Origin of the sequence: Vibrio sp. S12_S33 (assembly GCF_963889785.1) — a bacterium.
Taxonomy (GTDB): domain Bacteria; phylum Pseudomonadota; class Gammaproteobacteria; order Enterobacterales; family Vibrionaceae; genus Vibrio; species Vibrio aestuarianus.
The window spans coordinates 1-42,227 of the sequence record NZ_CAWPQZ010000035.1; the positions used below are offsets into that span (position 1 = coordinate 1).

At 42.2% G+C, this 42,227-nt stretch carries 39 protein-coding genes; 8 read left to right on the forward strand and 31 right to left on the reverse strand.

Annotated elements, in window-relative coordinates:
• Positions 1-187: 187 nt before the first annotated feature.
• From ndk to trmJ, 11 genes are all read right to left on the reverse strand, one after another.
• Positions 188-613 carry a nucleoside-diphosphate kinase gene (gene ndk, locus AACW06_RS14415; protein WP_192075601.1) on the reverse strand — a complete coding sequence of 142 codons (426 nt, stop codon included), beginning with the start codon at positions 611-613 and terminating at the stop codon, positions 188-190.
• Between the two features lie 68 nt (positions 614-681).
• Positions 682-1,977 (reverse strand): aminopeptidase PepB, encoded by a 1,296-nt coding sequence (gene pepB / locus AACW06_RS14420; protein WP_192075602.1) that lies wholly within the window; start codon positions 1,975-1,977, stop codon positions 682-684.
• A 200-nt stretch (positions 1,978-2,177) separates the two neighbouring features.
• Positions 2,178-2,372 carry a Fe-S cluster assembly protein IscX gene (gene iscX / locus AACW06_RS14425; RefSeq protein WP_053310401.1) on the reverse strand — a complete coding sequence of 65 codons (195 nt, stop codon included), beginning with the start codon at positions 2,370-2,372 and terminating at the stop codon, positions 2,178-2,180.
• Positions 2,373-2,429: 57 nt separating this feature from the next.
• The gene (fdx, locus tag AACW06_RS14430; RefSeq protein WP_192075603.1) at positions 2,430-2,768 is read right to left on the reverse strand and encodes an ISC system 2Fe-2S type ferredoxin; all 339 of its coding nucleotides are present in this window, start codon (positions 2,766-2,768) and stop codon (positions 2,430-2,432) included.
• An 11-nt stretch (positions 2,769-2,779) separates the two neighbouring features.
• Positions 2,780-4,633, reverse strand: coding sequence for a Fe-S protein assembly chaperone HscA (gene hscA / locus AACW06_RS14435; protein ID WP_192075604.1), 1,854 nt, complete (start codon positions 4,631-4,633; stop codon positions 2,780-2,782).
• A 21-nt stretch (positions 4,634-4,654) separates the two neighbouring features.
• On the reverse strand, positions 4,655-5,170 hold the full coding sequence (gene hscB, locus AACW06_RS14440; RefSeq protein ID WP_053310404.1) for a co-chaperone HscB: 516 nt from the start codon (positions 5,168-5,170) through the stop codon (positions 4,655-4,657).
• A gap of 72 nt (positions 5,171-5,242) precedes the next feature.
• Positions 5,243-5,566, reverse strand: coding sequence for an iron-sulfur cluster assembly protein IscA (gene iscA / locus AACW06_RS14445; RefSeq protein ID WP_192075605.1), 324 nt, complete (start codon positions 5,564-5,566; stop codon positions 5,243-5,245).
• A gap of 59 nt (positions 5,567-5,625) precedes the next feature.
• Positions 5,626-6,009, reverse strand: a complete 384-nt coding sequence (iscU, locus tag AACW06_RS14450) for a Fe-S cluster assembly scaffold IscU (RefSeq protein WP_053310406.1) — start codon at positions 6,007-6,009, stop codon at positions 5,626-5,628.
• A 55-nt stretch (positions 6,010-6,064) separates the two neighbouring features.
• The gene (locus AACW06_RS14455; protein WP_053310407.1) at positions 6,065-7,279 is read right to left on the reverse strand and encodes an IscS subfamily cysteine desulfurase; all 1,215 of its coding nucleotides are present in this window, start codon (positions 7,277-7,279) and stop codon (positions 6,065-6,067) included.
• A 26-nt stretch (positions 7,280-7,305) separates the two neighbouring features.
• Complete coding sequence (iscR, locus tag AACW06_RS14460) at positions 7,306-7,827, reverse strand: Fe-S cluster assembly transcriptional regulator IscR (RefSeq protein ID WP_192075606.1); 522 nt, start codon at positions 7,825-7,827, stop codon at positions 7,306-7,308.
• Between the two features lie 117 nt (positions 7,828-7,944).
• Positions 7,945-8,673, reverse strand: a complete 729-nt coding sequence (gene trmJ, locus AACW06_RS14465; protein WP_192075607.1) for a tRNA (cytosine(32)/uridine(32)-2'-O)-methyltransferase TrmJ — start codon at positions 8,671-8,673, stop codon at positions 7,945-7,947.
• Between the two features lie 177 nt (positions 8,674-8,850).
• On the opposite strand from trmJ, the gene suhB reads away from it, so the two are divergent.
• A complete protein-coding gene (gene suhB / locus AACW06_RS14470) occupies positions 8,851-9,654 on the forward strand; it encodes an inositol-1-monophosphatase (RefSeq protein WP_053310410.1) in 804 nt (267 codons plus the stop codon).
• Positions 9,655-9,871: 217 nt separating this feature from the next.
• Here the strand turns inward: suhB and secF are convergent, their stop codons facing one another.
• From secF to queA, 5 genes are all read right to left on the reverse strand, one after another.
• A complete protein-coding gene (gene secF, locus AACW06_RS14475; protein ID WP_053310411.1) occupies positions 9,872-10,819 on the reverse strand; it encodes a protein translocase subunit SecF in 948 nt (315 codons plus the stop codon).
• A gap of 14 nt (positions 10,820-10,833) precedes the next feature.
• Complete coding sequence (gene secD / locus AACW06_RS14480; RefSeq protein ID WP_192075608.1) at positions 10,834-12,690, reverse strand: protein translocase subunit SecD; 1,857 nt, start codon at positions 12,688-12,690, stop codon at positions 10,834-10,836.
• Positions 12,691-12,711: 21 nt separating this feature from the next.
• Complete coding sequence (yajC, locus tag AACW06_RS14485; protein WP_053310413.1) at positions 12,712-13,044, reverse strand: preprotein translocase subunit YajC; 333 nt, start codon at positions 13,042-13,044, stop codon at positions 12,712-12,714.
• A gap of 118 nt (positions 13,045-13,162) precedes the next feature.
• Positions 13,163-14,293 (reverse strand): tRNA guanosine(34) transglycosylase Tgt, encoded by a 1,131-nt coding sequence (gene tgt / locus AACW06_RS14490; protein ID WP_053310414.1) that lies wholly within the window; start codon positions 14,291-14,293, stop codon positions 13,163-13,165.
• A 129-nt stretch (positions 14,294-14,422) separates the two neighbouring features.
• Positions 14,423-15,475, reverse strand: coding sequence for a tRNA preQ1(34) S-adenosylmethionine ribosyltransferase-isomerase QueA (gene queA, locus AACW06_RS14495; RefSeq protein ID WP_192075609.1), 1,053 nt, complete (start codon positions 15,473-15,475; stop codon positions 14,423-14,425).
• Positions 15,476-15,704: 229 nt separating this feature from the next.
• Here queA and AACW06_RS14500 point away from each other — a divergent pair, with 229 nt between their 5' ends.
• A complete protein-coding gene (locus AACW06_RS14500) occupies positions 15,705-16,160 on the forward strand; it encodes a CBS domain-containing protein (RefSeq protein WP_192075610.1) in 456 nt (151 codons plus the stop codon).
• Between the two features lie 137 nt (positions 16,161-16,297).
• On the opposite strand, the gene aceA is transcribed toward AACW06_RS14500, so the two are convergent.
• The 3 genes from aceA to AACW06_RS14515 form a co-directional block, all read right to left on the reverse strand.
• The gene (gene aceA / locus AACW06_RS14505; protein ID WP_053310417.1) at positions 16,298-17,608 is read right to left on the reverse strand and encodes an isocitrate lyase; all 1,311 of its coding nucleotides are present in this window, start codon (positions 17,606-17,608) and stop codon (positions 16,298-16,300) included.
• Positions 17,609-17,744: 136 nt separating this feature from the next.
• The gene (aceB, locus tag AACW06_RS14510; RefSeq protein ID WP_192075611.1) at positions 17,745-19,382 is read right to left on the reverse strand and encodes a malate synthase A; all 1,638 of its coding nucleotides are present in this window, start codon (positions 19,380-19,382) and stop codon (positions 17,745-17,747) included.
• Positions 19,383-19,974: 592 nt separating this feature from the next.
• Positions 19,975-20,880: a hydrogen peroxide-inducible genes activator gene (locus AACW06_RS14515; protein WP_053310419.1), complete on the reverse strand. Its 906-nt coding sequence runs from the start codon at positions 20,878-20,880 to the stop codon at positions 19,975-19,977.
• Between the two features lie 198 nt (positions 20,881-21,078).
• Between AACW06_RS14515 and AACW06_RS14520 the strand changes: the two genes are divergently transcribed.
• Together AACW06_RS14520 and AACW06_RS14525 are read left to right on the forward strand one after the other, a co-directional pair.
• On the forward strand, positions 21,079-21,690 hold the full coding sequence (locus AACW06_RS14520; protein WP_053310420.1) for a peroxiredoxin C: 612 nt from the start codon (positions 21,079-21,081) through the stop codon (positions 21,688-21,690).
• Between the two features lie 274 nt (positions 21,691-21,964).
• Positions 21,965-22,702: a copper homeostasis protein CutC gene (locus tag AACW06_RS14525; protein ID WP_192075612.1), complete on the forward strand. Its 738-nt coding sequence runs from the start codon at positions 21,965-21,967 to the stop codon at positions 22,700-22,702.
• 76 nt (positions 22,703-22,778) lie between these two features.
• On the opposite strand, the gene phoU is transcribed toward AACW06_RS14525, so the two are convergent.
• The 7 genes from phoU to phoB form a co-directional block, all read right to left on the reverse strand.
• Positions 22,779-23,480, reverse strand: a complete 702-nt coding sequence (gene phoU / locus AACW06_RS14530; protein WP_168523110.1) for a phosphate signaling complex protein PhoU — start codon at positions 23,478-23,480, stop codon at positions 22,779-22,781.
• A 36-nt stretch (positions 23,481-23,516) separates the two neighbouring features.
• Positions 23,517-24,335, reverse strand: a complete 819-nt coding sequence (gene pstB / locus AACW06_RS14535; RefSeq protein ID WP_053310423.1) for a phosphate ABC transporter ATP-binding protein PstB — start codon at positions 24,333-24,335, stop codon at positions 23,517-23,519.
• A 2-nt stretch (positions 24,336-24,337) separates the two neighbouring features.
• Entirely contained in the window at positions 24,338-25,984 is a 1,647-nt protein-coding gene (gene pstA / locus AACW06_RS14540; RefSeq protein WP_192075613.1) for a phosphate ABC transporter permease PstA, read from the reverse strand.
• Positions 25,985-26,007: 23 nt separating this feature from the next.
• Positions 26,008-28,209 carry an ABC transporter permease subunit gene (locus tag AACW06_RS14545; RefSeq protein ID WP_192075614.1) on the reverse strand — a complete coding sequence of 734 codons (2,202 nt, stop codon included), beginning with the start codon at positions 28,207-28,209 and terminating at the stop codon, positions 26,008-26,010.
• A gap of 255 nt (positions 28,210-28,464) precedes the next feature.
• Positions 28,465-29,421 (reverse strand): PstS family phosphate ABC transporter substrate-binding protein, encoded by a 957-nt coding sequence (locus tag AACW06_RS14550; protein ID WP_192075623.1) that lies wholly within the window; start codon positions 29,419-29,421, stop codon positions 28,465-28,467.
• On the reverse strand, positions 29,421-30,722 hold the full coding sequence (gene phoR / locus AACW06_RS14555; RefSeq protein WP_192075615.1) for a phosphate regulon sensor histidine kinase PhoR: 1,302 nt from the start codon (positions 30,720-30,722) through the stop codon (positions 29,421-29,423). The genes AACW06_RS14550 and phoR overlap by 1 nt, the downstream gene beginning before the upstream one ends.
• A 20-nt stretch (positions 30,723-30,742) precedes the next feature.
• Complete coding sequence (gene phoB, locus AACW06_RS14560) at positions 30,743-31,432, reverse strand: phosphate regulon transcriptional regulator PhoB (protein WP_053310428.1); 690 nt, start codon at positions 31,430-31,432, stop codon at positions 30,743-30,745.
• A gap of 192 nt (positions 31,433-31,624) precedes the next feature.
• Between phoB and rdgC the strand changes: the two genes are divergently transcribed.
• The 3 genes from rdgC to AACW06_RS14575 all read left to right on the forward strand — a co-directional run bounded on the left by rdgC (position 31,625) and on the right by AACW06_RS14575 (position 34,378).
• Entirely contained in the window at positions 31,625-32,539 is a 915-nt protein-coding gene (rdgC, locus tag AACW06_RS14565; RefSeq protein ID WP_192075616.1) for a recombination-associated protein RdgC, read from the forward strand.
• 182 nt (positions 32,540-32,721) lie between these two features.
• On the forward strand, positions 32,722-34,122 hold the full coding sequence (gene trhP / locus AACW06_RS14570; RefSeq protein WP_192075617.1) for a prephenate-dependent tRNA uridine(34) hydroxylase TrhP: 1,401 nt from the start codon (positions 32,722-32,724) through the stop codon (positions 34,120-34,122).
• 1 nt (position 34,123) lies between these two features.
• Entirely contained in the window at positions 34,124-34,378 is a 255-nt protein-coding gene (locus AACW06_RS14575) for a YfhL family 4Fe-4S dicluster ferredoxin (protein ID WP_192075618.1), read from the forward strand.
• Between the two features lie 32 nt (positions 34,379-34,410).
• On the opposite strand, the gene nfsA is transcribed toward AACW06_RS14575, so the two are convergent.
• Both nfsA and AACW06_RS14585 read right to left on the reverse strand, forming a co-directional pair.
• On the reverse strand, positions 34,411-35,133 hold the full coding sequence (gene nfsA, locus AACW06_RS14580) for an oxygen-insensitive NADPH nitroreductase (RefSeq protein WP_192075619.1): 723 nt from the start codon (positions 35,131-35,133) through the stop codon (positions 34,411-34,413).
• A gap of 13 nt (positions 35,134-35,146) precedes the next feature.
• Positions 35,147-35,479 carry a DUF1904 domain-containing protein gene (locus AACW06_RS14585; protein ID WP_053310433.1) on the reverse strand — a complete coding sequence of 111 codons (333 nt, stop codon included), beginning with the start codon at positions 35,477-35,479 and terminating at the stop codon, positions 35,147-35,149.
• 240 nt (positions 35,480-35,719) lie between these two features.
• Here AACW06_RS14585 and AACW06_RS14590 point away from each other — a divergent pair, with 240 nt between their 5' ends.
• Positions 35,720-36,130: a VF530 family protein gene (locus AACW06_RS14590; RefSeq protein ID WP_192075624.1), complete on the forward strand. Its 411-nt coding sequence runs from the start codon at positions 35,720-35,722 to the stop codon at positions 36,128-36,130.
• Positions 36,131-36,498: 368 nt separating this feature from the next.
• Here the strand turns inward: AACW06_RS14590 and AACW06_RS14595 are convergent, their stop codons facing one another.
• From AACW06_RS14595 to AACW06_RS14605, 3 genes are all read right to left on the reverse strand, one after another.
• A complete protein-coding gene (locus AACW06_RS14595) occupies positions 36,499-38,700 on the reverse strand; it encodes a hypothetical protein (protein ID WP_192075620.1) in 2,202 nt (733 codons plus the stop codon).
• Between the two features lie 160 nt (positions 38,701-38,860).
• Positions 38,861-39,448: a hypothetical protein gene (locus AACW06_RS14600; protein WP_192075621.1), complete on the reverse strand. Its 588-nt coding sequence runs from the start codon at positions 39,446-39,448 to the stop codon at positions 38,861-38,863.
• Between the two features lie 239 nt (positions 39,449-39,687).
• Entirely contained in the window at positions 39,688-42,087 is a 2,400-nt protein-coding gene (locus AACW06_RS14605; RefSeq protein WP_192075622.1) for a hypothetical protein, read from the reverse strand.
• Between the last annotated feature and the right edge of the window lie 140 nt (positions 42,088-42,227).

Sequence of the window (42,227 nt, forward strand, 5' to 3'; positions counted from 1 at the left end):
CTTAATTGACTCTTGCAGTTGCCAGACCACAAGACGTTTTTATCAAATTGAAAGGGGTTATATAACTGACTTATAGCTGTAAGCTTTACGGAACCCCCAGCCTAGCTGGGGGTTTTCTCGATACAAAAATCCGCAGTACGTCGGGATACTGCGGATGATGTTCTATTTAAATGTATTACGAGTAAGATTAACGAGGGCAGATTTCTGATTCAGGGAAGAAAAAAGCAATTTCGCGCGCTGCTGACTCAGGGCTATCACTTCCGTGTACAGAGTTATAACGCATACTTAATGCGTAATCAGCACGAATAGTGCCGCAAGCAGCCTCTTCTGGGTTGGTTTTACCCATCAGCTCACGGTAACGAACGATGGCATTCTCTCCTTCAAGAACTTGAACCATAATCGGTCCTGAAGTCATGAATTTGGTCAGATCAGCGAAGAAGGCTTTGCCTTCATGTTCAGCATAAAAGCCACCGGCTTGCTCTTGATTCAAATGTAACATTTTTGCGGCAACAATACGTAAATCCGCTTTCTCAATACGGTGATAAATTTCACCAATCAAATTACGTTCTACTGCATCGGGCTTAATGATAGAAAAGGTTCTTTCTAGAGCCATAAGGTTGTCCTTCTACTTTTGTTTTTTTAGTTATAATTAGCGGCCAAAATGGTTGGCCGCCTCAAAAATTATTTGGCTTGGTCAGTTAAGATACGAGCTAGCGTGCGTACGCCCATTCCCGTAGCGCCTGCAGCCCACTTGTCACTTGATGATTTGCGATAAGTACCCGCACAATCAAAGTGCAACCAGCCTTTCTTATAATCTTCAACGAAGTAAGAAAGGAAAGCGGCCGCTGTACTTGCGCCTGGTGAATAATCACCAGAGCTGATATTAGAAAGATCGGCAAAACTGGAAGGTAGCATGCTGCGGTGGAAATCAGCCAAAGGTAGTGGCCATAGCCCCTCTTTTTCCTGACTGGCCGCAGTAAGTGCTTGATGTGCTAACTCGTCATCAAAGCTCAGTAGCGCGTGGTAATCATTACCCAACGCATTTTTCGCCGCGCCCGTTAATGTTGCGCAATCGATAATCAGCTCTGGTTTTTGTGCATCAGCGAACATCAAGCCATCAGCAAGTACTAAACGGCCTTCCGCGTCGGTGTTCATAATTTCAACGCTAGTACCATTTTTATAAGTGATAATATCACCCAGTTTTAGTGCTCGACCTGACACCATGTTTTCCGCACAGCAAAGGATCAACTTCACTCGCTTATTGAAACCACGCATGATCGCCAGACCTAGGCCGCCGGTAATAGTACCAGCCCCGCCCATGTCCGCCTTCATGGATGTCATGAAATTTGATGGCTTGAGGCTATAGCCGCCAGAATCAAAAGTAATTCCTTTGCCCACTAGACAAGCAAATACAAGAGCATCTTCCTTACCCGTTGGGTTGTAATCCAACTGCAGCATTGCAGAAGTGCGCTCAGAGCCGCGTCCGACAGCATAAATCCCTTCCCATCCTTCGGTAAGAAGATCTTTATCTTTCACTATACGGTAGGTGACATGGTCAGGTGCCAGTGACTTGATAAATTCAGCGGCCATCGTCGCTAATTGACGAGGTGCTACTTCTTCAGCACTTTTGTTGATGATATCACGCGTCCATTCAGTCGCTTTGATGCGATACTCCAGCTCAGCTTGATCTTGCTCAGCCAGTGGTTGCCACTCTAGTATGTTAAGTTTTTTCGCTTCACGGTAGCCTTGATGGAATGCCCACATGCTTTCGAGATCCCAGCCCTCACCTTGTAAACTGATGGCTCTGATGCCTTGCGAATCCAACTTACGTGCTGCACGCTGAACAGTTGCGACATCGTGCAAACCTTCGACTACATGAATCGTTACGCCATTTTCTGAAAATGATAAAATCGCCTTGTCTCCCCACTGAGGCTGGGCAGCTTCTTGGCTAATAAATACAGACATCTTTGTAGACATGGTTTCTCCTTGCCTGGATATGGCCTTACCTGTGCCATTACGATTGAATAACGAGAGGATGTTAGCATTTTGTAGGGTTAAAATGTCAAGTTGATAAAAAAACGGACCATAAGGTCCGCTTTTTTTAGTAAGAATTGTTAACTCGGTGATGTTTTACCAAATTACCATAGCGTTAGCGATGGGATGGGATTAAACAAACATTAGTCGATTTCTTCCATCCAACATAAGATGATGGCTTCTAAGATTTTTTCGTTAGAACGGTTCGGTTCATCATCAAATTCATCCAGTTCCATTACCCATTGATGTAAGTCGGTAAAACGTACATTTTTAGGATCGACATCTGGATACAAATCACATAGCTCAATCGCAATATCGCGAGAATCTGTCCATTTCATCTTATTGCCCTTATTTAATCAAACACTGGCGTAAGCGGATTGCCCACGCCGCGCTTACTAGTGATCTTCAGAAGCGAGGTTTAGCGTATACTTGGGAATTTCGACCACTAAATTTTCACTACAGACTCGAGCTTGGCATCCAAGGCGAGATTCTGGCTCTAGACCCCATGCTTTATCAAGCATGTCATCTTCTAGTTCATCACTTTCATTCAGTGAATCAAACCCTTCACGGATGATGACGTGACAAGTTGTACAAGCGCATGACTTTTCACAGGCGTGCTCAATAGCGATTCCATTTTTCAAAGCGACATCAAGCACGGTTTCGCCTGTTTTTGCTTCAAGCACAGCACCTTCTGGGCAAAGATCTTCATGAGGTAAAACAATAATCTTAGGCATAATTTTTCTCTTTAAATATCGTCCACAGACTGGCCAGCCAATGCCGCGCGAATCGACTTATCCATTCGACGTGCTGCAAAATCTTGGCTAGCTTTATCTGTATCTTTAATACCTTGCTCAATGGCATCGGCACTTTCACCATTGCGTAGTGCAATTAACGCTTCAATCGCACCGAGTAATTGCTGTTTTTCACTTTCAGTAAGAAGCTCATCGCCATCAGCATGCATCGCTGAAATAAGCCCTTCAATGACGCGGTCAGCTTCAACTCTTTGCTCTGCTAGTACACGAGCTTGCATGTCTTTTTCAGCAAACGCCATTGAGTCTTTAAGCATGTCTGCCACTTCGTTATCACTCAAACCATAAGAAGGTTTAACTTGAATTTCAGACTGAACACCAGTGCTCTTTTCCATTGCTGTGACGGATAGCAAACCATCAGCATCAACTTGATAAGTGACACGAATATGAGCAGCACCCGCGGTCATCGGTGGAATACCTTTTAAAGAAAAACGCGCTAATGAACGGCAGTCATCGACCATCTCACGCTCACCTTGCACGGTATGAATAGTCATCGCCGTTTGGCCATCTTTAAAAGTAGTGAATTCTTGAGCTCTTGCGACTGGAATCGTGGTATTGCGTGGAATGATTTTCTCGACCAACCCACCCATGGTTTCGATACCCAGTGAAAGCGGGATAACATCAAGCAACAGCATTTCAGAGTCAGGCTTGTTACCTACCAAAATATCCGCTTGAATAGCCGCACCAATCGCCACGACTTCATCAGGGTTAATGCTGGTCAGTGGTGTACGACCAAAAAATTCACCGACTAAATCACGAACTAAAGGCGTACGAGTTGATCCACCGACCATCACCACTTCTAGCACTTCATCGGCATCAATTTCAGCATCTTTCAAAGTACGACGGCACGACAATAATGTTTTCTTAACCAGTGGTGTAATCAGTTGATTAAACTCTTCACGCGTAAAATGCCCGTCCCAGCCTAATACCGAAACATCAACACTGGTTGTATCCGACAACGCTATTTTGACCGCGGTAGCCGCATCCAGTAACGTGCGGTTTTGCTCTGCACTTAATGGTGAAGGCAAGCCGATTTGCGCTTGTAAATGTTCAGCAATTAAATGGTCAAAATCATCACCACCTAATGCAGAATCTCCGCCAGTTGCCAGTACCTCAAATACGCCTTTAGACAGTCGTAAAATAGAGATGTCAAATGTGCCACCACCTAAATCGTAAACAGCAATAACTCCTTCTTGAGCGGAGTCTAGACCGTAAGCAATGGCAGCTGCCGTCGGTTCATTGAGCAAACGAAGCACATGCAGACCAGCAAGATTAGCCGCATCTTTGGTTCCTGCACGCTGCGCATCATCAAAATAAGCCGGTACAGTGATGACCACGCCAGCCAGCTCACCACCTAGTGATTGTTCAGCACGTTTAGCTAATGACTTTAGAATATCAGCCGATACTTGAATCGGATTTTTATCACCCTGCGCCGTTTGCAAAATAGGTAAACCATTGTCACTGGCTTTAAAGTGATAAGGTAAGGTTGGGTAGCGCGCTTGAATATCAGTCAATGAGCGTCCAATCAAACGCTTCACAGAAATAATGGTGTTAGCAGGATCACGTTGTGCTTTTTCTCTGGCAGCATCACCAACCAAGCTTGTTTCTGCCGTGTAATGCACAACTGAAGGCAGAATACTACGGCCTTGCTCATCAACAAGCGTTGTCGCACCACCGCTTCGAACGGAAGCGACTAATGAGTTAGTCGTACCAAGGTCAATACCTGCCGCGAATTTATGCTGATGCGGCGCGGAGCTTTGACCCGGTTCTGCAATTTGAAGTAATGCCATTGATTGGTCCTTATTACGGAATTAGCCGAGTAAACGTTCTTCGACTCGTTCTATTTCATGTTTTAGTTTGGCAATAAATTTCAGCTTACGAACCGTGTCAGCAGCAGTGCTCCACTGGTTTTCATTCAGCTGTTGCTCAACTAAAGTAAGATGTTGTTTATACATCTTGCTTACTTTGCTTTCAAAATCGAATAAAGCACTTTCTGCTTCAGGATACGAAGCGATATCTTCCAACTCTTCACGCAATTCCATTTGTTCCATTAAGAACATCGGATCTTGCAGGGTTTGGTGCTCACCACGTAGCTCGATACCATTTTCTGCCAGCAGATATTCCGCGCGAGTTATGGGAGCTTTTAATACTTGATAAGCATCATTGATTTGAGAGGCTTTTTGCACAGCAAGTAAGCGGTCTCGTTCTGAAGCAGTTGCAAAGTTATCCGGATGGAAGCGCTTTTGCAAAGCCAGAAACTGGGAAGAAAGAAGGCTACCATCCAGCGCAAACTGACTTGGTAGCCCAAATAATTCAAAGTAGTTCATTAACACATCGCTCCTAGTGCTCGGTACTAGGCTCGTTATCAATGATGAGCCTAGCTATCCGAAAGCTAACCATTACACGTTGAAGCTTTCACCACAACCACATTCACTTTTCGCGTTTGGGTTGTTGAATTCAAAACCTTCGTTTAGCCCTTCTTTTACATAGTCTAGCTGCGTGCCGCTGAGGTAAACGAGGCTTTTTGCATCGATAATGACTTTTACACCATGATCTTCAAACACTTGATCTTCATCGTTGAGTTCATCAACAAATTCCAGTACATAAGCCATACCCGAGCAACCGGTTGTTTTCACTCCAAGACGTAATCCAACGCCTTTGCCTCGGTTATCCAGAAATGCTCTAACGCGATTTGCTGCTGCTTCAGTTAAGCTAATGGCCATACTACAACCCTAGATTCTTGGTTTGAAATTGTGGGAGTGAATATTCACTCCCTGATAAATTATTGTTGGTGTTTCTTTTTATAATCAGCAACGGCTGCTTTGATAGCATCTTCTGCCAAAATTGAGCAGTGAACTTTAACGGGTGGAAGTTCAAGTTCTTCAGCAATTTCAGAGTTCTTAATTGCAGCTGCTTCATCAATGCTTTTACCTTTTACCCATTCTGTTACTAATGAGCTTGAAGCAATAGCGCTACCACAACCATAAGTTTTAAACTTCGCATCTTCAATGATGCCTTCTGGTGTGACTTTAATTTGCAGTTTCATTACGTCACCACAAGCGGGCGCGCCAACCATACCGCTACCAATTGATGGATCTTCTTTATCAAAAGAACCTACATTGCGTGGGTTTTCGTAGTGATCAATTACTTTTTCGCTGTATGCCATGATAGTTTCCTCTAATCCTCTATTTCCTTGGGAATAACTAGTTCTTTATGAATAACTAGTGATGTGCCCACTCAACGGTGTTCAGATCAACTCCCTCTTTATACATATCCCATAGAGGAGACATGTCGCGTAATTTACTAACGGCTACACGGATTTGCTCAACCGCGTAGTCAATTTCTTCTTCTGTCGTGAAACGACCAAACGAGAAACGCACTGAGCTATGTGCTAATTCATCGTTGAGCCCTAGCGCACGCAGTACATACGAAGGCTCTAAGCTTGCTGATGTACAAGCACTGCCCGATGATACGGCAAGGTCTTTTAAAGACATCAACAACGATTCACCTTCAACGAAAGCAAAACTCACGTTTAGGTTGTGCGGAACACGTTGCTCTAGATCACCATTTACTGTAACGGCTTCCATATCTTGGACTCCAGCAAGTAAACGGTCACGCAGTGCTTTGGCGTGTGCGAAATCGTTTTGCATCTCTAGTTTTGCAATGCGGAACGCTTCACCCATACCGACAATTTGGTGAGTCGGAAGTGTACCTGAACGAAAACCTCGTTCATGACCGCCACCGTGCATTTGCGCCTCAAGACGAATACGAGGTTTACGACGAACATAAAGTGCACCAATACCTTTCGGGCCATATATCTTATGTGCAGAGAAAGAGATCAGATCAACTTTCATTTCTTGCACATCAAGAGGCACCTTGCCTGCCGATTGTGCGGCATCAACGTGGAAAATAACTTTGCGCTCACGACACAATTCGCCGATTGCAGAAATATCTTGGATAACACCAATTTCGTTGTTCACGTGCATGATCGAAACAAGAACCGTATCATCACGTAGTGCTGCTTCTAACTTTTTAAGATCAATTAAACCATTAGATTCAGGCTCAAGATAAGTCACTTCATAACCTTCACGCTCAAGTTGGCGACAAGGATCAAGCACGGCTTTGTGCTCTGTTTTACATGTAATGATGTGCTTACCTTGCTTAGCATAAAAGTGCGCAGCACCTTTAATTGCTAGGTTATCTGATTCTGTAGCGCCAGAAGTAAATACGATTTCACGTGGATCTGCATTGATTAGATCTGCAATTTGCTCACGCGCCGTGTCTACCGCTTCTTCTGCCTGCCAGCCATAACGGTGAGAACGAGAAGCCGGGTTACCGAAATTACCGTCCATCGTCATGCACTGAACCATCTTTTCAGCCACACGAGGATCAACAGGACAGGTAGCTGAATAGTCAAAATAAATAGGCAGTTTCATTTTCTACTCCAATGTAAACATCGCCGCTATGAGCGAGTATTAAGACCTACGGGTGCCGAGCCGATTGTAACGGCATTAGTATTTTTCTTGGTTAACCCGTGGTTTATCGTAAGACCTATGTCTTGGCGATCAGAAATTTGTAGGACTTCATTATCAACCATCAACTCACCAAGAGAGATGTTATTGAGAAAGTCACTGATGCGTGAGCTTAGATCACGCCATAATGTATGAGTTAGACAGCGAGTACCACCTTGGCAGTCACCTTTACCATTACATTTGGTTGCATCTACGGATTCATCCACAGCCGCAATTACAGTACCAATCGAAATTGTGCATGCATCAGCACCTAAGCGGTAACCACCACCAGGGCCACGCACACTCGCCACTAAGCCAGCTTTGCGCAATTTAGAAAAAAGCTGCTCTAAGTAAGAGAGCGAAATACCTTGGCGCTCTGAAATATCCGCCAGTGGTACTGGGGTTTGCTGCGAATGCAGAGCCACATCTAACATGGCTGTTACCGCATATCTTCCTTTAGATGTAAGTCTCATATCATACCGTATCCACATTGATTATGTGGTTAGTATTTTTCCATACCCGACCAAAATGGTCAAGTATTTGTTTGACTAAATTAGTCAAGTATTTAACCATTTAATAAAAGAGGTTAATTACTTAATGGTGCTATGCTTTTCAACTGACGTTAGAATACCGCGTAATATATTGATTTCTTGAGCTTCAGGACGTGCACGACTGAATAGACGACGAAGTTTATTCATTACCTGACCGGGCTGTTCTTTAGAGATAAATTGGGTTTGAGTAATCACCTTTTCAAGGTGCTCATAAAACATTTCTAGCTCATTGTGACGTGAGTAGACTTCTTGAGGCGGCGATGGATAACCCTTTTTCTCGTAATCCAAATGCGCAATACGAATCTCGTAGATCAAGGTTTGCACTGCCATTGCTAAGTTCAAGGAACTGTATTCAGGATTAGCAGGAATGCAGACATGAAAATGACACTTTTGCAGCTCTTCGTTAGTTAAGCCCGTTCGTTCACGACCAAACACCAATGCAACAGGATGCTGTTGACCTTCAATTGCAAATTTTTCACCGCATTCTCGCGGCTCAAGCATTGGCCATTCTAAGGTGCGAGAGCGAGCACTTGAACCCACCACCAAACCACAATTTTCAACGGCTTGGTCTAATGTATTAACAATTTCTGCATTTAACGCGATGTCACTAGCGCCCGCGGCTAAAGCAATCGCTTGAGCGTCAACTTCACATTGCGGCGCAACCAAAACCATTTTGCTCAGCCCCATTACTTTCATCGCACGGGCCGCAGAGCCAATATTTCCAGAATGAGAAGTGCCCACCAAAACGACTTTTACATTGTCTAACATTGCACATAACACCAATAAAATTAAAACGCCGAGATATTAACATAAACCTGACCAAAATAGTCAGGTCCTTATGTGATACAAGACCGAACGAACAAAAAATAACCACTTCCTTTTTAATAAAAATTTGGTATACTGCCGCCCGCTTTTTCGTTCTTTAACATCCGTTGGGAAAACTGTATGCATCCAATGCTAAACATAGCTATTCGCGCTGCGCGAAAAGCTGGCAATCATATTGCTAAATCGCTAGAAAACGCTGAGAAAATCGAAACCACTCAGAAAGGCACTAATGACTTTGTTACTAACGTAGACAAAGAAGCAGAAGCTATGATCATCGATACAATCAAGAGTTCTTACCCAGAACACTGTATCGTTGCTGAAGAAAACGGTCTTATCGACGGTAAAGATAAGGACGTTCAATGGATCATCGACCCACTGGATGGCAACACAAACTTTGTAAAAGGTTTGCCTCACTTCGCGGTTTCTATCGCTGTTCGTATCAAAGGGAAAACTGAAGTTGCTTGTGTTTATGACCCAATGCGTAACGAGCTATTTACCGCTCAACGTGGTTCTGGCGCACAACTAAACAACTCTCGTATCCGTGTTAAGCAATTGAAAGATCTTCAAGGTGCGGTACTGGCTACAGGCTTCCCATTCAAACAAAAACAACACTCTGAATCTTTCATGAAGATTATGTCAGCTCTTTTTGTTGAATGTGCGGATTTCCGTCGTACAGGTTCCCCAGCTCTAGATTTATGTTACCTAGCAGCAAACCGTGTTGATGGTTACTTCGAATTGGGCTTGAAGCCTTGGGATATGGCTGCTGGTGAACTAATCGCTCGTGAAGCTGGTGTTATCCTGACTGACTTTGCTGGCGGTACTGACTACATGAAGTCTGGTAATATCGTTGGTTCAAGTGCTCGCGGCGTAAAATCAATTCTTAAACACATCCGCGAAAACGGTAACAGCGCTATCCTTAAATAGATTGCACTGAACAATATCAAGCTCCGTCACAGCTGATTCAAGCCTCGTATAGCAATATACGAGGCTTTTTCTTTACCTTAAGTATCATACCAATTTCACATTAGAAAAAAGCCGCAGAATTTTCTGCGGCTTTTGGCTTTTGGCTTTTGGCTTTTGGCTTTTAAATGATTTTTAGTAATCAAGACATACCCAACAACTTGAAGTTGCAGGTATAACTCTAAGGGAGTTCGTCAAACTCAGCACCTTCTTTTTCCACTTGAGGCGGAAGTAAGTGCTCACGTGTGATACCCAATTTCAATGCCAGTGCAGACGCAACATAGATTGAAGAATAAGTACCGACAGTGATGCCCAATAACAATGCTGTTGCAAAACCATGAATGTTGGCACCGCCCTGCACAAACAGTGCAATAACCACTAGCAAAGTCGTACCGGATGTAATTAATGTACGGCTTAACGTTTGGGTGATTGAGCTGTTCATGATTTCCGCGGAATCGCCTTTACGCAATTTGCGGAAGTTTTCACGGATACGGTCAAATACAACAATGGTATCGTTGAGCGAGTAACCAACAACCGTCAGCAGTGCAGCCACAATCGTTAGGTCAACCTCAATTTGCATGATAGAAAATATGCCAAGAGTAATGATAACGTCGTGCGCCAAGGCCAAAACCGCTCCTGCTGCTAAACGCCATTCAAAACGCATAGACACGTAAAGCAGGATACAAATTAGTGAGGCTAGAATGGCTAAACCACCCGCTTCAGCCAACTCATCCCCCACGTTTGGCCCAACAAACTCAATACGGCGCATCTCAACACTGCTACCGGTTCCTTCTTTGATAGCCGAAAGGATCTGGTTGCCGAGTGTTTCACCCGCGACATTGTCACGAGGACGCAAGCGAACCATTACTTCACGCGCAGAGCCAAAGTTCTGCACTGTTGCATCACCAAACCCTTTTGCTTCAAGTGCCCCACGGATATCTTCAAGGTTAGCTGGCTGTTCAAAGCCAACTTCAATTAAAGTTCCGCCGGTAAAATCTAAACCCCAATTCAACCATTTAGTTGAAAGCGTAAAGAGTGAAGCACCTATCATCAAAATTGAGAAAATAAACGCTAACTTCGACCAACGCATAAAGTCGATCGTTTTATCTGCTTTTAGAATCTGAAACATAATAATTCCTAGCCTTAGATCGACAGTTTTTTGATACGTTTACCACCGTATAACAGGTTCACAATACAGCGAGTCCCGATAATAGCAGTGAACATAGAAGTTAAAATACCGATAGAAAGTGTCACGGCGAAGCCTTTAATTGCCCCTGTACCCACTGCGAACAAGATGATAGCGGTAATCAATGTGGTAATGTTGGCATCAGCAATGGTACTAAATGCATTCGCATAACCTTGATGGATCGCTTGTTGCGGGTTGCGCCCATCACGAAGCTCTTCCCGAATACGCTCAAAGATCAGTACGTTCGCATCAACCGCCATACCAACTGTTAATACAATACCTGCGATACCTGGTAGCGTCATTGTGGCCCCCGGAATCATCGACATGACACCGATAATCAGTACTAGGTTAGCCATTAGCGCGATGTTGGCAATAAGACCAAATCCACGGTAATAAAGCAGCGTAAACAACATAACCGCGACCATACCCCAGATACACGCTTGAACACCCATATCGATGTTTTGTTGACCCATTGATGGACCAATCGTACGTTCTTCAACAATAGAGATCGGCGCAATCAGAGCACCAGCACGCAATAGCAATGCTAAGTTGTGCGCTTCAGCCACAGAATCAATACCAGTGATACGGAAGTTACGACCTAACGCCGACTGAATCGTCGCTTGGTTGATCACTTCTTCTTGCTTAGCAAGAATCACTTTACCTTCCGGAGTTTTACGACCACTGTCTTTGTATTCTGCAAACACGGTTGCCATCAACTTGCCAATGTTCTTTTTAGAGAACGCTGACATTTTGTTACCACCTTCACTGTCTAGTGAGATGTTTACTTGCGGGCGTCCGTATTCATCCGTGCTTGAGCTTGCGTCAGTAATGCTCGCACCGCCTAGAATCACACGTTTTTTCAAAACTACAGGACGTTGATTACGGTCGAACTTAATTTCGCTACCAGGAGGAACACGACCAGAGGCCGCTGCAGCTAAATCCGCTTTGTCATCAACTTCACGGAACTCAAGTGTTGCTGTTGCCCCTAGAATTTCTTTCGCACGAGCTGTGTCTTGAACACCTGGAAGTTCAACCACGATACGGCTTGCACCTTGGCGTTGAACCAAAGGCTCTGCGACCCCAAGTTCATTAACACGGTTACGTAGAATCGTAATGTTCTGTTCAACAGCATAATTACGAATTTCTTGTAAGCGTTGCTCGGTAAATTTAGCCGTTAAGATAAATCGTCCGTTAGCATCAGACTCAAGAAAAGTCATGTCAGGGTGTTTTGAAGCCAGTGCCGCTTTTGATTGTTCAAGTTGCTCAGCATCACGCAAAGTCACTTCAACGGTATCGTTACCTACCGTACGAATAGCGCGGTAACGGACTTTTTCATCACGAAGTTCACTACGAAACGCTTCTTCTTGTTGGCCTGACAATTTTTCCATTGCCGCGTCCATATCCACTTCCATTAAGAAGTGAACACCACCACGCAAATCAAGGCCAAGCTTCATTGGCGCAGCACCAATAGATTCCAGCCAGCTAGGTGTAGAAGGAGCAAGGTTCAGTGCAACGATAGTATCTTTGCCTAACGCTTCACTAATGATGTCACGAGCACTAATTTGTGTATCAGTATCGTTAAATCGAACAAGAATTGATCCATTTTCTAAAGCAATGGATTTATGAGAAAGGCTCTCTTTATCAAGAGCATTGGTGACAGCATCCAGCGTTGACATATCTACAGAGGCGCCACGCGCCCCTGTAACTTGAATAGCCGGATCTTCACCGTAGATATTTGGAAGTGCATATAAAGCGGAAATGGCAATGGCAAACACTACCAATAAATACTTCCATAACGGATAACGGTTTAGCACAGCGAGGATCCTCTAGCTGTTTTATAGAGACTTAAGCGTACCTTTTGGTAACACTGCAGTGACGAAATCTTTTTTGATCACAATTTCATTGTTCGCGTTTAGCTCGATAGTGATGTAGTCGCTATCTTCTGCGATTTTAGTGATTTTACCAACTAGACCACCGCTAGTTAGCACTTCATCGCCTTTACCCATCGCAGCCATTAAGCTTTTGTGCTCTTTTACACGCTTTGCTTGTGGGCGGTAGATCATGAAGTAAAAGATAACCGCGAACATGCCAAGCATGATTAGCATTTCAAAACCGCCACCTTGTGGTGCACCTTCACCTGCTGCGTGTGCTACAGAAATTAAACTCATTGAGAAACGTCCTCTAAATTATTGTTGATGTTGAATCTATTGGGCTGCATCATCTCGATTTCAAGTTTACAACTTCACAAATCATAAATAATACAGCCTGGTAATGTTGATTTAGCTATTACTGACCAAGAGGCGGAACATCACGATTGCGGCGAGCGTAAAACTCTTCCACAAACGCATCGAAACGATCTTCTTCAATGGCTAAACGGATACTTGCCATTAAGCGTTGGTAATAACGTAAGTTATGAATCGTATTTAAGCGCGCACCTAGAATTTCGTTACAACGATCTAAATGGTGCAAATATGATTTCGAATAATTTTTGCAAGTGTAACAGTCACAATGCGGATCAAGAGCGCTTGTATCGGTTTTATGTACTGCATTACGGATCTTGATCACACCGCCAGTTACAAATAGGTGGCCATTGCGTGCATTTCGCGTAGGCATAACGCAGTCAAACATATCAATACCACGACGTACACCTTCCACTAAGTCTTCAGGTTTACCAACGCCCATTAGGTAACGTGGCTTATCTTCTGGCAATTGTGGACAAGTATGTTCTAGCACACGGTGCATGTCTTCTTTAGGTTCACCAACCGCGAGGCCACCCACTGCGTAACCGTCAAAACCGATATCAGTCAGTCCCTTCACAGAAACATCGCGCAAGTCTTCGTAAACACCACCTTGGACAATACCAAATAGAGAGTTAGTGTTTTCTAACTTGTCGAAATGGTCTCGTGAACGTTGAGCCCAACGCAGTGACATTTCCATCGATTTTTTCGCTTCGTCATGTGTCGCCGGGTATGGCGTACACTCATCGAAGATCATCACGATATCAGAACCAAGATCTTTTTGAATTTCCATCGACTTTTCTGCGTCCATGAAAATTTTATCGCCATTTACTGGACTACGGAAATGAACACCTTCTTCGGTGATTTTACGAATATCACCTAGGCTGAATACTTGGAAACCGCCTGAATCAGTTAAGATCGGACCTTGCCAATTCATAAAATCATGCAAGTCACCGTGCATTTTCATCACTTCTTGACCTGGACGTAACCACAGATGGAAAGTGTTACCTAACAAGATTTCTGCGCCAGTCTCTTTGACTTCTTCAGGTGTCATACCTTTTACGGTGCCGTATGTACCAACAGGCATAAATGCTGGAGTTTGTACAGTACCGCGTTCAAACGTTAATTGACCACGACGGGCATTGCCATTTTTCTTTTTAAGTTCGTATTTTAATTTCACGAAGCCTCCAAATGTCAGAGAAACAGTCTGACGTTTCATTACTGGGTGCGAGCACCCTACGAGAGCGGTCGCCAATTCCTTGCGAAGAATGAAGTCATACTTCTCTCCCTAGCCTACTGCTAGCACTCGTTAATTGGTTTTCTTGGTAATAAACATCGCATCACCATAGCTAAAAAAGCGATATTTATTCTCCACAGCATGCGAATAAGCCGCCATAGTGTATTCGTAACTTGCAAAGGCACTCACCAACATGATCAGTGTCGATTCTGGCAAGTGGAAGTTAGTAATTAAGCAATCAACTAACTGATATTTATACCCTGGGAAGATGAATATTTCAGTATCACCAAAAAATGGCACTAGCTCGGTGCCATTTCTCAAAGCATCTTGCGCAGCACTTTCTAATGAGCGAACTGATGTCGTACCAACCGCAATCACACGACCACCGCGTGCTTTCGTTGCTGCAATCGCATCAACAACCTCTTGAGGAACTTCAACGTATTCAGCATGCATGTGGTGATCGTTAATATTATCAACTCGCACTGGTTGGAATGTTCCAGCGCCGACATGCAAGGTGACGTAAGCAAATTCGACACCTTTAGCCTTAATTTGTTCCAGTAACGCTTCATCAAAGTGCAAGCCAGCGGTCGGGGCTGCAACAGCGCCAGGTTTCTGGTTATACACCGTTTGATAGCGTTCTTTATCGGTATCTTCATCAGGTCGGTCAATATACGGTGGCAACGGCATGTGACCAATTTGATTTAAAATGTCGAGTACTGCCGTTTGTGCCGTAAAACGAATTTCAAATAACGCATCATGACGAGCGACCATTTGTGCGTGGTATTCATCATTCTCACCCAAATAAAGCTCACTGCCAGGCTTTGGCGGTTTAGATGAGCGAACGTGCGCCAAAATGGTATGTTCATCTAACATACGTTCAACGAGCACTTCTAATTTGCCGCCAGACGCTTTACGGCCAAACATGCGAGCAGGAATTACTCGTGTGTTATTGAACACCAACAGATCACCAGCTTGAACTCGGTCAACAACATCTTTAAATGAGCCATCAATAAGCTCACCACTGTTGCCGTCTAATTGAAGTAGTCGGCTGGCTGTACGCTCCGCTTTTGGATAACGAGCGATAAGCTCATCTGGGAGTTCAAAGTGAAAATCGGAAACTTGCATAGTTCTAGTCTTGTTCGCTTTTGGGTGGACAACGTAATTTTTTTAAGCGCGCTAGTATATACGGAAAGTTGTTCAACCGTCAGACCAAGATACGAAATTAATGTAATTAAAAATGAAAATGGTGGGTTACTTTTAACCACTCATCAAAGCAAAAACAGATTCAACTCTCAAACATTCTGCCAAAAAAAACCTATAGTTGAAGGAGACAAATAATACGAAGGAGTTGGTTATGATCAAAATCGAAGACATGATGACTCGCAACCCCCATACCTTGTTGCGCTCTCACACACTCGCCGATGCTAAACATACTATGGAAGCGCTAGACATTCGCCATGTGCCTATTGTAGATGCTCATAAAAAGCTACTTGGGATTGTCACCCACCATGACATTCTTGCCGCCCAAGAATCTAGCCTACAGAAAATACCTAGCGATCAGTCTTATACGTTCAACACTCCGTTGTATGAAGTGATGAATACTGAAATTATGTCCGTTGACCCACAAGCGGGGCTAAAGGAAAGCGCTATCTATATGCAAAAGCATAAAGTCGGTTGCCTACCTGTGGTTGATAAAGGGCAGTTGGTCGGCATCATCACCGACACAGATTTTATTGGTGTTGCAGTAACACTCTTAGAGCTTCAAGAAGAAAGTGAACCCGAAGAGATAGACGTGGATAATGATTTGTAAGCGCGAAAAAATAAGATCTAAAAAGAAAAAAGAGCGGCTTTCGCCGCTCAAACGTGTTGCACAGATTATTGTTCTACTGGTTTCCCCGACTGGCGATAAGGGAAAGACTCCAATTCTTGGGCTTTGGAGTGGTTGACTTAAAATTGCTCTTCTTCTGTTGAACCTGTCAATGCGGTCACTGAAGAATTGCCACCTTGAATGGTGTTTGTCATGCGGTCGAAGTATCCTGTACCCACTTCTTGTTGGTGTGCAACGAAGGTGTAACCTTTAGAGGCTGCTTCAAATTCAGGACGCTGAACTTTTTCAACATAGTGACGCATACCTTCACCTTGCGCGTAAGCATGTGCTAATTCAAACATGTTGTACCACATGTTGTGGATGCCCGCTAAAGTGATGAATTGGTACTTGTAACCCATATCTGACAGTTCTTGTTGGAAACGAGCGATCGTCTCGGCATCTAGGTTTTTCTCCCAGTTAAACGAAGGCGAGCAGTTATACGCAAGCAATTGGTCTGGGTATTCAGCAAGAATTGCTTCTGCAAATTGACGAGCTTCTTCCAAATCTGGTTTCGCTGTTTCACACCAAACTAAATCAGCGTAAGGCGCATAAGCCAAACCGCGCGAGATTGCTTGGTCGATCCCTGCTTTCACACGGTAGAAACCTTCTTGAGTGCGCTCACCTTGAATGAAATCACGATCATAAGGGTCACAATCAGAAGTTAGCAAATCAGCAGCGTTTGCATCAGTACGCGCAATCACTAGCGTTGTAGTACCAGACACGTCAGCGGCCAATCGTGCTGCCACCAGTTTTTGCACCGCTTCTTGGGTCGGCACTAGAACTTTACCGCCCATATGACCACATTTTTTAACCGAGGCGAGTTGGTCTTCAAAATGGACACCCGCTGCGCCCGCTTCAATCATCGATTTCATCAATTCATAAGCATTCAATACACCGCCAAAACCCGCTTCCGCATCGGCAACAATCGGTAGGAAGTAATCGATACCACCTTCATCTTCAGGTGATTTACCACCAGCCCATTGAATTTGGTCTGCGCGACGAAATGAATTATTAATGCGTTTTACCACTGATGGCACAGAGTCAACGGGGTAAAGTGATTGATCAGGGTACATGGTTGAAGCGGTATTATTATCCGCAGCAACTTGCCAACCTGAAAGATAAATGGCTTCGATACCCGCTTTCGCTTGCTGTACAGCTTGACCACCCGTTAGTGCACCTAAACAGTTAACATAACCTTTTTTAGCGCTTCCGTTGACCAGTGACCACAATTTATCAGCGCCACGCTGGGCGATAGTGTTAGCCGGTGTAATAGACCCACGTAGGTCGACCACTTCAGCAGCAGTATAAGTACGCTTTACATTTTTCCAGCGCGGATTGGTTGCCCAATCTTTTTCAAGAGCTTCAATTTGTTGGCGGCGAGTTAATGTCATGTTCTATCCCTCTTATTTGATGCGCAAGCGCATTGTCATCCTTTTCTCAGCAGTACATCCTGATCTGCTTTTGAAAACTGTTCACGTTATTGGTGCATTGTTTTGTTTATTAAGGCTTTTATTGTTTTAAGTCTCATCAATCCAAGTAGTCATAACCAGGAACGGTGAGGAAGTTGGTTAGCTCATCACTCGTCGTCAAACGCGACATGAGTTGAGCGGCTTCGGTAAATCGACCTGCTGCAAAACGTTCAACACCAATCTCATACTTAACGACCTCAATTTCTTGTTCGAGATACAGCTCGAACAGCTCCTTAGTGACGACTTGACCGTTATCTAGCGTTTTGCCGTGCTTAATCCACTGCCATATAGATGCTCGTGAGATCTCTGCCGTAGCGGCATCTTCCATCAATCCGTAAATTGGCACACAGCCGTTACCGGAGATCCAAGCTTCAATATATTGCAGCGCAACACGGATATTGTGTCTCATACCTTGCTCTGTACGCTCCCCTTCACAAGGCTCGATAAGATCATGAGCGTGGATAGGCGAATCAGAAAGTCGCGTCACATCAAGTTGATTACTGCGTTCGCCAAGCACTTGGTCGAAAACCGCTTTTGCCGTATCCGCAAGCCCTGGATGAGCCACCCATGTACCGTCATGACCATTGTTTGCTTCTAGTAATTTGTCGTGATGAATTTTATCTAGGACTTGCTGATTCACTTGTGGATCTTTGGCCGGAATAAAGGCAGCCATACCTCCCATCGCGAACGCGCCACGTTTATGGCAGGTGTAAACCAGCAATCTTGAATAGGCATTGAGGAATGGTTTTTCCATTGTCACCACTTGGCGATCAGGCAACACTCGGTCAGGGTGGTTTTTCAATGTTTTAATGTAGCTAAAGATGTAATCCCAACGTCCGCAGTTCAAACCAACAATATGCTCTTTGAGAGAGAACAATATTTCATCCATTTCAAATACAGCAGGTAGCGTTTCAATCAATACCGTGGCTTTTATGGTTCCCGTTTCTAGACCGAAATACTCTTCCGTAAAGTGGAAAACATCACTCCACCACTTCGCTTCTTGATGCGCTTGTAATTTAGGCAAATAAAAATATGGACCACTGCCTTTTTTCAATAACGTTTTGTAGTTATTGTAAAAATACAGAGCAAAATCAAACAGTGAGCCCGGGATACTCTGCCCCTCAAACTGAACATGTTTTTCTTTGAGGTGCAAACCTCTAACACGACAAATCAGTACCGCTGGATTTTCTGCTAACTGATAACACTTGCCATTGTCGGGGTTGGTATAACTAATAGTTCCGTTCACCGCATCGCGAAGGTTAACTTGCCCATCCAATACTTTCCCCCATGCCGGTGACATTGAGTCTTCAAAATCAGCCATGAAAACTTTGACATTAGCGTTCAGTGCGTTAATCACCATTTTGCGGTCTGTAGGTCCGGTGATTTCAACACGGCGATCTTGTAAGTCTTGTGGGATCCCCAGAATTTTCCAGCTTCCCTCTCGAATATCTTGGGTATCTTTTAGGAAGTCAGGAAGCACACCAGTATCGATCTGAGCCTGTCGCTCTTCTCGAGTGACAAGCAGTTCATCAACTCGGTCGGCAAATTTAGCACACAAGCTCGACAAGAAGGTTTGGGCTTCAACAGGGAAAATGGCTTGATGTTGTGGGTCAATTGAACCACGAAGCTCAATCTTGGCTTCGCTATTGTGTTCTTTATTCTGCGCTAAATCTGTCTCTGGGGTCTGTGCAAGCATAACTTTCTTCCTTAAAAATTAGTCGACCACATTTGTAACTTTAAAACCACAAATTCAAATGCTTTCTTAGGTTCACCTTTAACTTTTCTTTGTTTATACCTTGTCTTAGATGACGTTACATTTCAAGGCTAACCAAACTAGACATAAGTCTTACAAAGCCTTAATAAACCTTACACCAACAGCAGTTAGAGTAAAAGATCAAAAGTTAACAAATAGTTAAATTTGAAGTTTTATTCCGTTTAAAACAACTGATTGATTTTGGCTACATTTTTGTAATTAATTACGTTATTTAATTACAAAATAATTTTTAAATGGAATTCGTTTTAAACAGTCGTTCGAATTAATGATAAGCGGATAAGCAGTTGTGCTAATTAATAGTGGAGAACCTAACTCGACGTTTATTTAAACAACACGTCGGACAAAAGCTGTGAAATTGAGGTTGTGAAGTTTTCTTAATTTATGAAATCTTCAACAAGAATTACTTGTGAAATTTTACAAGTCAAAAAACACCAACAGAATAAAAAACTAAAAAGCCCACTAAAAACAGGGAGCTTAAAGTCATTTATCTCATTTCGTGGGCTAAGACTAAGTGCTAGAGCAGAGCTGAAACCACATCCGCTAATTGATTAAAAGTCGTAGTTCGAGATGAACTTGGCCGCCATACTAAGCCAATTTCACGGTATGCCTGCTGGCCAGGAGGATCAACGACCACTAAGTTTTGGTTGTCTAACAACCCATGGTCGATAGCCATTTGCGGAATAAAGGTAGTGCCTAAGCCATTGGCGACCATCTGTACCAATGTATGCAAGCTGGTTGCGGTAAAGGGGTTAATTTTCTCTTTGTCTGTTAGCTTACAAGCTGAAACGGCATGCTCGGTAAGACAGTGTTCATTCTCAAGTAAAAATACTGACTCATCAGGTAGATCATCGTATTTGATAGGTACCCGAATACGGTCAGCCTGATGACGACTGATAACCATTCGAAACGGATCTTTCCCAACGACTCGACTGGCCATGTTGCCTATCTCAATCGGCAGTGCCAAAATCAGCACATCCAATTCACCATGGCGCAATGCGGTTAATAAATTAGCCGTGGTATCTTCTCGCAACAATAAGTTGAGTTTTGGAAAATGCGTGTTTATCTCTTGCACTAAATCGCACAATAGGAAAGGAGCAATCGTCGGAATACACCCCAACTTAAGTTGTCCTTGCATATCATCACCTTGGCATAGTTTACCAAGCTCAACCAAGTCCTGGCCTTTTGCCAATAACTCACGCCCTTGGCTCACCACCAATTCACCCGCATGAGTAAATACTAAAGGGCTTTTTTTGTCTTTCTTTTCATATAAAGGACACCCAATTAACTCTTCTAAGTTTTGAATACCTTTACTAAGAGTCGATTGGCTAACAAAGCATCTATCAGCCGCATCACTAAAGTGTCGGGTTTCATGAAGTGTCACTAAATAATGTAATTGCTTTAAACTCGGCCATTTATTCATAATTGTATTAGTATCTTATATCATTACTGTCTAATAGATAACGATTCTAGACTCATCGCTTTTTTCGATTAACTTAATCTATTTATTTCGCTTTTTTCAATACTACAATCTGTACTATAGTTTGTCTCGTTCAAACACGGACTGAACCGAAACAAACTTATCGGTTCGGAACTAAACATAATTCTTAGGAGCAAAAAAATGGTACTAGTTGGTCGTAAAGCCCCTGATTTTACTGCAGCAGCTGTTCTTGGTAACGGTGAAATCGTTGATAGCTTCAACTTCGCAGAATTTACTAAAGGTAAGAAAGCGGTAGTTTTCTTCTACCCACTAGACTTCACTTTCGTTTGCCCATCAGAGCTAATCGCTTTTGACAAGCGTTTCGAAGACTTCCAAGCTAAAGGCGTTGAAGTAATCGGCGTTTCTATCGATTCTCAGTTCTCTCACAACGCATGGCGTAACACTGCTGTTGAGAACGGCGGTATTGGTCAAGTTAAATACCCTCTAGTTGCTGACGTTAAGCATGAAGTTTGTAAAGCATACGATGTAGAGCACCCAGAAGCAGGCGTTGCTTTCCGTGGTTCTTTCCTAATCGACGAAGATGGCCTAGTACGCCACCAAGTTGTTAACGACCTACCACTAGGCCGTAACATCGACGAAATGCTACGTATGGTTGACGCGCTAAACTTCCACCAAAAGAACGGTGAAGTGTGTCCAGCACAATGGGAAGAAGGTAAAGCAGGTATGGATGCATCTCCAAAAGGTGTTGCAGCATTCCTATCTGAGCACTCAGACGACCTAGGCAAGAAATAATTACTCCTTAGCCCGCGCTCAACTCGGGTCAATGGTTGGACATATAATAAAGCGTAAAACGCATCGCCAATCAGTTAAGAAGTAAAGTCCTTATCCAAGCCCAAAGCACTGCTTTGGGCTTTTTGTTATGTGTCAAATTATGCTGCGCAGAAACGGTTATACAAATGAGGTATGTTTACTTGGCAAACTTTACCCCTATTTCCCACTTGCTTCACACAGACTCCAGTATGATTACTTGCTAATATTGGATAAATTTTACAAATAGAGCTTTGCTATGAATACTCAAATTGAAGTCTGCATTGATAATATTGAATCACTGCACAATGCAATTGCTGGTGGTGCAACCCGTATTGAGCTCTGTTCATCACTAGCCTTAGGCGGCTTAACACCGAGTTTTGGTTTGATGAAAAAGGCCGCTGAGATTTCAACTATTCCCGTTTATGCGATGATCCGCCCACGCCAAGGTGATTTCCTTTACGATCAAGACGATATCGACTCAATGTTAATCGATATTGAAATGGCGAAACAAGCAGGGCTGGATGGCATTGTCTTTGGAATTTTGAACCCAAATCGAACCATTAATATTGAAGCTAGCCAACAAATGATAAAAGCAGCGCAAGGTTTAGGCAGTACTTTTCACCGCGCTATTGATCAATGCCATAGCTATAAACAAGCAATTGAAGATGTTGCTTCTCTCGGATGTGAGCGAATACTTACTTCAGGTTTAGCGCCCAATGCTTATAATGGGAGATCTGTAATTGCAGAAATGGTTAAGCTTGCAGGTGATCGCTTTTCTATCATGGCGGGCGCAGGGCTAAATGCGAGTAATATTGGCGAGGTGATCAAAGAAACAGGCATTACTGAAATTCACCTATCAAGTAAATCAACCCGAGCCAGTAAAATGGACATGATCGCCAATGCGATAAAAATGGGACACGATTCTATCGATGAGACCTTGATTCCAGTCACTGATGTAGAGTTACTCCAAGAAGTCGTACGTCAGCTCAGTTAGCAATTAGCAATTAGCAATTAGCAATTAGCAACAGAGTAAAGTCTTACATAAAAGGTGAAGGAAAAGTCTTCACCTTTTAAGGTTTAAGTAAGTCATCAATAGATTGCTTGTCTAAATGCCGTACATCTTTACCTTTCACAAAGTAAATAATGTATTCGCAGATATTTTGACAACGGTCTCCAACCCGCTCAATAGCGCGAGCCGACCACATCACTTGCAAAATATGTGGGATATTTTTCGGGTCTTCCATCATGTAGGTCATCAATTGTCGAATGACCGCTTCATATTCAGCGTCTAATTTATCATCCAGTTTGTACACTTCTGCCGCTGACTCAATATCCATTCGAGCAAATGCATCTAACACTTGGTGTAACATCGCGATAGCTTGGCGACATAAAGGTTCCAGGGAAACGTGAAATTTGCTCTCTTTTACTGAAGGGCTTTCAATCGCAACGTAGGCGATTTTAGTCGCAACATCACCAATTCGCTCAAGATCAGTAATGGTTTTGATGATCGCCATAATTAAACGTAAATCTTTCGCTGTCGGTTGACGTTTAGCTATAATCCGCGTGCAGGCTTCATCGATAGAAACTTCTAATGCATTGACTTTATGATCATCCCGAACCACCTTACGAGCCAGGTCAGCATCATCTTTATGTAATGCCTGCATCGCAAAAGAAAGTTGTTGCTCCACCAGCCCGCCCATAGTTAAAACATGAGTACGGATTGACTCAAGTTCAACATTAAATTTTCCTGAAATGTGGCGACCTAGCTGCATTATGCTTCCTTATAAAATACGTTATTGATTAAAATATTAACCATACCTACCAGTAATATAGTCTTCGGTCTGTTTTTTCAATGGTGATGTAAAAATCGAGTCCGTATCAGCATACTCGATCAATTTTCCCATATGAATAAAAGCGGTGTGATCGCTCACCCTTGCCGCTTGTTGCATGTTGTGGGTAACAATAACAACCGTGTATTTGGTTTTCAGATCATTAATCAGCTCTTCGATAGTCAAGGTTGAGATAGGATCAAGTGCCGATGTTGGTTCATCTAATAATAGCACTTCAGGTTCGATAGCTATCGCTCGAGCAATGACCAAACGCTGCTGCTGTCCACCCGATAACCCAAAGGCATTTTCATGCAATCGATGTTTTACTTCATCCCATAACGCAGCTGAACGTAAGGCTCGTTCAACCGCGTCGTCTAAGGTACGGCTATTTTTAACCCCTTGCAGGCGCAATCCATAAACCACATTTTCATAAATCGACTTAGGAAATGGGTTAGGTCTTTGGAACACCATCCCAACACGACGACGTAAAGTTGCCACATCCACTTCTGGATGATACACATTTTTACCATGCAGCTTGACTTGCCCTTCCACTCGGCACCCTTCGACTAAATCGTTCATACGATTAATGCAACGCAATAGTGTCGACTTTCCACAGCCAGAAGGTCCAATGAAAGCAGTCACCTGCCCCTTAGGAATTCGCATTGAAATATTGCTCAACGCTTGAGTTTGTTTGTAAAACAGGTTGAGCCCTTCTATCGCTATCGCGGTTTGCTTATCGCTCAAATTATTCACATCTAACGGGGCGTGATAACCCAAAGTTTGATTGATGGAAAACATGCTTAATCTTGCCCCAACGTTCGGTATTTCTCACGCAAATTATTGCGAATACTAATGGCAGTTAAATTCAACGCGACAATAACAGTGACGAGTAAAAAGGAGGTCGCGTAAACCAATGGCCGCGCAGTCTCAATATTGGTAGTTTGAAAACCGACATCATAAATATGAAAGCCTAAATGCATGAACTTGCGTTCTAGATGAACAAATGGAAATTCGCCATCAACGGGTAAGCTGGAGGCCAATTTAACCACACCAACCAACATCAATGGAGCCACTTCACCCGCAGCCCTTGCAATAGCAAGGATTAAGCCGGTAATAATGGCTGGACTTGCCATCGGTAAAACAATCCGCCAAATGGTTTCAAATTGTGTTGCACCCAAAGCTAAGGAACCATGCCTTACAGAACTCGGGATCCTTGTTAAACCTTCTTCAGTGGTCACTATCACGACCGGTAAAGTCAGTACGGCTAAGGTTAACGCCGACCACAATAAACCTGGTGTGCCAAAAGTTGGGGCGGGCAGACGCTCGGCATAAAACAGTGCATCAATCGATGACCCTATCGTATAGACAAAAAAACCAAGGCCAAACACCCCATACACAATGGACGGAACCCCAGCCAAGTTTATGACAGCTACTCGAATAACTCGAGTGAACGCATTATCTTTGGCGTATTCATGCAGATAAATGGCAGCCACTACTCCGAGTGGCATCACAATGATTGACATAATCAACACTAAAAACACCGTACCAAATATGGCAGGAAATACACCACCTTCCGAGTTAGATTCACGCGGGCTTTGCGATAAAAACACCCAAACTTGTTTTCCCCATTGAGTGACTTTTTGCCCCAAGTTCATGTCGTTGGGATACCAAATATCGAGGATCTGACTCAACGGAATATAGACTCGGCTACCGGTCATATCTTCGACAATCAATGATTGTTGATTTAATTGAGCACGCAATGCATCAAGCTTTTGCTCAGAGAGCACCAACTGGCTATCTAAATCCTCTTTTCTTTGCCTATATTGCGCAAGATAAGTTTCATCTAACTGTCCATTCAACTCTTTACGACGCTTCTCTAAACGCAATTTTTCAGCAGCATTACCAATGACACGGATTTCCTCGGTAATCATATTGTCGATTTTTTCTCGCAACAAAGACGCATCACGCATTCCTTGCTCGAGCTGCGCTTGAGCATCTAAACTTTCTTGGCCATTCGCTTGCAAATAGGCGATCGGTTTGCCGTAAAACTGGCCATCACGCACACGCTCGATCACAGCCCAGCCGCTAGGCTTTTGCTTATTCGATAATTTGACATCCAAAATAGAGACAAAATCAGCATGAGTTAACTCTCGGTTTGCCACTTTAATACTAAGACGATTAACCTCACCAGACACTAATGCCTCTGGCGGCCAATCAATGTTGACCTCTCGCAGGTGAGTCAACGGCACCTGTTCTTGAGAATAGAGTTGCCCAACAAGTTTCTTGCCGTCACTGGTTTGCCACTGATAAAGCGGTGTAGGCCAGAAATAGGTCAACCCTTTCCAACCAATCAATAGTAGTAACCCTAACACAGAAATCAGGCTGAGACTGACAGCTCCGCCCGTTAACCATATCCAAGGTGCTCCTGATTTAATCCACTTAAACATTCGGGATTGTTATTCCTAATTGATTACAAGGCACGATATTTTTCTCGCAACCGCTGTCTAACCCATTCAGCTACTGAATTCACAAAAAAGGTGAAGATAAATAATAATAAGGCCGCCAAAAATAGTAAGCGATAGTGGCTATTACCCACTTCAGATTCTGGCAATTCAACCGCTATCGTTGCTGAAAGTGTTCTCATTCCTTCCAAGATATTCCAATCTAAAATAGGTGTATTTCCTGTTGCCATTAAGACAATCATCGTTTCACCCACGGCACGCCCTAGTCCCATCATAATCGCAGAAAAAATGCCAGGGCTGGCCGTTAGCAACACCACATGGATTAAAGTCTGCCAAGAGGTCGCCCCTAACGCCAATGAACCATCAGAAAGATGTTTGGGAACAGAAAAAATAGCGTCTTCTGCAATGGTGAAAATCGTCGGAATAACCGCAAAGCCCATAGCGAATCCGACAACCAAAGCATTACGTTGATCAAAGTCTATTCCATGTTGCGCTAAGTAAATTCGAATGTCGCCATCGAACAACCACATTTCTATTTGACTACTGTGAGAAAAAATAAGTGCAGCACTGAGCACCAGTACCGGAATTAAAATCAGCGCATGCCAACCATTGGCGAAATGACGAATCCACCTTTTGGGCAACAAGTACCAGATGATACCAACGAGCAACATAACTATTGGTAACCCCAACATTAACGCCCCTACCGCAGCTAAATGGCTCTCAACAAGCGGTGCAAACCAAAGACCCGCTAAAAAGCCAATAATCACCGTTGGCAACGCTTCCATCAATTCAATTGATGGTTTAACGACGCGGCGCATTTTTGGTGCCATAAAATAGGCAGTATAGATCGCGCCTAGTACCGCGATAGGAACGGCAAACAACATCGCATATGCTGCGGCTTTAAGTGTGCCAAAAGCAATCGGCACTAGGCTAAACTTGGCCTCAAATTCATCATTTGCAGATGTCGATTGCCATACGTATTCAGGTTGTGGGTAACCCTCGTACCAGACTTTTTGCCATAACGAAGAAAACGATATTTCTGGATAATCGTTGTCAATTTTTGCCACATTTAGCTGTTGGTCATTCAATGTAACCAAATACAGCTCGTTATTCGACATCGCCGCTAATTGGGGCGCTTTGTTATACACGCGCTCAAATAGCACCAATTTTTCGCTCGTCGTATAGTGGCTTTGTACGGTGCCATTAGGGTAAAAACTATAAAAGCCTTTACGGTAGCTATCTGGTAATAAAAATTGCACCTGAGGAGCCAGTTTAAACTCCCTAATATGGGTTAACTTACGCTCGCCATTTTGTAACACATCAAACCACTGTGATACTCGGCCATCATGGTGAGTAGCCAAAAGAGAATAGGCTCCTGAGAGTAAGTTTAGTTGAACAACCTGATGTTGTTTATTACCTTGACTTAAATCGACAATCTCTCGTACGGAATAACTCCCCTCGGACTGAGTCACCACTACTAGGTCTGACCCCATACGCAGATAAAGCGTTTTTCCATCCGGCGTAAAGAGCATCTGATCAACATCAGAAAACTGAGCCGGGAACGTAAAACGCTGCCAAAGCTGAGCTGAATGCCTTGCCCCCCATTGAATGGTGACTTGTCCAGTATCAGTGTACGCAGCAAAAAATACATCATCACTTCCAACGGCAAACGTAAACCGCTCAAGAACTTGATCGTCACTCGCGAGAAGCAGCTCGGCAGGCAAAGGCAAGTATTCCACATCAGGAGTCAATTGCCGGCCTTGCTTACTTGGTAGGGAGTTAAATTGAGGACGGGCTACCACAACCCGATTGCTAGCATCAGCGACTGCAAACCAACCATCATTGACCGTGGATGAAGAAAATAGAGCGGGTTTAATCGCTAATCTCTGCGACCACTTAGCGCGGTTGTTACTCGAATCGAGAGACCAAAACGTCATTCGCCCATCATGGTCAAAAATAAAGGCATTTTCACCATACTCATCAATCGACAATAACTGAGGATCAACAGCTGTCACAGCAGATTGTGCAGCATTACTCTCAATTTTGGGGCTACCAAACAACGGGAAAACTACCATAGCCAGATAGACAAAAATCAGCACTAGCGCGCCCAATACACTAATGCCGCCGATGTTCACTGCAAGTCGAAACAAACGATCTTTAATCAGTCGTTTTTGGTCTCGTTCCTTCAATGAAAATTCGGCTGGTGCCATCGCTGTCTCTACCTATACTTTTCTGAGCATACAATATGTAATTTGCATGACAATTATATTACAGCTCGCAATAAATAACTGAAAAGAAAACAACTATATTCAACTTGCTCCCTTGAAACAAAGATGCCACATCAAAGAAAAAACAGATCATTGGTTGAATTCAAGTAGTAGAGTTCTAAATTGTACCTATGAGTTCAATAGAATCACTCCCAAGATAGATCAGTCGGTATTAAACAAAGCGAGTATTAATGTTCGCTATTCAATACCGACCTTAGCGAGCTCTTGTTTTGCAAATTCAGTACTAATGGGAACATACCCGTCCTTTTCAACTAACGCTTGTCCCTGACGAGAAAAAATAAAGCGGATAAACTCGCGCTGAATAGGTGAAAAGTCTCGTGTTGGGTGTTTATTCACATAGACGTAAAGATAACGAGATAACGGATATTTCCCCGACAAAATGTTCTCTTGACTAGCTTCAACATACTCACGGCCTTGCTTAGCTATTGGAATTAACTTAACACCGGAAACTTGATAGCCAACACCGGAATAACCAATGGTATTGATTGATGAAGCAACCGACTGCACTACCGAAGCTGAACCTGGCTGCTCATTGACGTTTTTTTTGAAATCACCACCACACAGCGCATTCAATTTAAAGTAACCATAAGTTCCTGATACAGAATTACGACCAAACAGCTGAATCCCCCGTTTGGCCCAAGCGTAATCCACACCTAGTTCAGACCAAGTATTGATCGGCTGATTAGCCCCACAACGCAATGTGGATGAGAAAACGCTGTCGAGCTGCACAAAGTTCAACCCTTGAACAGGGTTATCTTTGTGAACAAAAATACCAATAGCGTCAATCGCCACTCGCAGAGCCGTAGGCTTATAGCCATGCATCCGCTCAAAAGCTTCAATTTCTCGGCTACGCATCGGGCGGCTCATCGGTCCAAATTGCGCCGTTCCTTCCGTTAATGCCGGTGGCGCGGTTGATGAACCAGAAGCTTGGACTTGCGCATCTATATTCGGATAAACGTTTTTAAACTCTTCCACCCACAAGGTAGTCATCCCCGCGAGCGTATCTGAACCAACCGACAACAAACTCCCCGCTACACCCGACGTTTTTTTATAATCAGGCAGAGAATTAGCAGCAATAAGATGCGAAAACACCAAGCAAGAAAATATCACGAATGGTTTCAATGCCTTTTTCATCATGATCTCACAACCAAACGCTTTGGCAGTACAAATGAAAACTGACTGCCGACGCCAACTTCACTGCGTATCTCTAAATGTGAATCGTGGTGAGAAAGTGCATGTTTTACAATCGCCAAACCTAAACCACTGCCGCCTGTATCACGAGAGCGCGCTTTATCCACCCGGTAAAAACGTTCGGTTAAACGATGCAAATGTTGCGGTTCAATACCATCGCCCTTATCAGTAACCTCAAGACAAGCACCTTGCGCATTTTGATACCAACGCACATTAATTTCCGCACCGGGCGGGGTATATTTCACCGCGTTATAGACAAGATTTGAAATCGCACTACGCAGTTGATCTTCATCCGCTAGCACCTTTAACTGCTTATCGACACTAAAATACAGTTTGTGATGATGATCTCCACTCAGACTCAGTGCTTCTTTTTCAAGAATTTCGAGCATGGCTGGTACATTAACTACATCTTCCAATTCATGCATTGGCGCTGCTTCAATTTTGGAGAGCGTTAAGAGCTGATTAACTAAACTGTTCATTCGGTTAAGCTGCTCTGTCATGACTCCATGCGCTTTTGGCCACATCGGCCCCACAAGCATGTCAGGATCTTCGGTCATCTCAAGGTAACCTTGTAGTACAGTCATCGGTGTTCGAAGCTCATGAGAAACGTTAGCAAAAAAGTTACGGCGCATGCCTTCAAGCTGTTTTAGCTGAGTCACATCACGCACCACCATTAAATGCTCACCTTCAGTGTACGGCACAATACGCAGTTCAAGCATACGTTCTACATTGAGCGGTGAGCGCATTTCAAGTGGCTCGCTGAAATCATTTTTTTGCAGATATTTGATAAAATCTGGAGCGCGTAACAAATTCGAGATAGGTTGTCCTGCGTCATCTGGCCAGCGAAAACCGAGTAAATGCTGCGCAAGACGGTTACACCAAACAATGTTGCCTTCGTCGCGAAATACCACCACCGCATCAGGAAGTGATTCTGCACCATTACGAAAACGGCGGATTAAATTGGTCAGCTCTTTGCGCTTTTTTCGCTGACGCTGCTGAAGACGATAAATCCCATTAAACAGGGATTCCCAGTTGCCAGAACCAGAAGGTGGTGTTAAACGTTTTTCATCCCACAACCACGCAGAAAGGCGCATTTGGTTGTGCAAATGCCATACCAATTGCAACACTGTTGCCGCAAGCAACAGCCAAGGCATATAACCGAAGATCCACCCGATCACAATCCAAGGGGAGTAAAAAAAAGCCAGCTCCCAAGCTAGCCTTTTCCACGTAAGTCGTTCAACCATTCAGTTCCTCAATTCCGTCTTTAAGCTTTGATCGAGAAGCGATAACCGGCACCACGTACGGTTTGAATCAGCTTGTCATGCCCCGCTTCCTCTAAAGCTTTTCTTAAGCGACGAATATGAACATCAACCGTACGATCTTCCACATAAACATTAGTGCCCCATACATTATTCAGTAGTTGTTCGCGGCTATATACACGCTCTTGGTGCGTCATGAAGAAGTGGAGCATTTTGAATTCAGTCGGCCCCATATCTAATGGCTGCTCGTTGGCGGTAACGCGGTGAGAGACTGGGTCTAACTTTAGACCTTGTACATCAATCACATCTTCAAGAGCGGTAGGAGTAACGCGACGAATAACGGCTTTAAGGCGAGCCACCAGCTCTTTGGGAGAAAAAGGCTTTGTTATATAGTCATCAGCCCCAACTTCGAGGCCACGTACTTTATCTTCTTCTTCACCACGCGCAGTCAGCATTACCACCGGAATATTGCGGGTCAATTCTTCACGTTTCATATGTTTGATAAAGTTAATGCCACTACCACCAGGCAACATCCAATCTAATAACACGAGATCAGGGAAGGGTTCAGCAAGTTTGTTTACCGCGGTATCGTAATCTTCTGCCTCTACCGCTTGATAACCTTTTTGCTCAAGTACGAAGCATAGCATTTCACGAATTGGGGCTTCGTCTTCAACAACCAGAATCCTTCTAGACATAATTGAACAACCTTTCTATGTAATCAACGCTATGCATTATGAGAAACAATTATGACACTTTTGTGACCTTTGAAAACAATTTTTCATATAACTTTCTTATCAAGTTCATGTTTATATTTTGAAATTGGTTTAAGACTTTAACACTTAAATCCCCTATCATGTTGCGTCTTCTAATAAGGTAAGAGAAAGAATATGTGGTTTAAAAACTGTATGGTTTATCGTGTTAATCGCGATGTTGAATTTAATGCTAACAAACTTGAAGAACAACTGGCTGAATTTCGTTTTACGCCATGCGGGAGTCAAGATAAGCAGAAATTTGGCTGGGTTCATGCGATGGGAAGACACGGTGACATGATGACTCATGTCTCTGAAGACCGTATTCTGATCTGCGCGAAAAAAGAAGAAAAAATGCTTCCTGCATCGGTTATTAAAGAATCTTTAAATGCCAAAGTAGAAATGATAGAAGCTGAAGAAGGTCGTCCTCTCAAAAAGAAAGAAAAAGACAACCTGAAAGAAGACATTGTGATTGATCTTCTACCACGAGCTTTCAGCCGTAGTAATCTCACTTTCGTTCTGATCCTACCAAAGCAAGGCCTTATTCTTGTTGATGCAGCAAGCTATAAAAAAGCAGAAGACGTATTAGCACTACTGCGTAAAACCATGGGCAGCTTACCCGTTGTACCAGCGATTCCAGAACAAGCGGTTGAAACCACGTTAACGGCATGGGTGAAAAGTGGTGATTTACCTCAAGGCTTTACTTTACTTGAAGAAGCAGAACTCAAATCGCTATTAGAAGACGGTGCTGTTATTCGTTGTAAGAAGCAAGAATTAACCAGTGATGAGATTTTAAGTCACATCGAAGCCAATAAAGTCGTCACAAAACTCTCTTTGAATTGGCAAGATCGCATCAGCTTCATTTTAGCTGAAGATTGCAGCATAAAACGTTTAGCATTTAGTGATGATCTTAAAGATCAGAATGATGACATTCCACGCGAAGATCCTGCAGCACGCTTTGATGCAGACTTTTCTCTGATGTGTGGCGAAATATCAGCCTTCTTACCTAACCTGTTTGAAGCACTCGGTGGTTTACCTCACCCAGAGGCATAGTTTCCTCATCCATTTGCAAGAATCAAAGAGTTAAAGCCTGATATCCATACAGTAAATCAGGCTTTTTTTTCTATCCCTAACTATCACCCTAGGCACATCTCTTTTTTTGGCGTAAAATTTGCGCCCCTCCAATACCATTAGGTGGTATTGGCCTGACTTGAGATCAGAATTAGAGAATAGCAATGAGCACAAATAAACCTTTCGTACCTGAACTACTATCACCAGCAGGCAGTTTAAAAAATATGCGTTATGCATTCGCCTATGGTGCTGATGCGGTTTACGCTGGACAGCCACGCTACAGCCTTCGTGTACGTAACAACGAATTCAATCATGAAAATCTGCAAATCGGTATCAATGAAGCACACGCTTTAGGCAAGAAACTGTATGTGGTTTGTAATATCCAACCTCATAACTCGAAACTAAAAACGTTCATTCGCGATCTAAAACCGGTTGTCGATATGGGCCCAGATGCACTGATCATGTCAGACCCTGGTCTTATCATGATGGTTCGTGAAGCATTTCCAGAAATGCCGATTCACCTTTCAGTACAGGCTAATGCTGTTAACTGGGCAACCGTTAAGTTTTGGGCATCTCAAGGTGTGGAACGTGTCATTCTTTCCCGTGAGCTTTCGCTAGAAGAAATTGAAGAGATTCGCCAACAATGCCCTGATACTGAACTAGAGATTTTCGTGCATGGCGCGCTTTGCATGGCGTATTCAGGCCGTTGTCTATTGTCTGGTTATATTAATAAGCGCGATCCAAACCAAGGCACTTGCACTAATGCTTGCCGTTGGGAATATAAAGTCGAGACGGCTAAAGAAGATGAATCTGGCCAAATTGTTGAAAAATTTGACCCAGCAACGGTTCAAACAATCGAAGTACAAGAAGAGCGCCCTGATAATACGCTTGGCTTAGGTAAACCGATTGATGATGTGGTATTGCTGTCAGAAAGCCATCGTCCAGAAGAAAAAATGGCCGCGTTCGAAGATGAGCATGGTACTTACATCATGAACTCAAAAGATTTGCGTGCGGTACAACACGTAGAGCGCCTCACTCAAATGGGTGTCCACTCTCTCAAAATCGAAGGTCGTACTAAGTCCTTCTATTACTGTGCTCGTACTGCTCAAGTTTACCGCAAAGCCATTGACGATGCGGTTGCAGGTAAGCCGTTTGATGAAAATTTAATGGGTACTTTAGAAAGCCTAGCTCACCGTGGTTACACTGAAGGCTTCCTACGTCGCCATACTCATGATACTTACCAAAACTACGATTACGGTTATTCCGTATCTGATTCACAACAATTTGTCGGTGAATTTACAGGCAAACGCCGCGGTGAAATGGCTGAAGTTGAAGTAAAGAACAAGTTCATCCTAGGTGATAGTTTAGAGCTGATGACACCAAAAGGTAACGTGGTGTTCACACTAGAAGCAATGGAAAATCGTAAAGGTGAAACCGTAGACGACGCAAAGGGAAATGGGCACTTTGTTTATATCCCTGTTCCTGAAGAATTGGATTTAAGCTTTGGCTTGTTAATGCGTAACTTAAATGCCGGTCAGGATACCCGTAACCCTGTAGGTAAGTAACATGGCATTACTGATCACAAAGAAATGCATTAATTGTGATATGTGTGATCCTGAGTGCCCGAATGGTGCCATCTCAATGGGTAGCAGTATCTACGAAATTGATCCACATTTATGCACGGAATGTAAGGGACATTACGACAAACCAACTTGTCAGTCTGTATGCCCTATCACTAACTGCATCATCACCGATCCTGAGCACATCGAAACTGAGAGTGAACTACTCGAAAAGTTTGTCATCATTCAAGGTTTAGCCTGATGAAAAAGCCCAATCGAACGATTGGGCTTTTTTTATTTACTAGCCAGTCCTTTGCTTTTTAAGTAATCCAACATAAAAGGGCGAGACTCTTGAGATAATTTAGCCGTGATTTGTTGTGACCACATTTCTTGCTTGGTATTACTTGCACGTGATTGATAATAATCAAGCATGGTTTGATCGTATTGTTTGATCGCATTCTGATCGAGTTTTTGGTAGCTATCTTGGTGGACAATCACAGTAGGACTTAAGCGAGGTTTTAACTGAGGATCTTGAGCTGGATGACCTAAGCACATGCCAAACAAAACCGCACAATACTTAGGGAGCTCTAGTAACTCATCGACCTCTTTAGGAGAGTTTCTTAATCCACCAATATAAACACCACCCAACCCCATCGACTCTGCGGCAAGTAAACAGTTTTGCGCCATAATCCCAGCATCAACGGCCCCGATAAGTGTCAACTCCATAAACTCAGGTTTCACTTCAGGATTCATTGCATAGTGACGTTGATAATCAATGCAAAAAACTAAAAACTCTGCAGCGGTAGCCACATAGGCTTGATTACCAGCCAGCTTAGCTAATTGTTCACGCTTAGATTTATCCGTAACCCGAATAACAGAATTTACTTGTAACAAGCTTGATGAAGACGCGGCAATACCGGATGAAATAATCGCATCCATTTGTTCTTGAGAAACCGCCTGATCGGAAAACGAGCGGATAGAGCGGTGAGAGAGAATGGTTTTAACAACAGCGTTCATTCAGACTTCCCTCTCAATAGTGTTTCGCATTGTCGTAGTAAGCGCTCGGCTCCAAAGCCGTAAAAATAACAGCAACGTTATTGTCTTCACCAACAATTTCTTTCACTTGTTTCGTGACTACTTGAGCAACCGTATCTCTAACCTCTTGTCCACGTTCAAACCAAAATACCTCAACAAAAGGATAAGCTGGACTCACTTCACCTTCATGAAAAAATGTGGTGTAAATATATTCAAACGTAAAATCTTCACGTGGTGATCCCATCACTGACTCCAACTCATCAATTAAGGGCTTTGATAAAGCTTGTACAGTTTGAGGTTCAACAGCTCGAAATCTAAAATGCGGCATAATAAGTTTCCCTTATCGTTAAGTGAAACTATCATAGCAGGAAGATAGATGGTGGGCGAGGTTGTCTCAAGCAAGCGGCTATTCATAACGATAATAATAGGGATGCTAAGCTAACTCTGTTAGAATTGCCCGCCCTCAAACCTTGATACAACGGCTTAATAAACGTATCAAGGTGTAATTGAAGATTTGCACGCAAATCCAGCCAGCTTTGCTTAGTTAGATACTTAGGAACTCGTTATGATGACTGATGAAGAAAGAATTGAATTACAAAAGAACAACCCATTACACGGTCTTAAGTTAGAAACGTTAATACAAGAGCTAGTCGATTTTTACGGTTGGGATATTCTAGATACCGCGATGCGTTTTAACTGTTTTCACACTAACCCATCGGTTGCGAGCAGTGTTAAGTATTTAAATAAAACAGATTGGGCAAGAGAAAAATTAGAGAATTTTTACCTATACCGTTTTAAGCGTATGCCTCGTGCATCTAGCGAAGAGTATGATTTACCACCTCGAGCTCGCACCTTTGCACATGGGATTAAACCAAAAGAGCCAATGGAACTCACTGTTGATTCAATTTTGAAGTCGCAAGCCAAAGCAGCATCGGCTCATAAAGATCGTTCTTCTCGTGGACGCCAATTCCGCCGTTAGTTAACTGACAACTAGTATGCAAAACAAAGAGTCAAACGTGGTTAGCTGTATTTGACTCTTTTAGCTTTTGTGAAGATGGATATAAGCCAAGTTTTGTTTAACTATACCCGTTCAACTTGAAGATGCAGGTTTCAAAACCTGAAAGTTATCCGTAATTCTGGATACGAGTGAACCTGCAACTTCTGGTAATGTTTGCCTAATTAAAAGTTTTGCTGATTGTATCATAATAGCTTTAATTGCATTAATTTAACCTAAGCTTGGATTACTTATAATGTATCTGTTAATAATCTATAATAGGTAGATTTGAATATGTTAAGCCCCCCAAAATAATGGAGGGCAGTTTATGTATTTGGCTCTCCCTTTATAGATTATCTTTTGCGGCGAACTTTGGATACTTTGTATTCTAGTAAACCACCATTATCACCCTTTAAATAGAGCGTTTTTTTCACTCCGATATCATAAGGTAAATCTGGTATGTATTGGTTAATGATATCATCATTATTAGCAGTATCTAATTCATAAATTTTGATATCTAAATCAAATACAGGGGAAGAATTACTTTTTATTGTACTTAAAAACGGAATAGACTGGTACACATCATTATTGTTGGTTGTTTCATTTTCTTTCAAGGTAGTATTAAAGATAGTTTGTCCATTCACAGTTAAATTCACATCTCCATAGGCTTCAAATTGGTCACCCGCTCCATCATGATGAGTAAATTTAAGTACACCTTCAATGATATAGATGTCACCACTATTGAAATCTCCATCTTTATTGGTACTACTATTCAGATTTACTTTGTTATCTTCATCCAAATCGCTGAGCCAGTCACAACTACTAGCTACAGAAATTGATTCTACTTTGTTATCTAGGCCGAAGGCGTTTCCTTTGCCGATACAATCATCAACATCTAAAGTTGTATCTCCATCTCTTTCCCAAATATTAACAAAATAGGCACCGTTTCCTTTACTATTGATTCTGGATTCTAATGACCTAGCCATACCATGTAGAATACCAAATCCTGAATCTTTCGCTGTTCTTCTATCAAGGTTGAATACGGGAATAGCATCCCCCAAATAAAATGGAATTTCTAATCCTTTGAGTAGGTACTTAACATCACTAGGAATATTAATAGATTCAGGTACAAGTTCTAATATATTTACGCCTATAGCTTCGGGCATATAATATAGTTGACCATATATTTCGGCACCAGCTTGACCTACTTGACCCTCTTTAGCAAAACCATTGTAATCCACATGCCAAGTTAGATTTAAATGGTTATTGTTTGGGGTGAAAATATTAGATTGTATCTTTGTTATATTGGCATTAAGTATATAGATTCCAGAGACAGATTTTAAGTAACGGTCTAATTCAGTGGGATTTAATAGTATATCTACAATGCTGCCACTCTCTTTAATAAAGTCAACTGTCAGGTTGATAACTTCAAGTAAGTTTTTACCAGGTTCATTATTACGAAATAGCTTTTCGTATCCAAGAAAATTTGCTAGTTGAACGACTGTATCTATACTGTTAGCATCCTTATTTATATTTAATTGTTGGCTAACTGCATTACTTATATCAGTTAACGTAGAGAACATGGTCGAATTTAAATAAGGGTAACTATAAGTCCCGTTACAGATCGTATCGTCGTTTATAGTATCTAACTCCGTTATATTACATTCGATAGTAATCTTATCAGATATATTGGTTCCTTTTGGTACGGAGAAGGTAAACGAGTACAACGTTGGTTCTAAAAAATTGACAGGCAACGTACCATTTTGTGTATCAATCAGAGTGATTTCTTTATTTCCTATTGTTTCTTCAGGCAAAATAACCTTAATTTTACCTTGTAGCTCACTCTGTTGAGCGATCATATCTGCGCGGCGGATAATTTCAGCAATCGGCTTATTGACTAAGTCACCAAGATCGAAAATATTGTTACCATACCTTAAACCATCAAAAGAACTGGATAATAACGATAGATTGACTCTATATGTATCGTGTTCAATTGGTTCATCTTCTGTGATTTCAGGAACGAATATGATAGAGGCAACATCATCATTGTCAACTTCCAACGGACCGCATGTTGAAGTGAGTGGCCCGTCATCTTCTTCTAAGGCTTCCAAATACACCCCATAACCACCCTGTGCTGCGCATTGGCCCAATTCATTAATGTCCCAATTATTGTCTCGACCGCTACCATCAAAATCAGTATAAGAACCAAAGGAAGTTAGTGTGTGACCTACGTCATTGGTGATCCTAAACTCAAAGTCAATATGACCTTCGTTGTTAATGGAGCCTAAATCCCATGTTTCGGTACAAAAAGTACCAGTCATTCCCTTGTTGATATTTATTGTAGCATCGCGATAGCGATAACGATCTAAAGTACTGGTATCTACAATAGATGCGCTAGTATGAACGGTTAAATTACTAGAATAAGCTTCTGCTATGCTAACGCAGTTTCGCTGCAGAACATCCCCAGATGGTCCTGTTGAATTTTTAGCAAAAGATATTTGTGATATCAAACTCAGTATAACCAAGTAGAATAATGAGGGTAATATACTTTTCATAAATTTACTCTTTTTTGTTAGTTCAATTTGTCATTAACTAAATGCAAAATAGTAGTTTTTATTTAAGTTAAAACATGGAGATATGGCCATTTTATATAACTAAAATGATAAATACTCTTCATATTTTGTATTTGGTTTAAATTACGGTAGATATGTAAAATTAGTTCGTTCCGTAAGAGTTATGTGGTGTACAATAAGTTATCGGAAGCTCGGGAACAAATATGATAGAGACGCCGTCTTCATCATCAACTTCTATTAGACCGCATGTAAAAGTGAGTGGCTTATCATCGGCGATGTAGGCTTTCAAATACACACCATAACCACCCTGTGCTGCACATTGACCCTTTTCATTAATATCCCAGTAGTTGTCGGCGCCAGTACCATCAAAATCAGAATAGGACGAAAAGGAAGCTAAGGTTGTTCCCGTATTATTTTTGACATTAAAGGAAAAATCTACATAGCCTTCATCATAAATACTATTTAGATCCCATTTATCAGAGCAGAACATGCCAGTCCTTCCTGGACTGATATCTATAGTGGTGTTCTTACTCCCCTTGATTTGTCCACCTGTTTCTTTCGCAGTTGCAGAAGTGAATACGTGTAATTCACCAGGGTAACTTTCTGTTATGTTAATACAGTTTTGTTGAAGAACATCGCCCCTAGGCCCGGTTAATTCTTTAGCAAAGGATATTTTGAATACGGTGCTTAGAATTAATATATAAATTATTGATGGCAATATTTTTTTCATAACATCTTCTCTCTTTTAGTTCATTTTTTATTAATAACTCAGGCATAAATGATGATACTATTTTTAATAAAATCATGAGGAACAGTCAGCTAATCATGAGGAAGTTAAGTTCCAATTGTGTGATATTCGTCTTTGTTAAATATAACAAATGGTGATAATTAGATACTAAACAATAGAATAAACAGGTGTTGAATGTGTTTTTATAAAACACCTGTTTATTTGTTGGCGCAAAATATCCTCTAACTGTTAGCTATAAAAGAATTTTTATAAAATCCTTGAAATTCATTATTTAACACCTCAAACTCAACGCCACTAAATAGATTTAAAGTAGTCGCCTGTCCTTCATTTTGAATCGTTGACTCGATTGCTCCAAATCGTATATATCGCCTGTTATCAACTATAATAAACTCATGACGTCCAGGCATGTTATCTTTAGCAGGGATGTAGTGTCCAACGATGCTATTAAAGTTATCAAAACTTCCTGCATTAGCTAAAGCTCGTAATGTCCTTATTCTAGTAAAGTTATTATATTGATCTAGTTCTAAAACAGTTTGGAATATACCGGAATTCTCTCTTATGGTATAGAAGATGCTCACCATGTTACCTGTACAAACAGCTGACAATTTTGAAACAAAATTATCTTCGTAGCTATTAGAAAACTCAGGGTTTAATAGTAATATTTTACTGTTTTTTATCTGATAGATTTTGTTGTTTTTACAAATAATAATAAAAATACAAGAATCTTGATTATTTACAGCAACAACATCTAATATATCTTCCGCCTTCGTTGTCTGGTCGAATATAAATTTATTCTTTGGGGCTTCCTCAATATCATTGGTTAGATAAAGTGACATTGTGTAATAACGGTCGCTGCAAATAAAAGCAGCGGCACTATTTCCATGTTTATCAACACACTCTACCGCCCAATAAGCATGTTGAATTGAATAGTCGACACTCCAATTCAATCTACCAGTGAAGCCTTTTTCGAAAAATTCGCTACTTTTGCCATACTCTGGGTTTTTAATCTTTTCTCCTCCAAAGTAATAAATTTTATCTCTTTTTTTCGAAACCACCAAGGTGCTAAGCTCCCGTCTGATATTACCTACATCTTCCACTGAATCTATATTTCTCCAGTCTGTATTCATATCTTTTATGTTAAATGGACGAAAACACCCCCACAGATCATCGTAGACCCTTGTGCGGCATATATAATAACCAAGATCGGGATGAATAAGTTCATTCGGAGAAATTACTTCACTTGTATATCGTTGTATAGGCGTTGGGCTTGGATTCGGTATTCTAAATGCTTCGAATATCCATTGTGCGATAGCAATAATAATACCCACAATAGCGACAATGATTCCTACTGGTCCCGCTAATGCATAGCCCATGAAGGATGCTAATGCTAATCCAAACGCAGCTCCTGAAATAATTAGATTGACAGAGCTCCAGACAATATCGGCAATGTCCCCACTAATAATGGCTTGAGATAAAGACCAACTAGCAATGCCAACAGCCAAAAATGCAAGTCCAAGAAAGCATTTATCGATGAGCTTAGACACATTTCCGAGGAATAGCTTTGATGTGATGGTTTTTTCTAAGTTCATAAACTTAGCCACACTTCCTGTTAATTTGCCCAGATACTGGCTGAATTTTGACATTACTTTCGCAAGTTGATCTGTCACTGGGCTACCGTCCCCAAATAAGAATTTGGTAACATTATGAGCCAGAATTTCATAGCTAATTTGGAGTGAGCCTTCAACAAAGGCGCTGCTTAATTCAATTAGAGATACCGGGTCATCCCAATCTTCTCTATCGGTGGCGGTCGCCCATGTATATTGACCAATACCAAGTAATAAGGTCAACGAAGATAAAACAACATCAGTTGTACCTCCTAGTGTTTTACCTTGATCATTGACTGGATTGGCCAAAATGGGGTAAACGGCACAGATTTTATCTTGTGAAGATTGACTACCAAGTAGATCATTTGACAAATTCAAACTCTGGAATTTATTCCAAACCTTACTTACTCCTCCTTCTTCTCTGAAGAATTCCCGCCAAAAATCACTTTGTGTTGAGGAGTCGTTATCTTGTAGAATTCTAGTAACAGATTCAAAATTTTTATAGTTATTCAAAACTGAATATTGCTCTTCATAGCTTCCCCAGCGTAAGCTATGCGCCACTCCACTTATCACTGTACCAAATAAGATCCGTTCTAACTCACGTAATTCGTCTTCATCTTTTGGTGAGCCAGCCACTATATTTAAGGTGCGAATTTTCTGGATAACCGTGTTTATTTTTTGTAGTGCCAAATTAAATGCATCAGAAGTATCATCGACTTTTAATTGTATAATCATATCTCTGAGAGTTTGCTCTTTTTTATAGTGATAGATTAACTCATCAAGCCAACATTCAGCCTCAAGCTTATAATGATCGATTTCCTTGTTTTGACAATAACTTGTGGCGATTGCATAAAGTTGGTCAATTATTATTTTGAATGTTTCGCCTTTTTCAGCTAAATCAATGTCCGAATTCGCTTTGATCATGTCCCAACTGTTGTAAGCTAATCGGTCACCGTTTGCTACTTCCGTTTGCGACTTATAACCGCATTGAAGGTATTGGCTAATATATTCTGGCATATGAGTCGAAAAGGGCGTTGTTGCCTAAATCAGTTGAACCTTTTCCAAGTCCTGCGATCTGATCCTTTGTGATGGTAAGAGCGGTGATGACATGGGGAAAACGAAAAAGAAGATAACTAACTGGGCGGAGTACAATAAGG

What these genes read in the sequence shown, in the direction of transcription:
- ndk (WP_192075601.1), bottom strand. Translation starts at nt 613, where the DNA reads ATGGCTCTAGAAAGAACCTTTTCTATCATTAAGCCCGATGCAGTAGAA.
- pepB (WP_192075602.1), bottom strand. Translation starts at nt 1,977, where the DNA reads ATGTCTACAAAGATGTCTGTATTTATTAGCCAAGAAGCTGCCCAGCCT.
- iscX (WP_053310401.1), bottom strand. Translation starts at nt 2,372, where the DNA reads ATGAAATGGACAGATTCTCGCGATATTGCGATTGAGCTATGTGATTTG.
- fdx (WP_192075603.1), bottom strand. Translation starts at nt 2,768, where the DNA reads ATGCCTAAGATTATTGTTTTACCTCATGAAGATCTTTGCCCAGAAGGT.
- hscA (WP_192075604.1), bottom strand. Translation starts at nt 4,633, where the DNA reads ATGGCATTACTTCAAATTGCAGAACCGGGTCAAAGCTCCGCGCCGCAT.
- hscB (WP_053310404.1), bottom strand. Translation starts at nt 5,170, where the DNA reads ATGAACTACTTTGAATTATTTGGGCTACCAAGTCAGTTTGCGCTGGAT.
- iscA (WP_192075605.1), bottom strand. Translation starts at nt 5,566, where the DNA reads ATGGCCATTAGCTTAACTGAAGCAGCAGCAAATCGCGTTAGAGCATTT.
- iscU (WP_053310406.1), bottom strand. Translation starts at nt 6,009, where the DNA reads ATGGCATACAGCGAAAAAGTAATTGATCACTACGAAAACCCACGCAAT.
- AACW06_RS14455 (WP_053310407.1), bottom strand. Translation starts at nt 7,279, where the DNA reads ATGAAACTGCCTATTTATTTTGACTATTCAGCTACCTGTCCTGTTGAT.
- iscR (WP_192075606.1), bottom strand. Translation starts at nt 7,827, where the DNA reads ATGAGACTTACATCTAAAGGAAGATATGCGGTAACAGCCATGTTAGAT.
- trmJ (WP_192075607.1), bottom strand. Translation starts at nt 8,673, where the DNA reads ATGTTAGACAATGTAAAAGTCGTTTTGGTGGGCACTTCTCATTCTGGA.
- suhB (WP_053310410.1), top strand. Translation starts at nt 8,851, where the DNA reads ATGCATCCAATGCTAAACATAGCTATTCGCGCTGCGCGAAAAGCTGGC.
- secF (WP_053310411.1), bottom strand. Translation starts at nt 10,819, where the DNA reads ATGTTTCAGATTCTAAAAGCAGATAAAACGATCGACTTTATGCGTTGG.
- yajC (WP_053310413.1), bottom strand. Translation starts at nt 13,044, where the DNA reads ATGAGTTTAATTTCTGTAGCACACGCAGCAGGTGAAGGTGCACCACAA.
- queA (WP_192075609.1), bottom strand. Translation starts at nt 15,475, where the DNA reads ATGCAAGTTTCCGATTTTCACTTTGAACTCCCAGATGAGCTTATCGCT.
- AACW06_RS14500 (WP_192075610.1), top strand. Translation starts at nt 15,705, where the DNA reads ATGATCAAAATCGAAGACATGATGACTCGCAACCCCCATACCTTGTTG.
- aceA (WP_053310417.1), bottom strand. Translation starts at nt 17,608, where the DNA reads ATGACATTAACTCGCCGCCAACAAATTGAAGCTCTTGAAAAAGATTGG.
- aceB (WP_192075611.1), bottom strand. Translation starts at nt 19,382, where the DNA reads ATGCTTGCACAGACCCCAGAGACAGATTTAGCGCAGAATAAAGAACAC.
- AACW06_RS14515 (WP_053310419.1), bottom strand. Translation starts at nt 20,880, where the DNA reads ATGAATAAATGGCCGAGTTTAAAGCAATTACATTATTTAGTGACACTT.
- AACW06_RS14520 (WP_053310420.1), top strand. Translation starts at nt 21,079, where the DNA reads ATGGTACTAGTTGGTCGTAAAGCCCCTGATTTTACTGCAGCAGCTGTT.
- AACW06_RS14525 (WP_192075612.1), top strand. Translation starts at nt 21,965, where the DNA reads ATGAATACTCAAATTGAAGTCTGCATTGATAATATTGAATCACTGCAC.
- phoU (WP_168523110.1), bottom strand. Translation starts at nt 23,480, where the DNA reads ATGCAGCTAGGTCGCCACATTTCAGGAAAATTTAATGTTGAACTTGAG.
- pstB (WP_053310423.1), bottom strand. Translation starts at nt 24,335, where the DNA reads ATGTTTTCCATCAATCAAACTTTGGGTTATCACGCCCCGTTAGATGTG.
- pstA (WP_192075613.1), bottom strand. Translation starts at nt 25,984, where the DNA reads ATGTTTAAGTGGATTAAATCAGGAGCACCTTGGATATGGTTAACGGGC.
- AACW06_RS14545 (WP_192075614.1), bottom strand. Translation starts at nt 28,209, where the DNA reads ATGGCACCAGCCGAATTTTCATTGAAGGAACGAGACCAAAAACGACTG.
- AACW06_RS14550 (WP_192075623.1), bottom strand. Translation starts at nt 29,421, where the DNA reads ATGAAAAAGGCATTGAAACCATTCGTGATATTTTCTTGCTTGGTGTTT.
- phoR (WP_192075615.1), bottom strand. Translation starts at nt 30,722, where the DNA reads ATGGTTGAACGACTTACGTGGAAAAGGCTAGCTTGGGAGCTGGCTTTT.
- phoB (WP_053310428.1), bottom strand. Translation starts at nt 31,432, where the DNA reads ATGTCTAGAAGGATTCTGGTTGTTGAAGACGAAGCCCCAATTCGTGAA.
- rdgC (WP_192075616.1), top strand. Translation starts at nt 31,625, where the DNA reads ATGTGGTTTAAAAACTGTATGGTTTATCGTGTTAATCGCGATGTTGAA.
- trhP (WP_192075617.1), top strand. Translation starts at nt 32,722, where the DNA reads ATGAGCACAAATAAACCTTTCGTACCTGAACTACTATCACCAGCAGGC.
- AACW06_RS14575 (WP_192075618.1), top strand. Translation starts at nt 34,124, where the DNA reads ATGGCATTACTGATCACAAAGAAATGCATTAATTGTGATATGTGTGAT.
- nfsA (WP_192075619.1), bottom strand. Translation starts at nt 35,133, where the DNA reads ATGAACGCTGTTGTTAAAACCATTCTCTCTCACCGCTCTATCCGCTCG.
- AACW06_RS14585 (WP_053310433.1), bottom strand. Translation starts at nt 35,479, where the DNA reads ATGCCGCATTTTAGATTTCGAGCTGTTGAACCTCAAACTGTACAAGCT.
- AACW06_RS14590 (WP_192075624.1), top strand. Translation starts at nt 35,720, where the DNA reads ATGACTGATGAAGAAAGAATTGAATTACAAAAGAACAACCCATTACAC.
- AACW06_RS14595 (WP_192075620.1), bottom strand. Translation starts at nt 38,700, where the DNA reads ATGAAAAGTATATTACCCTCATTATTCTACTTGGTTATACTGAGTTTG.
- AACW06_RS14600 (WP_192075621.1), bottom strand. Translation starts at nt 39,448, where the DNA reads ATGAAAAAAATATTGCCATCAATAATTTATATATTAATTCTAAGCACC.
- AACW06_RS14605 (WP_192075622.1), bottom strand. Translation starts at nt 42,087, where the DNA reads ATGCCAGAATATATTAGCCAATACCTTCAATGCGGTTATAAGTCGCAA.